The 57,671-nt window shown below is 47.5% G+C and carries 53 protein-coding genes (2 of these 53 cut by a window edge); 30 read left to right on the forward strand and 23 right to left on the reverse strand.

What is annotated here, in order from left to right; all coding sequences use genetic code 11:
* From AAAA73_RS02190 to fusA, 5 genes are all read right to left on the reverse strand, one after another.
* Positions 1-376, reverse strand: partial view of a metal ABC transporter permease gene (locus AAAA73_RS02190; RefSeq protein WP_340596515.1) — the beginning only. It extends 458 nt beyond the left edge of the window; 376 of the gene's 834 nt are visible here — the first part of the coding sequence; it begins with the start codon at positions 374-376; its stop codon lies beyond the left edge, outside the window.
* A complete protein-coding gene (locus AAAA73_RS02195; protein WP_340596516.1) occupies positions 373-1,227 on the reverse strand; it encodes a metal ABC transporter permease in 855 nt (284 codons plus the stop codon). Before AAAA73_RS02195 ends, AAAA73_RS02190 begins: the two co-directional genes overlap by 4 nt.
* Positions 1,224-2,087, reverse strand: coding sequence for a metal ABC transporter ATP-binding protein (locus AAAA73_RS02200; RefSeq protein WP_340596517.1), 864 nt, complete (start codon positions 2,085-2,087; stop codon positions 1,224-1,226). The genes AAAA73_RS02195 and AAAA73_RS02200 overlap by 4 nt, the downstream gene beginning before the upstream one ends.
* Entirely contained in the window at positions 2,084-2,995 is a 912-nt protein-coding gene (locus AAAA73_RS02205; RefSeq protein ID WP_340596518.1) for a metal ABC transporter substrate-binding protein, read from the reverse strand. Before AAAA73_RS02205 ends, AAAA73_RS02200 begins: the two co-directional genes overlap by 4 nt.
* 149 nt (positions 2,996-3,144) lie before the next feature.
* The gene (gene fusA / locus AAAA73_RS02210; RefSeq protein ID WP_340596519.1) at positions 3,145-5,253 is read right to left on the reverse strand and encodes an elongation factor G; all 2,109 of its coding nucleotides are present in this window, start codon (positions 5,251-5,253) and stop codon (positions 3,145-3,147) included.
* Positions 5,254-5,441: 188 nt separating this feature from the next.
* Here fusA and AAAA73_RS02215 point away from each other — a divergent pair, with 188 nt between their 5' ends.
* Genes AAAA73_RS02215 through mnmH form a run of 6 tightly spaced genes read left to right on the forward strand, consistent with a single transcriptional unit; the run spans position 5,442 to position 12,728 of the window.
* Positions 5,442-6,899 (forward strand): RecQ family ATP-dependent DNA helicase, encoded by a 1,458-nt coding sequence (locus AAAA73_RS02215; RefSeq protein WP_340597530.1) that lies wholly within the window; start codon positions 5,442-5,444, stop codon positions 6,897-6,899.
* Positions 6,900-6,957: 58 nt separating this feature from the next.
* Entirely contained in the window at positions 6,958-8,055 is a 1,098-nt protein-coding gene (locus tag AAAA73_RS02220) for a PQQ-dependent sugar dehydrogenase (RefSeq protein WP_340596520.1), read from the forward strand.
* 2 nt (positions 8,056-8,057) lie between these two features.
* On the forward strand, positions 8,058-8,723 hold the full coding sequence (gene aat / locus AAAA73_RS02225; protein ID WP_340596521.1) for a leucyl/phenylalanyl-tRNA--protein transferase: 666 nt from the start codon (positions 8,058-8,060) through the stop codon (positions 8,721-8,723).
* Positions 8,724-8,773: 50 nt separating this feature from the next.
* Complete coding sequence (gene abc-f, locus AAAA73_RS02230) at positions 8,774-10,576, forward strand: ribosomal protection-like ABC-F family protein (RefSeq protein WP_340596522.1); 1,803 nt, start codon at positions 8,774-8,776, stop codon at positions 10,574-10,576.
* A gap of 18 nt (positions 10,577-10,594) precedes the next feature.
* On the forward strand, positions 10,595-11,644 hold the full coding sequence (selD, locus tag AAAA73_RS02235) for a selenide, water dikinase SelD (RefSeq protein ID WP_340596523.1): 1,050 nt from the start codon (positions 10,595-10,597) through the stop codon (positions 11,642-11,644).
* Positions 11,586-12,728 carry a tRNA 2-selenouridine(34) synthase MnmH gene (mnmH, locus tag AAAA73_RS02240; RefSeq protein WP_340596524.1) on the forward strand — a complete coding sequence of 381 codons (1,143 nt, stop codon included), beginning with the start codon at positions 11,586-11,588 and terminating at the stop codon, positions 12,726-12,728. The genes selD and mnmH overlap by 59 nt, the downstream gene beginning before the upstream one ends.
* A gap of 60 nt (positions 12,729-12,788) precedes the next feature.
* Here the strand turns inward: mnmH and AAAA73_RS02245 are convergent, their stop codons facing one another.
* Genes AAAA73_RS02245 through AAAA73_RS02255 form a run of 3 tightly spaced genes read right to left on the reverse strand, consistent with a single transcriptional unit; the run spans position 12,789 to position 16,009 of the window.
* Positions 12,789-13,763, reverse strand: coding sequence for a hypothetical protein (locus tag AAAA73_RS02245; protein ID WP_340596525.1), 975 nt, complete (start codon positions 13,761-13,763; stop codon positions 12,789-12,791).
* A gap of 12 nt (positions 13,764-13,775) precedes the next feature.
* A complete protein-coding gene (locus AAAA73_RS02250) occupies positions 13,776-15,254 on the reverse strand; it encodes a TolC family protein (RefSeq protein ID WP_340596526.1) in 1,479 nt (492 codons plus the stop codon).
* Positions 15,248-16,009: a hypothetical protein gene (locus AAAA73_RS02255; protein ID WP_340596527.1), complete on the reverse strand. Its 762-nt coding sequence runs from the start codon at positions 16,007-16,009 to the stop codon at positions 15,248-15,250. The genes AAAA73_RS02250 and AAAA73_RS02255 overlap by 7 nt, the downstream gene beginning before the upstream one ends.
* A gap of 200 nt (positions 16,010-16,209) precedes the next feature.
* Between AAAA73_RS02255 and AAAA73_RS02260 the strand changes: the two genes are divergently transcribed.
* Together AAAA73_RS02260 and AAAA73_RS02265 are read left to right on the forward strand one after the other, a co-directional pair.
* Positions 16,210-19,359 (forward strand): efflux RND transporter permease subunit, encoded by a 3,150-nt coding sequence (locus AAAA73_RS02260; protein WP_340596528.1) that lies wholly within the window; start codon positions 16,210-16,212, stop codon positions 19,357-19,359.
* Positions 19,360-19,511: 152 nt separating this feature from the next.
* Positions 19,512-19,877 carry a hypothetical protein gene (locus tag AAAA73_RS02265; protein ID WP_340596529.1) on the forward strand — a complete coding sequence of 122 codons (366 nt, stop codon included), beginning with the start codon at positions 19,512-19,514 and terminating at the stop codon, positions 19,875-19,877.
* A gap of 63 nt (positions 19,878-19,940) precedes the next feature.
* On the opposite strand, the gene AAAA73_RS02270 is transcribed toward AAAA73_RS02265, so the two are convergent.
* From AAAA73_RS02270 to AAAA73_RS02295, 6 genes are all read right to left on the reverse strand, one after another.
* Positions 19,941-20,726, reverse strand: a complete 786-nt coding sequence (locus tag AAAA73_RS02270; RefSeq protein ID WP_340596530.1) for a polyphosphate polymerase domain-containing protein — start codon at positions 20,724-20,726, stop codon at positions 19,941-19,943.
* The gene (locus tag AAAA73_RS02275) at positions 20,723-21,883 is read right to left on the reverse strand and encodes a hypothetical protein (RefSeq protein WP_340596531.1); all 1,161 of its coding nucleotides are present in this window, start codon (positions 21,881-21,883) and stop codon (positions 20,723-20,725) included. The genes AAAA73_RS02270 and AAAA73_RS02275 overlap by 4 nt, the downstream gene beginning before the upstream one ends.
* Positions 21,883-23,634 carry an HlyD family secretion protein gene (locus AAAA73_RS02280; RefSeq protein WP_340596532.1) on the reverse strand — a complete coding sequence of 584 codons (1,752 nt, stop codon included), beginning with the start codon at positions 23,632-23,634 and terminating at the stop codon, positions 21,883-21,885. The genes AAAA73_RS02275 and AAAA73_RS02280 overlap by 1 nt, the downstream gene beginning before the upstream one ends.
* Before the next feature lies 1 nt (position 23,635).
* A complete protein-coding gene (locus tag AAAA73_RS02285) occupies positions 23,636-24,319 on the reverse strand; it encodes a DUF4956 domain-containing protein (RefSeq protein WP_340596533.1) in 684 nt (227 codons plus the stop codon).
* 1 nt (position 24,320) lies between these two features.
* The gene (locus AAAA73_RS02290) at positions 24,321-25,967 is read right to left on the reverse strand and encodes a hypothetical protein (RefSeq protein ID WP_340596534.1); all 1,647 of its coding nucleotides are present in this window, start codon (positions 25,965-25,967) and stop codon (positions 24,321-24,323) included.
* Between the two features lie 77 nt (positions 25,968-26,044).
* Entirely contained in the window at positions 26,045-27,181 is a 1,137-nt protein-coding gene (locus AAAA73_RS02295) for a metallophosphoesterase family protein (protein ID WP_340596535.1), read from the reverse strand.
* Between the two features lie 140 nt (positions 27,182-27,321).
* Between AAAA73_RS02295 and AAAA73_RS02300 the strand changes: the two genes are divergently transcribed.
* On the forward strand, positions 27,322-29,415 hold the full coding sequence (locus tag AAAA73_RS02300) for a DUF748 domain-containing protein (protein ID WP_340596536.1): 2,094 nt from the start codon (positions 27,322-27,324) through the stop codon (positions 29,413-29,415).
* Between the two features lie 277 nt (positions 29,416-29,692).
* Positions 29,693-30,562, forward strand: a complete 870-nt coding sequence (locus AAAA73_RS02305; RefSeq protein WP_340596537.1) for a TIGR02285 family protein — start codon at positions 29,693-29,695, stop codon at positions 30,560-30,562.
* A 10-nt stretch (positions 30,563-30,572) separates the two neighbouring features.
* Here AAAA73_RS02305 and ygiD read toward each other — a convergent pair whose 3' ends face one another.
* Both ygiD and AAAA73_RS02315 read right to left on the reverse strand, forming a co-directional pair.
* Positions 30,573-31,343 carry a 4,5-DOPA dioxygenase extradiol gene (gene ygiD / locus AAAA73_RS02310; protein ID WP_340596539.1) on the reverse strand — a complete coding sequence of 257 codons (771 nt, stop codon included), beginning with the start codon at positions 31,341-31,343 and terminating at the stop codon, positions 30,573-30,575.
* A 6-nt stretch (positions 31,344-31,349) separates the two neighbouring features.
* A complete protein-coding gene (locus tag AAAA73_RS02315) occupies positions 31,350-31,955 on the reverse strand; it encodes a YceI family protein (RefSeq protein WP_340596540.1) in 606 nt (201 codons plus the stop codon).
* Positions 31,956-32,050: 95 nt separating this feature from the next.
* On the opposite strand from AAAA73_RS02315, the gene AAAA73_RS02320 reads away from it, so the two are divergent.
* Positions 32,051-32,953, forward strand: a complete 903-nt coding sequence (locus tag AAAA73_RS02320) for a LysR family transcriptional regulator (protein WP_340596541.1) — start codon at positions 32,051-32,053, stop codon at positions 32,951-32,953.
* On the opposite strand, the gene AAAA73_RS02325 is transcribed toward AAAA73_RS02320, so the two are convergent.
* Entirely contained in the window at positions 32,950-33,489 is a 540-nt protein-coding gene (locus AAAA73_RS02325; RefSeq protein ID WP_340596542.1) for a PilZ domain-containing protein, read from the reverse strand. The two genes, AAAA73_RS02320 and AAAA73_RS02325, sit on opposite strands and share 4 nt — an antisense overlap.
* Positions 33,490-33,577: 88 nt before the next feature.
* Positions 33,578-34,552 carry a thiamine-phosphate kinase gene (gene thiL, locus AAAA73_RS02330; RefSeq protein ID WP_340596543.1) on the reverse strand — a complete coding sequence of 325 codons (975 nt, stop codon included), beginning with the start codon at positions 34,550-34,552 and terminating at the stop codon, positions 33,578-33,580.
* Between the two features lie 80 nt (positions 34,553-34,632).
* Between thiL and ppk1 the strand changes: the two genes are divergently transcribed.
* Complete coding sequence (gene ppk1 / locus AAAA73_RS02335; RefSeq protein ID WP_340596544.1) at positions 34,633-36,792, forward strand: polyphosphate kinase 1; 2,160 nt, start codon at positions 34,633-34,635, stop codon at positions 36,790-36,792.
* 1 nt (position 36,793) lies between these two features.
* A complete protein-coding gene (locus tag AAAA73_RS02340) occupies positions 36,794-37,297 on the forward strand; it encodes a SixA phosphatase family protein (RefSeq protein WP_340596545.1) in 504 nt (167 codons plus the stop codon).
* On the opposite strand, the gene AAAA73_RS02345 is transcribed toward AAAA73_RS02340, so the two are convergent.
* Positions 37,294-38,205: a Ppx/GppA phosphatase family protein gene (locus AAAA73_RS02345; protein ID WP_340596546.1), complete on the reverse strand. Its 912-nt coding sequence runs from the start codon at positions 38,203-38,205 to the stop codon at positions 37,294-37,296. The two genes, AAAA73_RS02340 and AAAA73_RS02345, sit on opposite strands and share 4 nt — an antisense overlap.
* A gap of 51 nt (positions 38,206-38,256) precedes the next feature.
* On the opposite strand from AAAA73_RS02345, the gene AAAA73_RS02350 reads away from it, so the two are divergent.
* The 4 genes from AAAA73_RS02350 to AAAA73_RS02365 all read left to right on the forward strand — a co-directional run bounded on the left by AAAA73_RS02350 (position 38,257) and on the right by AAAA73_RS02365 (position 42,207).
* The gene (locus AAAA73_RS02350; RefSeq protein ID WP_340596547.1) at positions 38,257-39,321 is read left to right on the forward strand and encodes a hypothetical protein; all 1,065 of its coding nucleotides are present in this window, start codon (positions 38,257-38,259) and stop codon (positions 39,319-39,321) included.
* Between the two features lie 96 nt (positions 39,322-39,417).
* Positions 39,418-40,083, forward strand: coding sequence for a phosphate signaling complex protein PhoU (gene phoU / locus AAAA73_RS02355; protein ID WP_340596548.1), 666 nt, complete (start codon positions 39,418-39,420; stop codon positions 40,081-40,083).
* Positions 40,076-40,780 (forward strand): response regulator transcription factor, encoded by a 705-nt coding sequence (locus AAAA73_RS02360; RefSeq protein WP_340596549.1) that lies wholly within the window; start codon positions 40,076-40,078, stop codon positions 40,778-40,780. The genes phoU and AAAA73_RS02360 overlap by 8 nt, the downstream gene beginning before the upstream one ends.
* Positions 40,777-42,207, forward strand: coding sequence for a sensor histidine kinase (locus AAAA73_RS02365; protein ID WP_340596550.1), 1,431 nt, complete (start codon positions 40,777-40,779; stop codon positions 42,205-42,207). Before AAAA73_RS02360 ends, AAAA73_RS02365 begins: the two co-directional genes overlap by 4 nt.
* 60 nt (positions 42,208-42,267) lie before the next feature.
* Here AAAA73_RS02365 and AAAA73_RS02370 read toward each other — a convergent pair whose 3' ends face one another.
* Positions 42,268-42,852, reverse strand: coding sequence for a DUF3011 domain-containing protein (locus AAAA73_RS02370; RefSeq protein ID WP_340596551.1), 585 nt, complete (start codon positions 42,850-42,852; stop codon positions 42,268-42,270).
* Positions 42,853-43,093: 241 nt separating this feature from the next.
* Here AAAA73_RS02370 and AAAA73_RS02375 point away from each other — a divergent pair, with 241 nt between their 5' ends.
* Positions 43,094-43,885 carry an RsmB/NOP family class I SAM-dependent RNA methyltransferase gene (locus tag AAAA73_RS02375; RefSeq protein WP_340596552.1) on the forward strand — a complete coding sequence of 264 codons (792 nt, stop codon included), beginning with the start codon at positions 43,094-43,096 and terminating at the stop codon, positions 43,883-43,885.
* A gap of 155 nt (positions 43,886-44,040) precedes the next feature.
* On the forward strand, positions 44,041-44,370 hold the full coding sequence (locus AAAA73_RS02380) for an SMR family transporter (protein WP_340596553.1): 330 nt from the start codon (positions 44,041-44,043) through the stop codon (positions 44,368-44,370).
* A gap of 122 nt (positions 44,371-44,492) precedes the next feature.
* Here the strand turns inward: AAAA73_RS02380 and AAAA73_RS02385 are convergent, their stop codons facing one another.
* The gene (locus tag AAAA73_RS02385; RefSeq protein WP_340596554.1) at positions 44,493-45,284 is read right to left on the reverse strand and encodes an SPFH domain-containing protein; all 792 of its coding nucleotides are present in this window, start codon (positions 45,282-45,284) and stop codon (positions 44,493-44,495) included.
* Positions 45,285-45,460: 176 nt separating this feature from the next.
* Positions 45,461-45,730: a DNA-dependent DNA polymerase gene (locus AAAA73_RS02390; protein ID WP_340596555.1), complete on the reverse strand. Its 270-nt coding sequence runs from the start codon at positions 45,728-45,730 to the stop codon at positions 45,461-45,463.
* Between the two features lie 78 nt (positions 45,731-45,808).
* Here AAAA73_RS02390 and AAAA73_RS02395 point away from each other — a divergent pair, with 78 nt between their 5' ends.
* From AAAA73_RS02395 to AAAA73_RS02435, 9 genes are read left to right on the forward strand one after another with little or no spacing between them, the layout of a single operon-like run.
* Positions 45,809-47,074, forward strand: a complete 1,266-nt coding sequence (locus AAAA73_RS02395) for a DUF814 domain-containing protein (protein ID WP_340596556.1) — start codon at positions 45,809-45,811, stop codon at positions 47,072-47,074.
* Positions 47,075-47,114: 40 nt separating this feature from the next.
* The gene (locus tag AAAA73_RS02400; RefSeq protein ID WP_340596557.1) at positions 47,115-48,053 is read left to right on the forward strand and encodes an ABC transporter ATP-binding protein; all 939 of its coding nucleotides are present in this window, start codon (positions 47,115-47,117) and stop codon (positions 48,051-48,053) included.
* The gene (locus AAAA73_RS02405) at positions 48,050-48,823 is read left to right on the forward strand and encodes an ABC transporter permease (protein ID WP_340596558.1); all 774 of its coding nucleotides are present in this window, start codon (positions 48,050-48,052) and stop codon (positions 48,821-48,823) included. Before AAAA73_RS02400 ends, AAAA73_RS02405 begins: the two co-directional genes overlap by 4 nt.
* Before the next feature lie 2 nt (positions 48,824-48,825).
* Positions 48,826-50,358: a GldG family protein gene (locus AAAA73_RS02410; protein WP_340596559.1), complete on the forward strand. Its 1,533-nt coding sequence runs from the start codon at positions 48,826-48,828 to the stop codon at positions 50,356-50,358.
* Positions 50,355-51,332: a DUF4340 domain-containing protein gene (locus AAAA73_RS02415; RefSeq protein ID WP_340596560.1), complete on the forward strand. Its 978-nt coding sequence runs from the start codon at positions 50,355-50,357 to the stop codon at positions 51,330-51,332. The genes AAAA73_RS02410 and AAAA73_RS02415 overlap by 4 nt, the downstream gene beginning before the upstream one ends.
* A gap of 1 nt (position 51,333) precedes the next feature.
* Entirely contained in the window at positions 51,334-52,326 is a 993-nt protein-coding gene (locus AAAA73_RS02420) for a GHMP family kinase ATP-binding protein (RefSeq protein WP_340596561.1), read from the forward strand.
* A complete protein-coding gene (locus AAAA73_RS02425; protein WP_340596562.1) occupies positions 52,272-53,249 on the forward strand; it encodes a DUF429 domain-containing protein in 978 nt (325 codons plus the stop codon). Before AAAA73_RS02420 ends, AAAA73_RS02425 begins: the two co-directional genes overlap by 55 nt.
* A 19-nt stretch (positions 53,250-53,268) precedes the next feature.
* Positions 53,269-54,084 (forward strand): class I SAM-dependent methyltransferase, encoded by an 816-nt coding sequence (locus AAAA73_RS02430; RefSeq protein WP_340596563.1) that lies wholly within the window; start codon positions 53,269-53,271, stop codon positions 54,082-54,084.
* Between the two features lie 15 nt (positions 54,085-54,099).
* Positions 54,100-54,438 (forward strand): ankyrin repeat domain-containing protein, encoded by a 339-nt coding sequence (locus AAAA73_RS02435; protein WP_340596564.1) that lies wholly within the window; start codon positions 54,100-54,102, stop codon positions 54,436-54,438.
* On the opposite strand, the gene AAAA73_RS02440 is transcribed toward AAAA73_RS02435, so the two are convergent.
* The gene (locus AAAA73_RS02440) at positions 54,435-55,361 is read right to left on the reverse strand and encodes a CorA family divalent cation transporter (RefSeq protein ID WP_340596565.1); all 927 of its coding nucleotides are present in this window, start codon (positions 55,359-55,361) and stop codon (positions 54,435-54,437) included. The two genes, AAAA73_RS02435 and AAAA73_RS02440, sit on opposite strands and share 4 nt — an antisense overlap.
* 9 nt (positions 55,362-55,370) lie before the next feature.
* Here AAAA73_RS02440 and AAAA73_RS02445 point away from each other — a divergent pair, with 9 nt between their 5' ends.
* The gene (locus AAAA73_RS02445) at positions 55,371-56,207 is read left to right on the forward strand and encodes an alpha/beta hydrolase (protein WP_340596566.1); all 837 of its coding nucleotides are present in this window, start codon (positions 55,371-55,373) and stop codon (positions 56,205-56,207) included.
* Between the two features lie 158 nt (positions 56,208-56,365).
* Positions 56,366-57,671 carry the 5' portion of a hypothetical protein gene (locus AAAA73_RS02450; RefSeq protein WP_340596567.1) on the forward strand. 872 nt of this gene lie beyond the right edge of the window, so 1,306 of the gene's 2,178 nt are visible here — the first part of the coding sequence; it begins with the start codon at positions 56,366-56,368; the stop codon falls past the right edge of the window.

Genomic DNA, 57,671 nt, shown 5'->3' on the forward strand with positions numbered 1-57,671 from the left:
ACAGCACGTGCATAAGGTGAATGTCGGTTTCGATCTTGGTCAACATCACAAGCCCTAAGGCAAACATACCCGAAAAGACAATTCCTAAAATAGCATCCTCTTTGATGCGACTGTTGGCTTTGATAAACCCAGTGCCGAACGCACAAACCAATCCCGCGCCAAACGCACCGACGCCCAATGGGATTCCAAATAAGTAGGACAAAGCCAGGCCTGGCAGAACGGCATGGGAGACAGCATCGCCCATCAGCGACCAGCCTTTAAGAATCAGGAAGCATGAAAAGACTGCGCAAGAAATGCCGATGATGATAGCACTGGCCAGGGCGCGAACCATAAATTCATGTTGTAGCGGCTCCATGATAAAACTCATCAAGGTCATGGTGTGGCCTCTTTACGAAGAGTTCTTCTTTTCGCCAGCAACCCATGTTTGGGAGCAAAGACGAATAACACCAAAAACAATAACGTCTGCAAAGTGACTATCAAGCCGCCCGGAGAAGCATTTAAGAAGTAACTTAAATAGACTCCAACCATGCTGGTGACAGTGCCAAAGGCAATAGACAGTGGCACCAGAACACGGAAGCGATCCGTTAACAGGTAAGCAGTGGAACCCGGCGTGACAACCATCGCGATTACCAAGCAGGCGCCTACAGTTTGCAGTGAAGAAACCGTGGCAGCACTTAAAAGAACAAAGAAAAGAATTTTCAGAAAGTTTACGGGCAGTCCCACGGTGCGCGCGTGAACTTCATCAAAAAAGACGGCCCAAAGATCTCGCCACTTGGCGATCAGGATCACCAGAGTGATAACGGCCATTATAACCACTTGATTGCGGTCTTCCGGGGAGATGGCCAGGATATTCCCCAGAACGATGGTTTGAATGCTGACCGCCGTGGGCTTCAAAGAAGCAATCAGCAGTCCCAACGCAAAGAAAGAACTGAAAATCAAACCGATCACGGCGTCTTCACGCAACTTTGTTTTCTTGCGCACAACACTCATGCTTAAAGCTGCCAGAATCCCCGCAAAGAAAGCGCCAGCTGAATAGGGCAAGGACAGTAAGTAAGCCAGCGCGACTCCAGGAACAATGGAATGCGCCAAGGCATCGCCCATCAAGGACCAGCCTTTAAGCATCAAATATGCTGAAAGAAATGAACAAACGGCTCCAACCAATCCGCAGACCCAAATGGCATTGACCATGTAGTGGTAAGAAAAAGGTTCAAGCAGCAATGCCATCATTCTTCGTCCTGATTTTTTTTGACGATTTCAGGATGGGATTTATCTCCGTACAAAACCAGTGCGCCCTCGTCGTCAGTCAGCACCGTGACAGTGCGTGGATCTGCATCGGTATGAAGGTCGGAACCTTGCAGATGCAGGTGGCGCAGCATTCCCCCGAAGGCGATGGCTAAGTTTTCCTGAGTAAAGCTGGTGCGTATAGGTCCGCTGGAAACAATGGATTTATTCAATAGCACCGCATGAGTGCAAAAGTCGGGAACACTGCCCAGATTGTGGGTGGAGACCAAAATCAAACGTCCATCTTTAGCCAGGGATTTGAACAGCTCCATCAACGAGTGTTCAGTTTTAACATCAACTCCGGTGAAAGGTTCATCAAGCAGGACAATGCGACTGTCCTGAGCCAAGGCGCGGGCGACGAACACGCGCTTTTTCTGGCCGCCACTCAGTTCACCGATCTGTCTTTTTCTAAGCTCGCTCAAGCCCACGCGTTGCAAGGCCTGATCCACAGCTTCGTGATCTTTCCTGGTCGCGATACGGAAAAATCCCATGTAACCATAGCGGCCCATCATCACGACATCTTCAACCAGAATCGGGAAGCTCCAGTCGACCTCTTCGCTTTGTGGAACGTAGGCGACTTGGTTTTTTTTAAGAGCCTCATGCACTTCCAGTCCATTTAGCAAAACAGTTCCGCTGGTGGGTTTAATGCCACCCGTAAGAGTTTTAAAAACAGTGGATTTGCCAGCACCATTGACTCCCACCAAGGCACAGATGTTCCCGGTCTCCAGATCAAGATTGATATTCGCCAGAGCTTTATGTCCGTTGCTATAGATGACATCCAGGCCCTTAATGTGCAGTGCCTTCATTTGGATTCCTTTAAGGAGTTTTTAAACCCATTGGCAATGGTCTGTGTGGTGACTTTCAAAAGATCCAAATAAGTAGGAACGGGACCAGAGGCTTCACTTAAAGAATCCACATACAATACGCCGCCATACTTCGCTCCGGTTTCCAGGGCGACTTGCTTGGCGGGACGATCCGAGATCGTGCTTTCAGAAAACACCACCGGAATTTTTTTAGCTTTAACGGCATCGATTACTTTGCGAACTTGTTGCGGAGTTCCCTGTTGGTCCGCATTGATCGGCCACAGATAAAGTTCCTTCATCCCCAGATCCCGAGCCAGATAGCTGAAGGCACCTTCGCTGGTTACCAGGTAACGTTTTTCCTCGGGGATGGAAGAAAGCGACAATTTCATTTCATCGCGCAGTTTCTTAATTTTTTCAGAGTAGACCGTGGCGTTGGCTTCGTAAACTTTGGCATTCTGCGGATCGATTTGTGTCAAAGCTTTACGGATGTTTTCAACATAGATCAAAGCGTTCTCGGTCGACATCCACGCATGTGGATTGGGTTTGCCGCTATAAGGCCCCTCATAGATGGACAGGGGCTTTACACCGTCGGAAATAACAAATCCCGGCACGCCTTTGGCGTCGCGCAGGAATCTCGAGAACCATCTTTCCAGATTCAGTCCATTCCATAAAATGGCATTGGCGCCCTTGGCGCGGACGATGTCTTTAGGGGTGGGCTGATAATCATGAATCTCTGCGCCCGGCTTGGTGATGGATTCCACGGTGGCGGCATCACCAGCGACGTTTCGCGCGATATCCGCAATCACTGTGAAGCTTGTGACGACTTTGGGCTTAGCCACTGCCAGTGAGGGCAAAGCGGTTAGCAGGGGAATGCATAAAATGGAGAGAGTTTTTTTAAAAACAGCTGTCATCAACTCTAAATTTAGCCACGAGGTCACTTTCTATACAATGGCGAAAAGAGTCTGACATCTTGTTGATAAGCAAACCGATAACGTCGAAAGGCAAAAAAAAAGCCCCGGTGTCTCCACCAGGGCTTTTTGAAAGATCAAGTGATCTAAGATTACTTTTGCTCAGCTGCGCGCTTCGCTTGGTATTTCTTAGCAAGCTCTTCTTGGATGTTACGAGGTACTGGCAAGTACTTCGCGAATTCCATAGAGAACTCACCTTTACCTTTAGTAGCAGAACGTAGATCAGTTGAGTAACCGAACATTTCTGTCAACGGTACTTCAGCTTCGATCACGCAGTTGCCATCAAAAGCAGTTGTTCCAACGATAGTACCACGGCGTTGGTTGATTTGACCAACCGCTGAACCTTGATATTCATCTGGAACTACAGTCTCAAGCTTCATGATCGGCTCAAGAACTGCTGGTTTAGCTGCAGGGTAAACCTCACGAAGAGCCGCCATACCAGCGATTTTGAACGCCATGTATGAGGAGTCGACGTCATGGTATGCACCGTCTTCAAGAACAACTTCAACACCAACGATTGGGAAACCAATCAATGGACCTTTAACAGTTTGCTCTTTGAAACCCTCTTCAACAGCTGGGATGAATTCCTTAGGAATACGACCACCAACAACGTCGTTAGAGAATTTGAATACAGAACCGTCTTCTTGAGTTGGAAGAGGGCGGATTTTACCCACGATCTTCGCGTACTGACCAGAACCACCGGTTTGTTTTTTGTGAGTGTAATCGTACTCTGCTTCAGCAGTGATAGTCTCACGGTAAGCAACTTGAGGTTGACCTACGATAACTTCACAGTTGAATTCACGCTTCATACGCTCAACGTAGATTTCCAAGTGCAACTCACCCATACCAGAGATGATAGTCTCATTTGATTCCTCGTCACGGTGAACGCGGAAAGTAGGGTCTTCCTTACGGAATTTTTGCAACGCTTTAGAGAAGTTATTCGCTGCAGCTTTGTCTTTTGGAGCAACTGCAAGAGAGATAACCGCGTCTGGAACGTGCATGGATTGCATAGATGCATTGATGTCTTCAGAACAGAAAGTGTCACCAGAAGCACAGTCGATACCGAACAATGCAACGATGTCACCCGCATAAGAAACATCGATATCTTCCATCTTGTCAGAGTGCATACGCACTAGACGAGGGATTTTAACCGCTTTCTTATTCGTTTGGTTCGTGATGAACGCACCTTTTTGCAATTTACCTTGGTAAACGCGCATGTACGTCAACTGACCGAATGGTGTTTCTTGAAGTTTGAACGCCAAGGCAACAGTCGGTTTGCTAGCATCTGGGAATAGATCGAACTTCTCTTCGCCTTTGTTAAGGTCAAGAGCTTGTTCTTTCTTCTCTGCTGGAGTTGGCAAGTAATAAGTTACGCCATCCAACAAATGCTGAACGTTTTTATTTTTGTAAGCAGAACCGCAGAATACTGGAACCAGTTTCAAATCGATTACACCTTTACGGATAGCCGCTTTGATTTCTGCTTCAGTTGGCTCTTCTTCCATCAAGAATTTTTCGCCGATAGAATCGTCGATATCCGCAAGAGCACCGATCATGATTTGACGGTATTCTTTAGCTTGATCCACTAGATCAGCAGGGATAGCGATTTCAGTGATTTTCTCGCCGTCGTTACCTTCGTTGACGAAAGCTTTCATTTGAACCAGGTCAACGATACCACGGTGTTGGTCTTCCAAACCGATTGGGATGTTGATCATAACTGCGTTCAAACGAAGTTTTTCAATCAAAGCGTCTTTTACGCGGAACGGATTGGCACCTTGACGGTCCAATTTGTTCACGAATGCCAAACGAGGAACGCCGTAACGTTTCATCTGACGGTCAACTGTGATGGACTGAGATTGAACACCAGATACACCGCAAAGAACCAGGATCGCACCGTCAAGAACGCGAAGAGAACGCTCAACTTCAACTGTGAAGTCAACGTGCCCCGGAGTGTCGATCAAGTTGATTGTGTAATCCTTCCACTGAACCTGAGTTGCAGCAGACTGGATTGTGATACCTTTTTCTCTCTCTAGATCCATGGAGTCCATTGTAGCGCCGACGCCATCTTTACCACGAACTTCGTGGATAGCGTGGATCTTACCTCCATAGAACAGAATACGCTCAGAAAGAGTGGTTTTTCCCGAGTCGATGTGAGCCGAGATACCGATGTTTCTGACCATATCAATATTCCATTTTTTGGACATAATATTACCCTTCTTATTGGTCGTTTAAGTCTTTGTTACTAATTTGAAAGTACTCGAATTATCATCAATTACATATAGATGCAAAATAAGATTCGCATGCCGGGCCCAGCCTATAGATATGACACAATGCATTCCCAAAAGGTACGGCGTACCTCTGCGGGCTGGGTTAGCGTAAGCTTGGTGGCATGATGGACCTCCACGATCTCCTGAAAAGGAATTTTGAGTTTAGCGCTTTTCGGGGCGAACAAGAAGCAATTTTGCGTAAAGTATGGGCAGATGAAAACCTGCTCGCATTAATGCCTACAGGAATGGGAAAATCCCTGTGTTTTCAATTCCCCGCAAAGATCCGAGACGGCCTCGTTATTGTCATATCTCCGCTGATTGCCCTGATGCAGGATCAGGTTCTGAAGGCCAAAGATCTGGATATTCCGGCTACTTGCCTGAACTCCGCTTTAACGCGAGATGAGCGTGAGTCTCGCCAGGAGCGACTGGCCAAAGGGGATTTCAAACTTTTATATGTGACGCCGGAGCGTTTTCGCAAACCGGAATTCCTAAAAGCCATCGAAGGCCGCAAAATTCAACTTCTGGCGGTGGACGAAGCTCATTGTATTTCCCAATGGGGACATGATTTCCGCCCTGATTATTCCCGGGTGGGGGAGTTCCGCGCACTTTTGGGCAATCCGCCAACGATTGCCCTGACCGCAACCGCGACACCGGAAGTTCAAAAAGACATTTTATCAAAACTCAACATTCCTGATGCCGAAATCATTTCGGCCGGGATTGAACGACCGAATCTGGCTTTGCGCGTGCATGATCTTTACGGCATCGACGATAAGATTCGCGCGATCATCGGACTTCGTTATCAGCAGCCGGGATCAGCGATTGTATACTGTTCGCTGATTCAAACTTTGCGCAAAATTTCTTCGGAATTAAGTCGTGCTGGCGTCAATCATCTGGTTTATCACGGTGACCTTTCGCCCCAGGATCGTAAGCGCAATCAAAAAGCGTTTATCAATGAAGAAGCACCGTTGATGCTGGCGACACCGGCATTTGGTTTGGGGATTGATAAGCCGAATGTGCGTTTGTTAGTGCACGCGGAAATCCCAAGTGCTTTGGAAAGTTACTTCCAGGAGGTCGGTCGCGCGGGTCGTGATGGCGTCGAGTCGTTCTGTCATCTTTTATATGATCAGGATGATGTCAGTATCCAGATGGAATTCCTAAAATGGTCCCATCCGGAACCTGAGTTCATCGCCAAAGTTTACGACTTGATCGAACAAAATCGACTGCGCGTGAATCAGGAAAAATTTGATTTCTTACGAGAGCAAATGAACTTCCGCAATCGCCGCGATTTCCGTCCCGAAGCCTCTGTCAGTATTTTAGAGCGCTGGGGCTGCTTGCAAAAATCCGACGATCCATTTCCGTATGCCTGCGTGCAAGCACCAACGGCAGAGCAGTTCGCTGCTGAAAATGGCCCGGTGATTTTGAAAGCCCAAAATTCAAAATTGCTCGAGATGGTTCGCTGGGCCACTCAAGATAAAGAATGCCGCATGAATTACATCTATCATTACTTCGGGCACAAGCACGAAACTCCGTGTGGGAAGTGTGATATCTGTGTTGATAGTCAAAAGCAGCTCCGTCAACTTTGAGATAAGCTTTGATGTCGGATAATCTTTTTCTCTTGTATGGTCTTTCAAGGAGGAAGTAATGACGTTATCACTTTCAATTCAACTCGTTGCTGCGTTGCTGACTTTGGCATCAGTGACTGCATTTGGAAACACCAAATTACCTCTGGATAAACTAAAAATGCCGCCGGGGTTTGAGATTTCGGTGTGGGCGACGGTGCCTAATGCGCGGTCGATTGCGCAGGCTCCGGGTGGGCGGTTTTTTGTTGGGAATCGTGGCGAAGACAATGTCTACCTGGTTCAAAATGGCAAAGCCCAGGTGTTCGCTGAAAAGCTCAGTGTGCCGAATGGCGTGGCCTTCAAAGATGGAAAACTGTATGTGGCGCAGGTTTCGGAAATTCTGGAATTCAATGTTCCCGAAAAAGTCACAACACCACAAAAACCCGTCAGAACATTGACACAAAAATTTCCCACTGACGCCAGTCACGGTTGGAAGTTCATTCGCTTCGGTCCCGATGGAAAGCTGTATGTCCCGGTCGGGGCTCCTTGTAATATCTGTGATTTGGGCACCGAGTACGGGCGCATCTATCGCATCGATGTGAATGGCTCATCCAAGGAAGTCGTGGCCGAAGGTGTGCGCAACACGGTGGGCTTTGATTGGGATCCGGTCAGCAAAGATCTGTGGTTTACAGATAACGGTCGTGATTGGATGGGGGATGATTCGCCTCCAGACGAAATCAATCATCTGACCAAAGTGGGTGAGCATTTTGGCTTTCCGTACTGCCATGGCAAAAATATTCTGGATAAAGAATTCGGCAAGGGTAAAGACTGCAAGAACTATAAAGCCCCCGAGGCCGAGTTAAGAGCCCATGTAGCAGCGTTGGGAATGCGTTTTTATAACGGGAAAATGTTTCCTTCCGAGTACCAAGGCGGTATCATTTATGCTGAGCATGGCTCGTGGAATCGCAGTGCCCCCCAAGGTTATATGGTGGGATTTGCTTTCATCAAAGACGGCAAAATCACGACGGTAAAACCCTTGGTTGAGGGCTGGTTGCAAGTCGGCGATGCTTGGGGACGCCCGGTGGATGTCGAAGTGATGGAAGACGGTTCCGTCCTGATTTCTGACGACAAGGCCGGAGTCATTTATCGTCTTAGTTACAAGGCGCCAAAAGGAAAGTAAGTTTGTTGAAGTATCATTCCTCTGTTGATTTTCCAGATCCCCGCGACACGATGGCCGAAGGTATATTGGCCGTCGGGGGGACCTTGGATGTGGGGACGTTGTATACCGCTTACTCCAAAGGGATCTTCCCTTGGCCCCAGGTGGGCTTTCCGATGTTGTGGTTTTCCCCTGAAAAGCGGGGAGTTTTGTTTTTTGATGAGTTTCGTGCTCCGGAAAGTCTGCAAAGATTTCGTCGCAAAAATCCACAAATTACGTTTACAGCTAACAAAGACTTCGATCACGTGATGGACGAGTGTGCCCGGCAAATGCGTCCCGGTCAGGATGGCACATGGATCCTGCCGGTCATGAAGCGTGCTTATCACGAATTCAACAAAGCCGGCTTTTGTCTGTCCATCGAGGTTCGTGAAAATAATGTTCTTATCGGTGGCATCTACGGAGTGCTGGTCGAAGGTGTTTTCAGTGGTGAAAGCATGTTTTATCGTAAGCCCAACGCCTCAAAGCTCGCTCTGTGGTATTTGGTGGAGTATTTGGGCGCACAGGGCCACGGTTGGATTGATGTACAGATGGTTACGCCCGTCGTCGCGCAAATGGGCGGCCGATTGATTGATCGTGAGGAATACCTGCAAATGCTTGAAGAACGCCATGCCCAATCGGCGGTTGTGCCCTGATTTTGGAACCTGTCCTTGCGGTCCTGCTGCCTATGCATTAAGTTAGCCCCATGCCATTACTAAGTACTTATAAGCTTGAAAAGTCATTTGCGGGAAAAACTCTGTTTAAAAACGTCAGTCTGGGGATTGATGAAGGCGACCGCGTGGGTCTGGTGGGACCAAATGGTGCCGGTAAATCGACTCTGCTAAAAATTATCTCTGGTCGTATGAAGCCCGATGGTGGCGAAGTGACCATGAACAAAGGTTTGAAAATTGGTTTTTTAGATCAGACTCCGTTGTTTGAACCCGGCGTGAATATCCTGGATGCGATCATGGGCGATGCTGACTATAACGAACATATCGGACCGGCTTATGAGTGGCTGGCTCGGTTGGAGCTTTCCCAATTTGGAGAATCTTTCCTGGTGGAGGATCTTTCCGGTGGCTGGAGAAAGCGTGTGGCCCTGGCTCGTGAGTTGGTGCGTTCGCCGCAGTTGTTGTTGCTGGATGAGCCGACGAATCACTTGGATGTGACCAGCATCATGTGGCTCGAGGAGTTTTTGGCCAAAGCACAGTTTGCGACTTTGATCATAACGCATGACCGCTTGTTCTTGCAGCGTGTGACCAATAAAATTTTCGATCTGGATCCAAAAAATCCCAATTACTTGTTCGCGATTCCCGGAGACTACTCCAATTACGTGGAGGCCAAGGAATTGATGATGGCTGGACAAGAGGCCAAAGAGCTGACCATGAAGAACACGCTTCGTCGCGAGACCGAGTGGCTTCGTCGTGGTGCAAAAGCTCGTCAGACAAAACAAAAGGCCCGCATCGAGCGCGCGGGGGATTTGAAAAGTGACGTGCAGGATTTGTCGGCAAAAAATGCCAATCGCACGGTTAAAATTGAATTCAAAGATACCGAACGCAATCCACAAAAATTGATGGAACTTATTCACGTGACAAAAGCCTACGATGGTCGCGTGCTGTTTAAGGATTTTTCTTATTTGGTGACGCCAAAAACGCGCATGGCTTTGTTGGGTGATAACGGTTCCGGTAAATCCACTTTGATTCGCATTTTACTGGGCGAAGAAAAGCCGGACATGGGCGAAGTAAAACAATCAGAGCGTCTGAAAGTTGCTTACTTTGAACAAAACCGTCAGACCATCAATCCTAAAGTTTCAGTTCTAAAAAATATTTGCCCGGATGGCGACTACGTTCACTATCAAGGCAGTTACGTGTTTGCGCGCAGTTATCTGGAGCGCTTTCAGTTCAACCGTCAGCAAATGGATATGCCGGCTGAAAAACTTTCCGGTGGGGAGCAAGCGCGGTTGCGTATTGCCCAACTGATGCTGAATGAAGCCCAAGTTCTGGTACTGGATGAGCCCACCAATGACCTGGACGTACAGACGCTGGCGGTGTTGGAAGAATCCCTGCGCGACTTCGGTGGTGCGGTGATTTTAGTAACCCATGACCGTTACTTCATGGACCAAGTTGCGAAAGAAATTATCGCGATTCATAAAGACCCTGAAGGCAACACTTCCATGGAGCGTTTTGCCGGCTTCCTTCAATGGGAAGAATGGTACGAGGATCAAAAGGAACTTGAGGCCGCGAAGAAGAACGAAGAAAAGCAGGAGGCCAAAGCGGCCGCCGGTGGTAAAGCCAAAAAGTTAAGTTTTAAAGAAAAGTTCGAGCTGGAAAATATGGAAGCAAATATTGCAGTGTTGGAGGAAAAGCTTCAGGCTGCGCAAACACAAAGTATGCTTCCAGACTTTGCCAGCAACCCTAAAAAGATCCAAGAGTTATATAATGAAATTGCGAGCACTCAGGCCGAGATCGAGCGTCTATATGCCCGCTGGAGTGAATTGGAAGGTAAGTCCTAAAAAATCGGAGTCATATCCATGCAAACTGATTCTATTGCTCTGACCCAGACAGTACAAAAAGGTGGATGCGCAGCCAAAGTTGCCGCATCCGAACTTCGTAAAATCCTTCAAAAAGTAACATTTCCAAAATCACACGCTGCCTTGATGGTGGACGGTGGATTGTTTGACGATGCTGCCATCTATAAAGTCACCGATGAAATTGCCATGGTGCAGACATTGGATTTCTTTACTCCGATTGTCGACACGCCCAAATTGTTTGGACGAATTGCCGCCGCCAATGCACTGAGCGACGTATATGCGATGGGTGGCTTGCCTAAGACGGCCATGGGGATACTGGCATTTCCTGTTGCGACGATGCCTGATTCGGTCATTGTTGAAGTCATGCAGGGCGCCAGTGATGTAATCGCTGAAGCCGGTGCCAATTTTGTGGGTGGACATTCCATTGATGATGACACTTTGAAATTTGGTTTGTCAGTGACGGGCTTTGTGAATCCCCAAAAAGTTTGGTCCAATGATAAAGCGAAACCGGGGGACGCGCTTATCCTGACGAAGGCTCTGGGCACCGGCACGATGACTGCCGCATTGAAGCGTCGGGAAGCCACTGAAGGCGATATTTCCGAAGCCACAGCCAGCATGGGGACTTTAAATAATATTCTGGATTATTTAAGCGAAAACTCAAAAAATGCCATTAATGCCGCGACCGATATCACGGGATTTGCTTTTTCAGGACACAGCATGCAGTTGGCCAAGGCCAGTGAAGTCAGCTTGAAGGTCAACTTCGACAGGCTACCGATATTCAATAATGTCATGGCTTTTTTAGAAAAAGGTTTTTTGACGAAAGCTCATCGCACGAATGCGCAATACACCGAAAATGACGTCAACTTCGGCGCATTGTCTTCATTGCAAAAAACCGTATTGCACGACCCACAGACCAGCGGGGGGTTGTTGTTGTCAGTGCATCCTGATCAGGCAGAGGCTTTGATTGGCGAAATTAAATCCAAATTTGTCCATGCCAGTATCATCGGAGAAGTCGCGGCACCTTCTGCCGCAAGAGTTTCATTTGTCTAGGATTGCGACGTCAGAACTTAGGAAATTGTTTCTTGATAAGACACCATTGGTGGATGTCAGAGCTCCCGTGGAGTTTTCTGAAGGATCATTGCCCGGCGCCGTGAACCTGCCGATTATGGATGATGTTCAACGGGCCGCCGTCGGTACCACATATAAACGGGAAGGTCGGGAAGCAGCATTAGCTTTGGGACATCAGTTGGTATCTGGCGAAGTAAAAGAATCCCGTCTTCAACGTTGGGCCGCCTTTATTCGTGAAAACCCGGATACCGTGTTGTTCTGCTTTCGCGGGGGTCTAAGATCAAGGATTACGCAGACCTGGCTATCAGAAATGGGTGTCAATCGGCCTCTTATTGAAGGCGGTTACAAGGTCGCCCGGCAATTTCTTCGCGAGGCGGTGGACCAGAGCTCGCAAAAGCCTTTGTTAATTCTTTCTGGTCCTACTGGCAGCGCAAAAACAAAAGTTCTGAATCAGGCGAAAAGCTTTTATCCGTCGATTGATATGGAATCATTGGCCCATCATCGTGGATCTGCGTTTGGCGCGACGGCCAGCCCGCAGCCCACACAGATTGATTTTGAAAATTCGCTAGCCGTTGATTTCTTAAGACTGACATCCGTGGCATCAACCACCGGAATATTGCTTGAAGACGAAAGCCGTCTGATTGGTCGTTGTGCAGTTCCAGAGAATTTATTTAACCAGATGCGGGCGTCTGCTTTGGTCTATCTGGAAGAGCCGTTTGAACAACGGGTGGAGAACATATTCAATGACTATGTTGCTGGCACTGCCATTGGCAAGCGGGACGTGGAAGCTGCGCTAGGTGAATTTACAAAGTTTAAAAACGCTGTGAAGACAATATCCCGCAAACTGGGTGGACTTAGAGCCCAGGAAATACTGAATGATCTTGAGTTCTGTGAGCAAGACTATCTAAAACACCAAAAGTTGGATCAGAATCGTGTCTGGATTGAAAAACTCTTGCGATACTATTACGACCCGGCTTATTCGCAAAGCTTTGCCAAACGAAACCCTAAGGTATTAATGCGAGGACGAGGCGAAGCGGTCCTAAGCTACATCCAGAATCTTAAATAAAAAACCCAGCTTCTTTCGAGAGCTGGGTTTTTGTTTTGTAGGCTTTTAACGGGGACTAAACTAGCGAGATACGTTTGCGCACTTCGCTGGGTAGTTTTGACCCTTTTTGAAGTACATTTGACCTTCGATGCCGCCTTTAGCGTTCATGAAGTCAGCAGTGTATTCGCCGTTCGTCAAAGTACCTTTGAATACTGTGGAGTATCCGTTGTTTTGCGCAGGATACGTACCAGTCAGGCTCAAAGTCGCTGGAATGAAATCACTGCGGTAGATACCGGACAAGTCCGCTTTCAAGAAATCATTCTTGTCGTAGTTTCTTGTGAAAGAGCCCACCAATGTTGGGATTGTCGTGTTGTCAGCCGGGTTGCTACCCACTTTTTGTTCAAAGATGGAAAGTTTGATTTTCCCTTTGTAGCTTGGGATGCGCTGAGAAACTTCTTTAGTTGAAATCACGCAACCATAGTAAGTTCCAGAAATCGCTGTGTACTGTTCGCGCAGGCGATTGTAGTACTGCTCATCAGAACCGTTGCCTTCATTTGAAGATCCACCAATTGTGAACTTCAAAGAGATTTGGCCGATGATACCAGTGCGGGATTTAACCGTACCAGTGATGACACCGTTTTTGATAGTCCCGATGATGGATTGAACGTCATCGTTGGTGATTGCTTTGGTATTCAGAATGTTCAAAGTTCCAGTTTCTGGAACGTAGGCAACATCAAGATCAGTCAACGGAGCAGAAGCCGGGGATACACGAGTGTAAGCCGCTTTTTGCATGTGCTGGATTTTTGCAGAACCGTCAGTGTTTGTGCCGGTGTTGATGTTCAAAAGCAGCAAAGAAATCTGAACGATTTCTGTCGCGCCATTTTCACGGATCATATTGCCTTGGTAGGAACCTTCCACTTTACGGAAGTTTTCAGCTGCACGAATATTGTCTTCGTTCAATTTCTTGTTGAAATTGTCAGAGCCGTTGTTGTCGTTGTTAAATGCGCAAGCAGCAAGTGTAAGTACGCTTAGTGCTACGATAAGTTTTTTCAACATAAATTCCCCTGCCTATTTTTTTTCTTCTGACGTTTTTTCGTCAGGAATAAGTTCGTCTCTAGATGCAGCCCATTGGTTCAGCGCGATGTGGTAGCTTCCTACCGCCGTGATGTATTTGATTTGCGCAGTGAACTGGTTGTTAAGGGCCTGGATCAAGTTATTAATATCGGTTCTACCTTGAGAGTAGGAGCGGGTTAATTCGCTCACTGCTTTCTCACTGTAGTTTTTTTGCTTCTCAGCACTTTGCGCGATGGTGTACGCCGCTTGTGCCCGGCGCTCTGCCTGAATGTTCGTGTCGACAACTTCCATTTGTTGGCGTTGCAAACGCGTTTGTTGCAGGTCGCGGTTTAATTTGTTGTATACGATGCGCTCATTTTGGAAATCAGAGCCAAAGTTATACGCAAACTTCAAACCCACGTAGTAGTCCGGACGGGAGCCACCAGTAAGCTCCGAATAGGAATCTTCTGATTTTTCGCCCACACCCGTCGTGTACGCCTTACCGACAACATTCAAAGTTGGATAAGACAGGGATTTGGCCGCTGTCAGATTTTCTTCAGCCGCAGATACCAAAAGTTTTTGCGAGCGGATCTGGCGCAGATCTTCAGTGTTGATCGGTGGCAAGCTTGGAATCGGCGGCAATGCCATCGTCATTTCAAATTTAACTTCGGATTTTGGATCCAAAGCTAAAGAAGTCAAAAGATTTTCAACTGATGCAAGATACTCAGTGGAAGTCGATTTTACGATCTGCTCACGTGCCTCAAGTTCAGCCTGAGCCTGTGGCAAGTCCCCTGGATTGGAATAACCCAAAGAAGTTTTTCTGCGAACTGTGTCCGTCAATTTTTTATAACGATCACGGGCCGCCACGGCTTCCTTGAAGTTTTCCTGAGCGATATAAGATGACCAGAATTGGCTGATGGAAGAAAGCACCACCTCTTCCAGATCATTCGCACGAAGGATCTCGGAAGCTTTGTACGTCTCTTCAGCGCCATTCACGATACCACGATCCGCCACACCAAAGAAGTTACCCAGGATGGCTTGTTCAAGGATGATCCCTGCGCGATCCAAAGTCTGGTTCCCCGGAGGAACATTCGATCCCAATGCCGTGTCGTAGCTTGCGCTTTGGGAAAGGCGGTTCAATTCAAGTGTTGCCGCAGTTCCAGTTGTGAACTTCTTCCCGAACTGCAACAAGGTGTCGTAGCGTTCAATTTTATTGTGTGGATCCAGGGTTTGCGACGTCAGAAGCTGGGCTCTTTTGTCGAGCTCATAACCAGTGGACGCAGTCAAAAGCCAGTCGTAAGTGGAAAGAGTTTGGACCAATGGAAACTTTTGCTGTTGGTATTGTAGATTTACTTCTTTAGTGCGGTAACCTTGTTGCAAAGCCAGCTCAGCCACTTTCTTTTGAGAAAGAGTGATGACGTTTGCCGGCGCCACTGGCTGTTGAGCCATCGCCGTCGAGGTTGCGCAAAGAAGAAGGATGATTTTTTTTACCATGATACTTTAGTTCCTAATTCAAAGTTGTCTTTTTGCAGAGCGATCTCAGTTTGGTCACGCAATTCTCTTTGAGACCATTCTGTGAAGACCGACCATTTTTTCGTCAAGCGGAAGTCTAAACCGTAATTAAGGGCGTTGTAAGAGGCTTGTTTGGAAAACTTCGCAAAATCATTATTGGAAGATTGCGTGTAGTTTACCGTGCCGTACTGCGGTGCCACAGTGACTGCCAACCAAGCAAGTTTGGCATGACGTACGCTTAGAACCACTCCACCGGAAAGTAGAGATGTGTTCAAACGAGCATCGTCAACAACCACACCCGATGGCATAACAGCTGAAACACTTTGAGTTGCCAGGGAGCCGTTGAAACGAAGGCCACCGCTGATTAAAATATTTTTCAAGTTCAATTCAGAACTCATCACTCCCAACATCAAACCTGGCATGAATGTCTGATCATTTTGCGAAAGATCAAAAGTTCCTGCAGAGTCCGTCGTTACCGTGCCTTTTGACTGGAATTGTTGGCCAGTGAAACCAGCGATGTATTGCCAAGGGCGTGACACGATTTCAGGTTTTGGATCTTTTAGAACCATCATGCCTGTTTGAGCATCAGTTGCTGAAGCCGTGGCGATACCTTTAGCTTTAGTTTCGTTCAAAGCGGCGTCACGCAAAGAGATAGAAGTGGATTGAGCCCAGCTGACTGCTGCAAAAGTGGATAGGGAAACGAACAGGAATACATTCGTCGCGCGAGAGAATTTCATAGAGTCTCCGAGGTTTTGAAGTGCGGTCATAAATAGTCTTCCAGACGAGGCATGTCAATGATTGATTAGTCGCCTAAGTATTGATTAGTTGTCCTTAGGAATCAGAGACGAATACGGGTCGTGAATTCACATTTGTTCATGGTTGCTGCGACCTTGATTTGTTACACTAGTTTGGATGATTTAGGACCAGGGAGTGGTTTATGAGAATTTCAGATATTTCCATCAAGAATCCAGTATTTGCATGGATGTTGATGTTTGGCTTGATGATCTTTGGATTGATCTCGTTTTCAAGGATGGGGCTTAGCCAACTGCCGGATGTGGATTTTCCTACGGTTTCAGTGAGTGTGACTTTGGATGGCGCGGCCCCCGAAGTTATGGAGACTCAGGTTGTAGATGTTATAGAAAGTGCACTGATGGGAGTCGAAGGGGTCCAAAGTATCACCTCGAGTTCCAAGACCGGATCGGCAACTATTACAGTGGAATTCTCCCTGGATCGGAACATTGATCTTGCTTTGCAAGACGTGCAAGCGAAGGTTTCCGGTGCGCAAAGACAGCTGCCGGATGAAGTTGATCCTCCGACAATCTCCAAAACCAATCCGGATGATCAGCCGATTCTGTGGCTTGCGCTTACTTACGACAAAGGCGATCTGGAATTCTTAATGAAGTATGCCCGTGACTATCTGAAAGATCGTTTTACGACAGTGGATGGCGTGGGTGATATCTTTTTGGGTGGTTATACAGATCCGGTTTTGCGCGTGTTCGTGAACACCAAAAAACTTCCTCAGTACAATATCTCAGTCAATGACGTGATCGATGCGATCAAGGCCGAGCACTCGGAAGAGCCGGGTGGATACATTGAAACTGAAAAAAGCAATTACAATGTGCGCACCATGGGTGAGGCAAAAACCATCAATGAGTTTGAAAACATCGTGATCAGCAAGCGCGCCGGTCGTCAGATGTCAGACTCCATTAACATGGTAAAAATCGGCCAGGTGGCCGATGTCAGCATGGGGCTTGATAAGATCACACGCATTTCGCGCTTTAATGGCGAAACAGCGTTGGGTCTGGGTATTCGTAAGCAGCGTGGTACCAATGCGGTGGCGGTTGCCAAGGCGGTGAAAGCCAAAGCTGAAGAGATTCAATCACAATTGCCTGAGGGCATGAAGATTCATGTGAACTTTGACAGCACTCAGTTCATTGAAAAATCTGTGGGCGAGCTGACTCATCACTTGGTGTTGGCAGTCATCCTGACCTCGTTGGTGTGCTGGGCCTTTCTGGGTTCGTGGTCTGCGACCTTCAACGTTTTACTCTCTATCCCGACATCACTGTTGGGGGCCTTCATTGGTTTGTACTTCCTGGGTTACACACTAAATACATTCACTCTTTTGGGTTTAACTCTGGCGATTGGTATCGTCGTCGATGACGCCATCATGGTTCTGGAAAATATATTCAGGTACAACGAAGACGGGCGGGGGCAGATTGAGTCTGCGATCTTAGGGGCTCGCGAGATCTCATTTGCCGCGATGGCGGCAACCGCTGCGGTTATTGCGATCTTCCTTCCGGTGGCCTTCATGAAAGGCATCATCGGAGCTTTCTTCATGCAATTCGGGGTGACGATTTCCATTGCGGTATTCCTGTCGTTGGTGGAGTCATTGACAATCACACCAATGCGTTGTGCGGGTTTTGTTCATCACGGTGAGCGCTCGACAAAAATCGGCAAGGCCTTTGAAACTTTCATGGAAACTATGAAGGTCGGCTACGAAAAATGGCTGCGCAAATCTTTGAACCTGCGTTGGACTGTGATCCTGGCTTCTTTGGTGTTTGTGGCGATTTCGTTTGTGTCCATCAAGTTCCTGGTGAAGGAAATGTCACCTGCGCAGGATCAAAGTATTTTCCTGGCGCGCATTGTGCTTCCGGTGGGAAGCTCTTTGGCCTATACAAATGGTCAAGTGAAACAAGCTGAAGCCTGGTTGAAGACTCGCCCGGAAGTTAAGCAGGTCTTTGCAAGTATTGGTGGATTCGGGGGCGGTATCTCTGACGCCAACACGGCGATGATGTTTATCACCATGAAGGATTACAAAGATCGTCCGAAGGACGAAAAAACCGGTAAGCGTTTAAGTCAGCAGCAATTCATGCAAGTGACCCGTGAAGCGTTCAGCAAAATTAAAGACGTGCGTCCGATTTTGATGGATATGTCTCAGCGTGGTTTCTCAAGTGGTCGTGGTTACCCGATCGAGTTCACTGTTATGGGCTCAGATTGGGAGAAGCTTGCAGGTTATTCGCAAAAAATCATGGAAGAGATGACGAAGACAGGCATGATGGTCGATGTGGATTCCAACTACTTGTTGGGTATGCCAGAGATCCAGGTGAAACCGGATCGCCTGGCGGCAGCTCAGCACGGTGTCAGCGTGGCTTCCATCGGAACAACGGTCAGTGCTTTGATTGGTGGAGTGAAAGCCGGGGAGTATCCTGAAGGTGGACATCGCTACGATATCAAAGTTCAGCTGGATACCAAAAAAGAAGATGCGATGGTCGAGATCAAAAGACTTTTGATCGGAAACACGAATGCCAACTTGATTCCAATTGATCGTGTGACCAAGCAGGAAACTACCAAGGCGTTGCAAAGTATCTCGCGCTCCAACCGTCAGCGTGCGATTTCCATCACGGCCAATTTAAAGCCGGGTGCTTCGCAACAAGAGGCCATGGAAAGAATCGAGAAAATTGCCAAGAGCACGTTAGAGCCGGGTTACATGATTGAGCAACAGGGTTCTTCAAAGACTTTCCAAGAGTCTTTCCAAAGTTTGATCTTTGCGTTGATCATGGGTTTGGTGATTGCCTACATGGTTCTGGCTTCGCAGTTCAATTCATTTATTGATCCAGTGACGATCCTGATGGCGCTGCCGTTCAGTTTCTCGGGGGCATTTTTTGCGCTTCTGATCACGGGTCAGTCTTTGAATATGTACTCGATGATCGGATTGTTGCTTTTGATGGGTATCGTGAAAAAGAACTCGATCCTGTTAATCGAATTCACCAACACCGTTCGTGACCGCGGAACATCCGAGGCAAATGCGGCTTTGATTGAAGCGTGTCCGATCCGTTTGCGTCCGATCCTGATGACATCCATTGCGACCATCGCTGCCGCGGTTCCATCAGCAACTGCGACCGGTGCTGGTTCCGAAACCATGCGTCCGATGGCTTTGTGTCTGATCGGGGGCGTACTTGTATCGACGATCTTAACGTTGTTCGTGGTTCCATGTGTGTATTCACTGATGGATCGCTTCAGAAAACGTGATGAGGTCCGCGAAAAAACCCGCCAAGCCTTCGCCGCCGTCGGCGACGAAGCTCTTTAGGGTGCCAGGTCCTACTTACGGAAGCGGTACAGAACCGATATCGGTTCTGCCTAATATTTTGACGATCGGGTAAATTTGAAAAAGTCATAATTCGTAACGGGGTTAACTTTTTGATTCTGCTATATTCGCGGTATCAAATAGGAGTATTCCAAATGAAATCAATGATCTTTGCTTTGGCTTTTTTGATGGTTGGTACGGCGTCTGCTTCTGTAACTTCGGTTAAAGTGTGCAACCCTAATAACGGTGGCGAAGCTGCTTTGGTGGTTGTGAAGGGCGATGTTTTGTCAGTCACTTCTGAAGGTAAAAAACCGCATTCTGAAAAGGTTCTGGAAGTGCTGGAAGCCAGCGAGTCAGACTTGAAAGAAATGGCAAGTTTTTACGGCCTTGAAGGCAGCCTAGTTTCTGCAACATCTTATATTTTCGCGGAATCCGGAGTGGTGTTGGCAGTGGATAGCAAGGGCATCCAATACTTCCTTACTGCAATGGGCGTTGGCGGTACTTCTAAAAGCTGCAAATAGTAAGGTTCAGCGGCTTCGGAACTTTTAGATTAAAAGGCATTGGTTATATCCAATGCCTTTTTTTTATAGATACAGCTTACCCGGAGATAGCACCTCAGGAATACCCAAGTGAGTCATCATCGAGTTCCCAAACTTCGAAAATGACCCGCCTTCCAGTTGAAAGTGACGAATAAGATCGACCATCCAATAGGGGATTTTCTTTTCGCACTTAAGTTCCAGAATGACATTGCAATCGGGCTGCTCAAACGAAGCCGGATGATCATAATGACTTAATAGCTGTTCATCGGGTTTCACACACCAGTCGTTCATCTCCTGATAGCGCAAATCCCGATCAAATGTGACACGGGCGTAGTCATCAACCACAGACAGGTAAGCTTTGCGCCGGTATTGGGTCAAAATCACCGGGGCTGTATTGTAGGTCATTTTGACTCTTAGAAACTCTTCCAGATTTGCGCGTGAACTTCCCTTTACGTGCTCTGGTATAGTTCCCCATTCTAATATCTCGGCCCAGTTTTCCTCGTGGACCAAGGCGCGCTTCTTGCGCACGAATTCTTGCAGCTTGTATTTGATTTCAAAGAAATAGGGCGGTTTGGGATTGTCACCGTAAGAGCGAATCCGCATATTGAAATTAAATGCGTTCGCAGATTCTTTGAAGCGCAGTAAATACAAAGAGGGCGTATCCAGATAAAGACTGTTGATGGTGTAGTGCTTGTCCGGAGATACCGTCGAGTAATAGTCCATCTCACAATAGGCTTCCAGGAAACGGGAAATCGGCTCTACCATCGAGGCGGGAATTAGGTACTTTAATTCATACCGCTCCAACGCCAGCGGGGAAACGGGGCCGCTCACAGTTTAACCACTTTCAGGGATTTGCTAAGGTGATTTTTTTCTGGCTCCGCAGCCAGTCGTTCGCTTTCAAGCAGGTAGTCGACAAACAACGTCAGGATCTCCTGCTGCTGACTTAACAGATCCAATTCACCTTGCTCCTGCATTAACTTGTTTTCCAGCACAGATAAGGTGTCAGCACCCTTTACCTTGCCGCTTTCTTTCAAGCCGGCACTGGACATCTTGTAAAGCCCGGCTAAATTCAAAATTTGGTTCTTCAAATTCAGCAAACGGTCCTTACTGTCATCCACTTCTTTTTGCTTCAAGGCTTTTTTTAGAATCAGTTCATTCTGCTTTTGTCGGGAGAGGTCGTCGGACCCAAGATGCGGCAACTGCACGGTCACCTCAAACTTGTATCCGATCTCGTCCTCTTTGCGAGTTTGGGAAATATCCATTCCCTTGATCCACTGGTCCTCACGACCCCGCAGAATTTCAAGCTCGCGGCTGTAGTCGTTAAATTCGGTTTGCGAGATTCTTGCTGACAGGGAAGTTTCGGGTAGGGGAATGCTGCCGACCGAGTCCACCACTTCTTGCACACTGAGCAAATCAAAACCAGTCAAAGATTCATCCGACCAGGAGGGCACCCAGGATTTAATTTTTTTCGTGGCCACTTTGTTTTCCTGGGTAATAACGTTTTCAAGGCGTTTTAGCTTGTAGATGTCACCCTGTGCGCCCAAAAAAGATTTTGTGGAGGCACGGCCTGCACGCAGCGAAAGACTTTGCGCCTTTAGATATCCCTCTGACAGTTTGAGCGAGTTTTCCAGGACGGCCATTTTTTTATGACTGATTTCATAGGAAACCAAATTCAGATAGCGTTCGTGCAAAGCCCAGGCAAGTGAAGCGTCTTTCAAAACTTTTCGACCGGCTTCTGGAGTGGAACCCAATTTCCATTCGGGCCAGGAGCGGAACTGAAACTTTACTCCCAGTTCGTACTCGTTCTTTTTGTCTTCGGTTTCAACACTGGCAAAACCCTCTACATTGCGCAGGGGATTGCGAGTGTCGGTGGTGCGCATTTCCTCCTGGGAAACAAAGGCCGAGTCGGACCAGGCGGTTTTCAATACCTGCTCGGGAGTCACGGCAAATGAAGAAATTCCCCCTAGAAGGAGCCAGCTTAGAAACATCAAGGAGTTCCTTTTTCTGCACCCATGCTGACAACGGCATAGGGGCTGGAGCCTTTGCTATCAAAAACTGCAAATATCTGATGTGTTTCAGGATGAATAGCCAAGCCCTCCAGATGAGGCACTTGGAACTCATGAAGCAACTCGGTCTGAGTAGTGCGCGCATTCAACTTCCAGATGGCGCTGCAAGATGATTTCCGGCAACTGGAAGCCACGTAAAACGAATCCCCTTGTTTGATCAGATCGGTCAAAACCGATTCAACATCCTGATGGGGGAGCTTCATTTGAAAACGGGCGGCAAGGGTGACTTGCGCAGGCTTCAATGTTCCCGAAAAGACCGAGGCAAAGTCAGTAACCTTCAGAATCATCCCTTCGTTGCGCTGAAGCACAGGTCCTTTCAGTGCCAGGTACAGGACATTCTTGTCTATGGTGTGTCCTTCGATTTCAAAACCCTCTTTGCCCGCCTGCAGATCCGCCTCATAGATGGATTTTAGGACTGGATCTTGAGAGTCGCGAAGTACCTGTAACAGAGGCGTGCGCAGATCCACATGATGTTCAATCTTGTAGCTGAGTCCGTGGCGCTTGATCTGTGCAAAAATGTGTCGTTCGTCTTTTAGCTTTCCTTTTTTTGTCTTCGACAGGGAGCTGAGCAAATACAAGTTGTCCCCTTCTGTGGACACGGACTCGATGTCGGCCATTGTGGGCATTCCCGGCAGCTGAATTTGATGCGGCTGAAGCTGACCTTGTTCATTCATCAAGAACAAGACCGGATGGTCCTCCGGATAGTCGTCAGAAATGAGCGCAAACTGTTTCAGTTCAGGGATAAAAACAATTCCCGACATCTCGGGCTTGAATGTTTCAACGATATTCAACGGAATATCCATTTCACGTGGATCCTGTTGATTCAGATCTGAATTTGATAGGGCCTCGTCCGCGTAGGCACGGCTTAGCAATGACAGGCTCCATTTCTTCTGCACAAAAACTTTTTCTCCCAGAAGAAATTCATTATTGCGGGGGATCTTGATGACGACTTCGCGTCCCCAGGCAGCCAAGGTCTGAATCCGTAACAGGCGCTCAGGAATCTGCACAATGCGTGAACCGATGCTAACCACAGAACCACGCGTGACCTTGCCTCCAGCGGAATTCACTTCGACCACTTGACCCACTTTCAGGGTCGAGGAAAGGTTTTCATTGATATATCCATTTACATAGGTGGGATTTAGGGGAACCAAAGTTATCAGCGGAGCAAAAGCAGGTGCTTTTTCGCCGTTTTTGAAATTCACGGCACCTACGGCGCCATCGACTTCGGCAAAGACGAAAAGATTTTTCATGCGACCTTCAATCAAAGCCATTTCTTTGCGTGCATCCTCGAGGTCCACCAATAAGGGGTCGGCCTGTGGAGCTAAATGACCCAGGTCCTTAACGACGCCGGCTAATTGCTGGCGCAGGTGCATTTCGGCGTTGAGTTTGTCATAGCGACTTTTTAGCACCCGCAACTGGGATTCCCACTCAGACTGACCCAATTCAGCAAGTAAATCGCCTTTGCGCACGATCTGACTGGGCAAAACATAGATGTGCTTGATTTCAACGGGACTGTCAAAATTGACTTGGAACTCACGGGATTCGGCGACTCCTAGAATACTCACAGGGTCCGATCCCAGAATGAAGCCTAAAATCAAAACCAGAAAAACGGCAGCACTCCAGCAGCCCAATAAGAATCGGTTCTCGGTTCCGACGACCTCAGAAAATTTCACTTTACACCTCGATCACGGATTCTTGATTCATAAAATTCAAACCGCGCACTGAAGTAATGCGTCCCAGTTCTTCCACCAAATCCGCAGAAGTCTGACAGGGTTTTAAGCGTACTTGATAGGAATAATCCAGACGTTCTCCCTGACCCATTTCGCGGATCGTGGCCAATGCAAAATGTCGGCAGGATTTTTCAAGAACCCCTTCCACCTCACGCTGATCTGATCCTGATCGCGACAAATTCAAACGCAGCAAACCATCAAACTGAGGTCCCGCAGCGAAGGGGGACTTTTGCAAAACTGTCAGAGCCAGAATAAAGCAGATCGTTCCCAGGATAGCGATGCCATAGGCGTGAACTCCGGAGGACAAACCCACCGCGAGCGAGGCAAAAATAAAGAACATATCACGGGGGTCTTTGACATTGGTGCGAAAGCGCAACAAAGACAAAGCCCCGATCATACCAATACCTCGGGCCACATTATCACCAATCGCCTGCATGGCGATGGCAATCACAATCGGTAGCAGCACAAGGCCATGCAGAAAGTTCAGTGAATAGGAAAGCCCACGGAAGGTTTTCACATAAGCGACCGCCAAGGCCGTGCCCAGAATAAAGCTTAGCAGGAAGGCATAGATGATCGAAATCCACGTCGGGTTGGCAAAGGATGAATTAAGAACGGAAAAGTCCAACATACTAGAATTGACCCTCACACACGCCCGGTGTTGTTGTTAGCACGGGATTCGGATAGGCCGAGAAATAGTCCGCCATGTCCAAATCCAGAAACAGAGTTCCAGTTTTGCAACCACGATAGAGGGCACGGTAAAGACTTAGCAGGTTGTGTTTAAAGACTTTGTATTCACCCGAAGTAAACTGCAAAGTCGACATAAAATAGTCCTGCATAGCTGCCTGACTTTCTGCTGTGCCAAACACCTGTCCATAAAGCGCGATCACACCCTTGTAAGTACGGGGAGCGAAATGTCGCAACACCATGGTGGAATTCAAGTATAGATCTGCATTGTCCTTCCAGGTGTCATAGGTGGCAGACGTTTTTTTGACATCAGCGATCAAGTGATATTTTCTTGCAACGTTCAGATCAAAGCCACCATCGTTGTCTTTTAGAAGCATGACTTTCATGGAAACTCCGGTTTGCTTGATGGCATTCAGTTTTTCCACTTCCTCCGGTGTCAACGTGTTGGCAGGTTTCGCCAGAAGTTCTTTATACTTTTTCTCGGACATATCATCCAAGGTGCCTTGTGCCGTTTTAAAGAACTGGCGACGTTTGAATGCTACATTACCGATACGATCAGACTGATTCATCAGGAAGTCCAAAACCAGCATGTTGGAGGTATCCTGCATGCCTTGCAGCTTTTGTCCTGATTTTGCCAAGTCTCTATTGCCCAGGATTTGTGTGATCGGACGAGCATCTTTCACCAATGGCCAGTAGACGCTGCTGTTACGGAACTGATCGATGCGGGTTTTGTACTGTTTTAATCCCGAAACTTCGCCGTAAGATTCTTCATTGCCAGGATTTTCCGCCAAAACACCAAAGACCTGTTGCTTGCCCTGGGTCAGGATCAGATTATTCCAATGCTCCGAAGAACTGTCCAAAAATCCGCGGCGCTTTCCAACACTGTAAAAGGATGGAGGCACAAGACTTAAGCCATGAGGTGGCTTGGTGTAGACGTCAGGGAGTTGGGATACGTTTCCATGTTTTGCGCGAACCAGATGGCCAATCTGATAATGCCAGTAGCGATTGATGATGGTTTTGCCCATTTGCAAACTGAGGTAGCGACCGGCCAACGCCTGATCCAGAACCGTGTCTATATCAACCGTGCGCAGAACAACCGGCGGAATGTCGACCGCCTTAAAAAGCTGATTCAGACGGGAATAACCCAAAATACTACCCACGGAAACACCCGGAGATGCAAATTTGAATTTGGCCTCTTTATCCGGATATCCCGCGCGGGCTTTTAATTTCTTTTTATCAGGGCGGTTTAGAGTGCAGACGGTTTTTTGGAACTGCGCCTCACTCATGCCTTTTGGAATTTTAAAATATTCGATGGCGACCGAGGTGCTATTCACCTTAGGGCAGGCATAGAAGTTTTGATTTTTCGGGTGATCACTGCTGGTGGCATAAAGATTCAGGCCGCAAAGTCCGTCTTCGTCCTTATCGATCTTTGGTTCAAGTCCCGGAAGTCTTTGCAGCAGATAACATTTTTCCGGAAGAGCCTTACCTGAAACTTCCAAGTTGTACGTTCTTACAGCGCGACTGTCGTAAGGATCCAGATAGCTGTGAGCGTAGTTACCAAAAAGCGCAATTGAAATGAATGCAGCAAGCATGATTCGGCCTCCGTATATGAAATACGGAGACTAGAACCGTGTAATTTAAAATCCAAATTACTTTACTGCAAGCCTGATTAGCGGACGTACTTCACGCCGTTTTTGGAATCAAGCGTAAGAGATGCTGGCAGGGAGCTGAGGCTTTGCTGTGTGCCGGAAGAATTGTAATAACGGATGCTGAGCTTGTTGGTTTCGGAGAAAAGCAGCTCGACATAGCCCACCGGAGTTTTGGTGCTGGTACCTACAAGATAACGGGGTGCACTTCCAGCGCACGGCATAGAAATAACCTGCAATTTCTTACCATCCGGATAGGTATAGTGACCGGAATAAAAACTATGGGAGTGGCCGAAGATGACCAAGTCGACATTGTTATTTAACAAGATTGCTTCAAGAGTATTACTTCCAGCGGTGCGTCGTTCGCTCGTCAAAACACCATTTGAATAAACGGTAGAGCTGTTAGCTTTTGTGCTGACAATCGAATACAGCGGAATGTGACCATAGACCACACGGGCGCGAGCACCCTTGGCGCGGGTAGAGGTCAGCTGTGTTTTCAACCATGCAAGTTGAGTGGTGCGGTTATAAAGATTTGAATAATTGGCATCATCCAAAGAAACGAAAAAGACATCTTCCTGAACGAACGAATAGTAGAACGGGAAGTTGCTGTCGTCGACGAACTCGACTTTGCCTTTGTTGTTTCCCCAGAACGTTTTATATAGACGCCGTTCCTGGCTGTAATACGCGTCATGGTTTCCCGGCGTCGCCATGAATGGAATTCGCGCATCACGCATGAGTGACATAACTTTTGTCGAAAACGCACTCCACATTTTCGTGTATGTGCTATCAGACAGACTTGTCTTTTCGCCATCGATGTAATCGCCAACTCCCAGGATCACGGCGGGCTGCTTGGAGATCATATTCTTAACAATCGATATTGTGTTGCTGGAGTATGTGCCATCGGTGTCGATGTTCATGTCAGAGAAAGCGTGGATCCTAAGTGACTTGGCACTGTCGGTAATTCCATCATCTGTATCTGGAGTGGTCGGCACAGTCGTATCGCCCGTATCAGGAACAGACTGTGAGTTGTCAGTGTCCGAGTCGGTGCTTGGTAAGGCAGCGGCTTGGAAACCAGAGTTTGAAGGGGAGCAGGCAGCTAAAGTTGAAACGAGTAAAAAGCCCGCAAGGATAGTAGTTTTGGCGGCGACTTTTGTTTTCATACAGTATGTATCGTAACAATGGTCCCATTTATTAAGCCAAATTAATGCTGAACGTGAGTATGTAAATTGGACTCAGGTCTAAGTTTGATTTCTTGCTGGATCTCTCGACAGTTTCCCCGACTTTTGGCAAGAATGACTGCATGGCATTCTTAATACGATTTCAAAAGCTCCTGATCATTGGGGCTTTAATCATTCTTATATATACACTTTTTGGTTTTTTCCTGGTTCCGTGGATTGCAAAAAATCAGATGCAGAAATTTCTGCAAACTCGATTTGGCAGCACCCCCACGATTGGGAAAATCTATTTCAATCCCTATACATTTCACTTTGAAATCACCGACTTTGATTTGCCCGATACCGCTGAAAAAACCACCGATAAAATAAGCCGCTTGAAGTTTGAAACCTTCGCCATGAACGGGGATTGGTGGAAACTTCTTAGACGGGAAGTCCATTTTAAGTACGTTGATCTAAAAAAGGCCGAAGGGCAATTCATCATCTTCAGCAAAGGCAATACCAATTGGGAGCTGCTGCCGGACCCAGAGGCGGGCGCGAAAAAAAAGGATGATAGTAATTCAAGCGGGAAACCTTGGACCGTGACCTTTCGGAGACTGGCCATCGAGAACAGTGGTTTGGATGTCTGGGATCACACTCACGTCTCGCCTTTGCATTTGCCGGTAGGTCCCTTGAGTTTAAACATCGAGAACTTTACGACCTCCATTGGGGAATCGTCGGAAATCGAAAGTTTGGTGTTTTCTGTCGGCGACAAGGGACGCATGGTAATTTCCGGCAGTGCGAACATGAAGCCAACCTCTGCCGACTTGAAGTTGGATTTCAAAGACCTGCCGATGGGTTTTGTTTCGGCCTATTTGTCCGACACCACGTATTTGCGGCTGTCCAAAGGAACCTTGAATTTTCAGGGAAGTCTTATTTATCGGGACGGTATTGTTACACTGAACGGTGACCCGGAAATTCACGACCTGGCGATAGAACAAGAAGAAGTGGAGTTGCCGGTTTTAAAGTGGAAAACTCTGATCGCCGAAAAGCTGCAGTTTAAATCCCAGCCCCTGGGGATGACGGTTGAGAACGTCAATGTGGATGGGCTGGTTACGACGCTGGCTTTGCGCGCTGATGGAACCTTGAACGTGAAAGAGATGATGCGTACTGGGAAGAAAGCAGATCCGGTCCCTCAATCAGCATCAACACCTGCCGGGTCGCCGGCGGCAGCGGAGCAGAAAGAGTCTGCGCCAGGATTTCAATACCTGGTAAAGGTTTTGAAGATTGAAAACGGTGGTTTGGATTATTCAGATCAACAAATCAGACCGCGCTTTGTGGCTCGTATCCACAGCCTCAATGGTTCTTTGGGTCCGATTTCATCTGAACTTGGCCAAAAAATGAATATTGATCTAAACGGAATGGTTGAGCAGTACGGAAAATTTAAAGGCAAGGGCAGTTTCATTATGAAAAAACCGTGGCCTAACTTGGATTTCACCTCGAGCTTTCAAAACATTGAAATGACGACATTTACGCCCTACGCCGGGAAATTTGCGGGCTATGAGATCAGCAAGGGGAAGTTGTTTCTAGATGTGAAGTACACTTTGGTGAATCATCGAATCAAAGGCGATAACAATGTGTTCCTGGATCAATTTACCCTAGGGAAAAAAGTCGAAGGCGGCAAACAAAGCAATTGGCCGATCAAATTTGCTCTGGCCATTATGAAAGATAGGAAGGGGCAAATTAAATTCAAGCTTCCGATCGAAGGGGATGTAAGCTCTCCGGATTTTTCCGTGGGCAGCATTGTTTGGACGGCGATTAAGAACCTGGTGGTCAAAATCGCAATGTCGCCCTTTGATTTCATTTCGAGCTTGGTGGATGGCGGTCCTGAATTGCAAAACATTTTCTTTGAACCCGGCCAACGAACTTTGACAGCCGAGGAGGCTGTGAAGGTGTCTAAAATTGCTGAAGCCTTAAAGGATCGACCGCAGCTGGCCCTTGAAATTACGGGACAGTACCAGCAAGCAGATTTGGCGGAGATGCTGCGTTCTGCTTCGCAGGGAAAAAAGAATCAGGAATTTACCGTCGATGATCTGAAAGCATTGGCCCTGGCCCGCAGTAATCTGATCATGGGAGAGTTAAATACCCTGGGTATTGAGCCGAATCGGATGTTTATTCTGGCGGCCACTCCCGGAGAAGCGGGCAAGAAGCCCCAGGTCTATCTGACATTAAAAGAAAAATAAAAGGTGCCAGGTCCTACTTACGGAAGCAGCGCAGAACCGTTCTTGGATTTAGGAAGCTAGCGCAACGCTTATTTTAAAAGAAAAGGGCCAGCAAACGGCCCTTCTTTGTTAAATTCTGACTTACCACAGAAAGAAGTTAACAATGAAACAAACTGCGAACCGGGTATCTAAGGTTTCTCAAATGTCGGTCGTCCAGCTGTCATGAAAGTTTGTTTTACTCTGCCTCAATCGATGTTAAATAAATATATTCATAACTTCGAACTGGAGACGAGCATCTGTGAAATTGGTTTTGAGTGTAATTTTATTGGCCGGTGCACTTTGCGCAAACACTAGTTTGGCAAACGATGCGTCCCAAACCGTTACCTGGATTCGCTGGGACGACCCACCGATATTTATCTTTTCAGGGCCCTTTCAGGGGCAGGGGCTTCTCGACAATACGCAAAGAATTCTTATTAAGAATCTCCCGCAATACACTCACAAGACCACTCAAGGAAGTGTTCCCGAAGTCGTACAAAAGGGAAAAGATAAATCCCCAATTTGCAATGCCGGGTGGCTCGAAACTCCCGAGTGGAGCAAGATTTTCTATTTCTCCAAACCTGTATTTGTTATCCCTACCAACGGTCTGCTAACAAAGCATGACAATCTGATGGAGCTCAAAAGTCTGGTGCCGCTCTCACTGCAAAAGGTGATCGATCAAAAGCCTCAATGGACGCTGGGTGTGGGCAGACTTTATGGAGAAGGAATCGATGACGTTCTGATTAAGAACAACTACAAAAAGAATCCGAAAATTAAGGTGGTCGACAACAGTTTACTTGCACATCAGATGCTTCATACGGGTCGCATTCAATACACTCTCGGTTATCCCTTTGAAGCATTTTACTACAATAAACTTCTTAAGTCCCCTGGATCGGTAGAGTATCTGCCTCTCAAAGACAACGGTGATTTCGTATATGTTGTGGTTGCATGTCCTAAAATCGAATGGGGCAAAAAAGTCATCGAGTCTGTTGATTTGGTTCTAAACAGTCGTAAAGTCCTAGAGGATATTCGTCACGGTGTCGATCGTTGGCTCAGTATTAATGACCAAAATGGCTTGATTGAGGCCCGTCGTAAAATGGTCGAAAAGTACTATCCCGACCTTACCAAATAACTCAAAAGTCCTAAGAGCCCCACATCACCGTGCGCATCGATAGTGAGCCCATCTCGAAGCCCTCGTAAGGATACGAGATCTTGTCCTTATCATCCGAAGCGCCGAAAGCGTAAAGTAGTGGCCAATAATGTTCAGGCGTTGGAACGGAAAGTTCTGCGGCGGAGCCAAACTTTTCAATATGCGCCAGGGATTTTTCATCCCTTTGCTCGAGTGCTTGCTTGATCGCAGAATCAAACTCCACCGCCCAGGGGGTGGAGGAGTCAGGTTCGCGCCATTTGATTTCACGCAGATTATGCACGATATTTCCACTCGCCAAAATCAACACACCTTGTTCGCGAAGGCTGCGCAAGTGTTTACCCATCTCGATGTGCTTTTCAGGAGGAGCATGCACATCCAAACTTAGTTGAAACACTGGAATATCAGCCTTCGGAAACATGTGCACCAGAACAGACCAGGTGCCGTGATCCAGGCCCCATTTTTCAGTCAGCTCCGAGCCCGGAATCAGTTTTTGCGTGGTCTGTGCCAGGCTTAAAGGTCCGCGGGCAGGGTACTGAACATCAAACAGGGCTTTGGGAAATCCATAAAAATCATGAATCGTTTGCGGAGTCGCCGTGTACAGAACTTTGGTTCCTTCTGTTTCCCAATGTGCCGACACCACAAGGATTGCCTGTGGGTGCGGCACGCGTTCACCCAATGCTGTCAAAGCATCCGTGAACGGAGTCTTTGCCAAAGCATTCATCGGGGAGCCATGAGCTGCAAAAATCACAGGCATGCGTTTCATAAATTCTTAACCCTTCTTATCCACAGGTCTGTTGCCTTGGATTTTGATATTCAAAGTGATCTCGTCACCAACTACGGGACCGGCTTCAACAGCCTGGCTCCATGTCAGACCGAATTCCTGACGATTGATTTTACCTGTCGCTGTGAAGGCGATCTTTTGGTTGCCGTAAGCATCCTTCACATCACCCAGGTATTTCACTGCCAGAGTGATTTCTTTGGTTTTGCCTTTGATCGTCAAGTCGCCTACCAATTTTAAGTCATCAGCCGTGCCGATCACTTTTTTGGTTACGAACTTCATTGTAGGATTTTTTGCGACGTCAAAAAAGTCCGGGCTCTTTAAATGTTTGTCACGATCAGCATTGGACGTATCGATACTGTTGATATCGACATTCAAATTGGCTTTGGACTTTTCCAGTTTTGGATCAATCGTGATGGAGCCGTCAAATTTAGTGAAGCGGCCGTCAACGGAAGAAATCACCAAATGGGGAACTTCAAAACCAACTTGCGAATGGGCAGAATCCAGGGTGTAAGTGCCTGCTGGGATTGTTTTGGCAAAAGCCGCCGTGCTGAGTAACGTAATAATTGTAGCTGTGGTTGCGGTCATCATTTTCATGGTTCTCTCCTTTAATAGTTAATGAACACTCATATAGTTTCGGGCATTAACTGGTGTTGCGGTAGGAGACATATTCACGATATACTGTTGCACATATGGAACAATTAGATCTCAATCAAATACGCACATTCGTCAAACTGGTTCAAGCAGGCAGCTTCACCAAAGCCGCCGAGGTCTTGCATCAGCCCAAATCCAGAGTCAGTCGTAGACTGGCCGCCTTAGAGCGAGACTTGGGCATTCAGCTGGTGTATCGAACCACGCGTCAGTTTCAGCTGACCGATGCCGGTCGGGCTTATTATGAGCGTTCTCGAGGTTTGGTAGAAGGGCTGGAAAGCCTTAGTGCAGAACTCAGTGAGGAAGTGGCTGATGTTTCCGGTTGGTTGCGTATTACGGCCTCTGATGATCTGGGTGTCTTGCACCTGCCGGATGTTTTGGCGGAGTTTTCAAAACAGCATCCCCGAGTCCGTTTCGAAGTTTTGTTGAGTCAGGCCTATGTGGATTTGGTGAAGGAATCCATCGATGTTGCAGTTCGTATCGGGATTTTGAAGGACAGCTCACTAAGAGTCAAAAAAGTGGCAACGCTAAAAAGTATTTTGGTGGCAAGCCCCGGCTTCCTTGAGCGCTATCGTCAAGCGGAGGACATTGATAGCTTGGGTTCAGTGCCGTTTTTAGGATTGGGATCGCAGCCAAAGCTGGAATTGTGGCGTTTGAGTGATGGTAAAAAAGTTTCTGTGAAAGTTGAGCCCGTATTTTTGGCCAACAATCCGAACATGGTTTTACAAATGGCTGTGCAGGGGCGGGGAATTGCAATGATACCGGAGTTCATCGCAGCGGAGCAGATTCGCCAAGGGCGTTTGGTTCATATTCATCGTGGTCTGCGTGGTCAGGAAATCCCGGTCAGTCTGGTTTCACCGGAACAAAGGGAAGTGTCATTGAAAACAAAGAAATTCATCGACTTTGCAGCCAAAAGACTTAAAGAGAAGTTTGAACAATTTTAAAAGATGCCAGCGAAGAATGAAAAGATATCTTCGTACTGAAATTTCAGTGAACTAAAGATCACCGCACCCCAAAGAAGTGCCACAACCCCCATCATCATCAGTTGCGGGAAGTGCAGCAAACTCATGGGGCCGGGTTGTTTGTTCAGCATTTCATCGATTTGCCCACGTTCCTGGTTTTCACGGAATCGACGGGCCAAACCTTGCGCCAATACGATTCTTTGGGTCATTTCCATTTTATAGAAATGAACGCCAACCAGTGTTTGAGAATTTGCAATGCTATCCAGACGAGTAACAATGGCGTAACACGCCATTTGACGTGAACCCGGTGGAGTGAATTGGATCTTGATGACTTCGCCTAAAATAGGGCATAGGTCGTCGGGAGCCGTGAATGCCAGTCCCGTCAGTGACACATTCTTGATCGAAGTTCCTTCTTCCCAAGGGACTTGCTTCGGACCCGCTACACGTACGATGCTCTCATCCTCTGTTTGAAGAATAAATCGGGGAGATCTGCCGTGATAGCGTGCGAGTGATGTCATACTGTTCTTTTCGGACGAAAAGCCGGGTGTCTTAACCAAGCGGCACCAAAAAACAGTATATCAATTTGAGACTGTGGCTCTGTGGGGCCTAAAAGTGCTTCCAGCCTTTGAATGTGGAAATTTCTTCCTTACCATCGCCGTGGATCAGAAAGACTCCAGGGCTTTCTGTGAACTGGCCAACTTCTGTCCACTCCGGAAAAAGAGTTCGATTTTCAGGATTCACAGAAATCAGAAGTTCATAATCCTCTCCACCCCACAAAGCATATTCGTAGGCTTTGGACAAATGAGCCATACGTAAAGTTTCATCATGCAGTGGAAATTGATCGGGAAATAAATGAACTCCGCCAATATGGGGAGAGTGGCCGTTGCCGTAAGGTTTTTTTGATAAAATCAAAGCATCATTGACCAAGCCATCGCTGCAATCCATCAAGGCGTGAATCTTATCTGCGTGCTGCCGCAATTGTGGGAGTAGATCCAGGCGCGGAAGTGGGCGAAGGTGTCGAGCTGTCGCCTCTGGAAAATCCCCGGTGCGATCTTCATTCAGCGCGCGAAGTCCCGTGGTGGATAAGCCCAGGGGGCCACTGCTAAGTAGGATGTCACCGGCTTGTGTCCCATGGCGTGTGATTGGCTTATCACAGGAGCCATGTACACTGACATCGATGATCACACCGCGCGGAGAGGCACATAGATCACCTCCGGCAATTTCGACACCGAATTTGTCGGCCAGAGTTGTCATGCCCTGATAGAATTCGTCAAGCCAGGTTTCTGTTATTTCTTTGGGAATCGCCAAGGACACTTGCGCAAAGCGCGGGTCCGCTCCCATAGCCGCCAAATCACTTAAGTTAACTGCCAGTGCTTTGTGTCCCAGATCAAATGCACAGGAGTAATCAAGGCGAAAATGCACGTCTTCCACCATCATATCCTGCGCGATCACGGAATAGCCGGGGAAGTTTTTGAAAACAAAGGCATCATCACCCAAAGGAACTATGGTGTTTGGATTATGACGCTGGACCTTATTTCGGATGTTCTTCAGAACCTGCCACTCTTTGGGAGTATTTTGCATGTCGTTGTTCCTTGAGGTAGGCATTGCCAAGAATAAGTCTTTATTGTGAAATATACATCCAGGGAGTCAAGGAGGATTCTTTGAACACACCAAAGGCAGGAACGCCTAAAAGAACGTCTAAGAAAAAAGCTGCCACACGTAAGGTCAAGGTCATCGAGCATCCCTTGTCATCTGAAAGTCTTTTCACCAGCCGCGAAATTGGTTGGTTGAATTTCAATCGCCGTGTTTTGACAGAAGCAGAGGATGCAAGCAATCCGCTTTTGGAAAGAGTGAAGTTCCTAAGTATCTCGGGATCCAATCTGGATGAGTTCTTCATGAAACGCGTGGGCGGACTGAAACGACACGTGGCTTATGGCGTATCGCCGAAATCAGCTGATGGAAAAACCCCGATGGCGCAATTGCTGGAGATTCGCCAAGTCGTCTTGCCGATGCTGCAGGATCAGGGCAACTGTCATAAAAAACTTTTGAAAGCCTTGGAGAAAGAACACATTCATCTTCTTGCGTGGAAAGACCTGACTGAAAAAGAGCAGGAGCACGTAAAGAAGTACTACAGCAAGAATGTGTTTCCGGTGTTAACGCCGCTCTCGGTGGACCCGGGGCATCCGTTTCCGTTTATTTCGAATTTGTCGGTTTCCTTGGGACTGACTTTAAAGCATCCAAATTCAGAGGATAAACTTTTTGCGCGGGTTAAGATTCCAAAAGTTTTACCGCAATGGATTCGCGTCGATGCTGATACCAGCGTAAATCGTTTTGTAAGTCTGCTTGAAGTGATCAAAGCCAACTTGGCTGATTTGTTCCCATCCATGCAAGTGTTGGAGTCGATGGCATTTCGCCTGACTCGTAACGCGGATTCAGATCAGGATCAAGAAGACGCCGAAGACTTGTTGGAAGCGATCGAAGAGGAATTGCGTCAGCGTCGTTTTGCCGAAGTGGTGCGCTTGGAGCATGGGCCCAAGCCTGATCCGTGGATGTTAAAGTTCCTGATGGAGGAGCTTGAACTGACCGAAGAGGATATCTACGAAATTCCAGGAGAGCTGGATTACGGCGACTTGGGAATGATTTCAGATCTACCGTTGCCAAAGCTGAAATTTGAACCGTACATTCCCGTGGTTTCGCCGGCATTTGCAGAGGAAGGCACCGGGATTTTCAATGCGATTCGCGCCAACGATCAGTTGATTCATAATCCGTTTGAAAGTTTCTCGGCCTCAGTTGAAACTTTCATTCGCATTGCCAGCGAAGATCCCAAAGTTCTAGCGATTAAAATGACGTTGTATCGCACGGGTGACAACAGTCCGTTCATTCGGTCCTTGATTCGCGCGGCGGCTCAAGGCAAGCAAGTGGTGTGTCTGGTTGAACTCAAAGCCCGCTTTGACGAAGAAAGAAATATCTATTGGGCCAATGAGTTGGAAAATGCCGGCGTTCACGTCGTGTATGGTGTCGTGGGTTTGAAAACTCATGCTAAAACAGCCCTGGTCGTCCGTCAGGAGCAAGAGGGCTTGCGCTGTTACGTTCATATCGGAACTGGGAACTATAACGTCACGACTTCCAGATTTTATACGGATTTGGGACTTCTGACTGCCAGAGAGGAAATCACCAATGACGTGGTGGACTTCTTCCACTATCTGACGGGAATCAGTTTGAAGGGGAGTTACAATCACCTGCTGATTGCTCCGGTGAATATGTTCTCGACTTTCCGGACCATGATTGATCGCGAAGCCGCCCATGCGAAGGCCGGGAAGCCCGCTCATATAGTGGCTAAGTTCAATAATTTTGAGGAGAATGATATCGGTGCGGCACTTTACTCTGCCTCACAAAAAGGTGTCGACATCGAGATGATCGTGCGGGGCTTCTGCTGTCTTCGTCCCGGGGTTCCGGGGATGAGTGAAAATATCAAAGTCACATCCGTGATCGGCAGATTCCTGGAGCACTCGCGATTGTTCTATTTCCGCAACGGCCAGGAAAATCCGGTGGATGGCGACTTCTTCCTGGGTTCTGCTGATTGGATGTACCGCAATCTTCATGCGCGCGTGGAGGCGATTGTTCCCGTTTTGGATCGCAGTCTGAAAGAAAAATTATGGGAGATCCTTCAGTTTTACCTTAAAGAATCCCGTCAGGCGTGGTCTATGAACTCCGATGGCAGCTATACCAAAAAAACCTTCAAATCTGATGACGTCGGAATTCATCAAACGCTGATGCAATTGGCGAAATCCCGGGTTAAGATGGTCGAAGATTCGGAGTAAAATGGAAATTATCATCGTCCGTCATGCATTAGCTGAAGAACGCGAAGACTTTGCCAAAAAAGGACTGGAGGATCAGTTTCGTCCTTTGACCCTGAAGGGCCGTAAGCGCATGCAAAAAGTTTGTCTGCGTATGAAGGATTTCGTGAAAGACGTGGACGTGATTGTGACCAGTCCCTTTACCCGGGCCGCGCAAACCGCGCAGATTCTGACGCAAAGCTATCCGGGTGTGAAAACCATCGAGGTTCCCGAGATGGTTCCGCAAAGTCCGCCGCAAGCTCTGTTAAAATGGATTCGTACCCAGGGCAGGAACTATAAGCGCATTTTGATTGTGGGGCATGAGCCGCACCTAAGCACATTTGCGAGTTACATGCTGACCGGTAAGGCTGAAAGTTTCATTGATCTGCGCAAAAGTGGAATTCTTTCCCTCGAACTGGAATCTTTTGCGCAGGCTGAAGCCGGCGGGGCAGAGTTGATGTATTCAATCCCGCCCAAAATCTTTGATTAAACCATCGACCAAATCAAGCCGTCACGCAAGCCCACAGCGGGGATGACGATCTTTTCCACCTCTGCCTGGCGCATGATTGTTTCAACCAGAACCGAGGCGGGCATAATAACGTCGGCGCGGTCAGGGCGAAGTTCCAACTTATCGATACGCTCTTTAACTGACATTGCTTTTAGACGCGCAATGATTTCACCCAATTCTAGTAAAGTGACAAAAGTATTGGGAGTTTTTTTAAGCAGGCGCACCTTAAGTTCAGCCATGCATTCAAGGTTTCCCCCGGTCCCAATGGCGAAATCAACGGGTTCATTTTCTGTGTTCGGATAAATGTGGGGCCCTAGGTCTTTTAAAAACTCGCCCATGATGATTCCCAGGTGGCTTTCGTTCATACGGCGTTTGCTTAAGTTTTCCAAAACCCGCACCGTTCCCATGGGAAAGGATTTGGTGGCCAGAAGTTTACCGCCTTTTGAGAAGGTCACTTCCACGCTGCCGCCACCAATATCGATGAGCATGGTTTTTTTATTGTCCAATTCGACTTCCTTGCGAACCGCAAGATGGATCAAGCGACCCTCTTCGGTGCCATCAATGATTTCGATTTCAATGCCGGAAACCTTGCGGATCATTTCCACAAATTCCTTGCTGTTTTTGGCTTCGCGGCAGGCGCTGGTCGCGACGGCCCGGCATTTTTGCACCTGAAGTTTCTTATTGGTTTCGGCGAAGCGATGAAAAGTCGATCTGGCCAGCTCCATGGTTTCGGGGCTGATGATGCCTGTGGTGAAAACGTCATGACCCAGGCGCACCGGGGCACGCAGCTTTTTATCAACTTTGATAAAGGGGGCTGTTTCATTGATGTCGGCGACCATCATGCGGATGGCGTTGGACCCAATATCGATGGCAGAAACTCGACGTGACACGGCTAAAGATCTCCTTTGGCAACAGTATATAAAAATGCGAGCATCTTAGACATGAAAAAATCATTTTTGACAGTGTTCTTGAGCGTTTTTGTTTGTGGGCAGGCTTTCGCATTGAGTGATATCGAAATCAGCGGGGAAGCTGATATGAATGCTTTGGTGAATTTGCTGCCTTCTGGAGAGGCCGGGGAGTCAGAGTTTCGTATTCCATCCCTGCTGTTAAACTTCAGTGTGCCGTTGAAGGACGACAACCTTTTGTACGTCTCATTTGAAGGCGCACAGAAACGCAATGATGATACGAATACTGAAAGCTTCATCGTAAACACTCGTGAGGCGTATTTGGATTTGGTCAGTATTTTTGAAGGAGCACACAGTCTGCGCATGGGGGTGATTCCTCAGGCGTGGTTGGAGTCGCAGTACGAAGATACGAACTATCGCTTTTTGGGCGAAACCGCATGGGGGTTGACTGAAAAGTGGAAGTACCAGAACTATTCCGATCTGGGAATGTCTTTCATGTCGGAGCTTCCAGCCAATTTGGGTGAGTGGAGTCTGACAGTGGTGAATGGCGAGGGCCGCGAGCAAGACTCTGCCGGTCCTCACAAGGAAGGATCTTTGTATTTCAGATTCACCAGCTGGACACCGTTTGTGATTTCTTTGCAGTACATCCATGGAACCTATGAGCAATATGGTGAGGATGTTTCTGCCAAGGAGCGTATTCAGGCAGCGTTTCTGTACAAGCCGGAGGACTCCAACGTGAGAATGGGGCTGGAACTTCTTGATACCCATGATCCCGCTGATGCCGTTAATGATTTGAAAATGGCGGATGGTGTGGATGTGACGGACATGTTGGGTGAAGCAGTGCATGGTTTGGGTGGCAGTGCCTACGTGTTGCTGTCAACAGGGCCTAAAGCGGAGTTGATGCTTCGCTATGATTATCTTGATGCGGTGGCCGATAAAGATGGCCGTGACATGCAGACGGGGATCATTTCTTTGGCTTACCAAGTTACGCCGGATGTGAAAACGGCCCTTGCGGTGGACCGCACTTCGTATGCAGAAAACTATGGCCCGGGCATTCGTGACACCTCAAAGGTGGAATTGGCTGCTCAAGTACTGTTTTAGTGTGTTAAGATTGTGTTAGTTTTGCTTTAATTGCCGTGTTAAGCGGTGTTTTTTACTCTGAAAACCCTTATACAACCATTTAAACGGGGAATACGTATGGAACGTGCCATCGACACTCAGCTCGAAGATCTAAAGAAAATGATTCTGGTAATGGGTGGTCATGTTGAAAAAGCCCTCTCGCAAGTGACTTCTGCTCTTTTATCCCGTGATGCTTCAGCATTCCAGGAAGTCCACGAGATCGAAAAACGTATCAACGAAGATCATATTCGCGTGGATAACGTGTGTATGCATATCTTGGCCAAGCAAGGTCCGGTTGCAAAGGACCTGCGTTTGATCATTTCAGTTCTAAAAATCAACAACGACCTGGAACGTATGGGTGATCAAACCGTGAATATTTCTTATTCCGGCAAAGACTATCTGGGGCGCAAGCCTATCGCAGCGGCAACCGCTGATATTCAAAGAATGTCAGAGATCGCTGGTAACATGGTTAAAGGTTCGTTGGATTGTTTTGTTCGTGGCGACGCTGTCGAGGCGAAAAACATCCTGTTGATGGACGACGAAATTGATACTTTGAAAAACAAAGTCTTTAAAGATGCAATTCAACATATGAAATCCAACCCGGATGATGTTGAGGCAAGCATGGATTTCATTTTAATCGCGCGAAACCTGGAGCGTTTGGGTGACCACGCGACCAATATCGCCGAAGACGTGATCTTCGCATATACGGGTAAAGACGTTCGACATGGGGGCAAGTTTGGCTGAGAATTCAGTTCAGGTGATGGTGGTAGAGGATGAACAGGAGATTCGTGAACTGATGGCGTTGCATTTGCTACGTCAAGGTTACCGAGTGACTGAATGTGGTTCTGCCGAAGAAGCCCTCGCTGAAATGAATGCCAAAAACTACCAGGTCTTTATTCTGGATTGGATGCTTCCCGGACTTCACGGCGTCGACATCCTGGAACGAATCAAAGCAAAAAATAAAAACTCCTCAGTCCTGATGGTGACTGCGAAAACTGAACCGCAGGATATTGTTATGGGTTTGGAGCGTGGTGCGGATGATTATCTGACCAAGCCGTTCAATCCCTCAGTGCTGATGGCAAGGGTAAAAGCCCTGCTTCGTCGGGCAAATCCCAAAGCCGAGGAAGTGATCAAAGACGACAGCGAAGTTAACATTCACGGTCTTAAGATGAATTTCAAAACTTACGAAATTTCCTATAACGGCGAGACTCTGCATTTGACTCCTTCCGAGTTCAAGCTGCTGGGGACTTTGGTTCAGAATCATGGCGTGGTTTTGACTCGTGAAAAGCTGATCGAATACATCCAGGGTGAGGGCATCAGCGTTGTGGGTCGTACAATTGACACCCATGTCTTCGGTTTGCGGAAAAAACTGGGTGGCTGGGGTGATCGCATTGAAACCATCCGTGGCGTGGGCTACCGGGTAAAAATGGATCAAGCATGACCAGTTTCATTCGTTTTCCGTGGCGTCTATTTTGGAAGCTGCTGATCTATCAGGTTCTGGTATTCAATTTGTTGGCGTTCATTGTGGCGGCGTCACTGGACACCCAGCATCGCATGCCGGACTTTGTCTATAGTGATTTCCTGCTGAACTTTTTAATATTCAGTATCCTGATTGCAACCATCCTTGCGTATCGTTTTGTTCGACCAATCCATAAAGTTATTTTGAAAGCTTTGCGCATTTCCAACAAGCGCGCTTACGGTGAGTTGGTGTCTTCGGAATCTGAAGACCTGCTGGATGACGATGGGGATGACCTGTCCGAACTTGAAGTGGCATTGGATAAGATTCACAAAAAGATGAAACGCCGTAAGGCGAACTTCCTGCAGGCGCAAGAAGAGTCCCAGGCTTTCATGAGCTCTGTTTCAGAAGGTCTGGTGAGCATCAGCCTTGATGAAAAGATTTTGTATTTCAATTCTCAGTTTGCAGCTCAATTTCTAAAAGGCCCGCAGTTGTCCATGGAGAATCTGCGACTGAAGGATGCGATTCGCTCTTCAGATGTTCTGGAGGGTTTTGAAAAAACCATCAAGACCGGTAAAGTGAACCGTTTCACCGTCAAATTACCGACGTTGATTGATAATCAGCCGCGCTTTTTCTCGGTGTCCGTGAATCCGATTCGCAATGAAAAAACCCGTGAAGTTTACGGAATCGTCGGGATCTTCCATGATATCTCCGAACTAAAAAAAGCCGAACAGATCCGCATCGAGTTTGTCGGCAATGCCTCTCACGAACTGCGTACGCCTCTAACTTCAATCAAAGGTTATGTGGATACCTTGAAGGAAGATATCAACAACGGTCAGATGGACCAGGCGGGGAAATTTATCAATATCGTTTCCCGCAACATTGATCGCTTGATGGACTTGGTGAACGACCTGTTGTCTTTGACTTCTATGGAAGCCAGCAATTCTGAATTAAGACTTGAAATGATTCATCCACTGCAAATTTCCGAGCACGTGGTTTCAGAGATGGCTGTGCTTGCAGCAGAAAAGAACATCGCCATCCGCGTGGTGGGGGAAGTACCGCCATTCAAAGCTGATGCCCGCAAGGTCGAGCAGGTTCTGCGCAACCTGGTTTCGAACGCTGTTAAGTTTATTCCAAATAATAAAACAATCCAGATCCGCTGGGAGCGCGACATAAAGGAATACATTATTCTAAGAGTGATCGATGACGGCCCGGGGATTCCAAACGAGCATTTGGATCGTCTGTTTGAACGCTTCTATCGTATCGACAAGGGTCGCACCCGCGACGCAGGCGGTACGGGGTTGGGCTTAGCCATTGTTAAACACATCATGCAAAGTCATGGTGGTACGGTGGCGGTGAAATCCCAGTTGGATGTCGGCACGGAATTTATTTGTGCCTTTCCGATTCGTTGATTCTTTTTAGATAATTTAGAATAAAAAAAGACCAGCCGAAGCTGGTCTTTTTTTTTGAGATTAGTATCTCTCGATTGCGAATACTCCGCGGCAACCGCGATCTACCCAAACATAATTTCTTGCGAAACCAAATGATCTTCCAGCGACGCAAGCAGAGTCAGAACGCTGTCTTGCCAAGTAGAAGTTACGAATGCCGTATGGATTGATGTAGCAAGTGTTGTAACGGTTGCCATGGGACTCACACGTTACGTACTCGATAGTTGGGCGGTGTGGAGGAGGGTAACCTGGGCCACCATGACCGGGACCACCGTGTCCTGGAGGACGTGGATGAGGGCGTGGGCCGGGACCTGGGCGTGGACCGGGACGAGGACCCGGGCCTGGGCGAGGTGCTGGGTGTGGGCCCCAGTGACCATCATCGCGACCGCGGCCTGGATTGCCGCGACCTGGGCCATCATGACGACCACCACGGCCACCGCGACCGAAAGCAGTGATGTCTTCGTTTAGCTCCATGCCGTCAGTATATGCGGACGCATCCATTTGTTCGCTGAATGCAGCGTCTTCGTTTTCATACAATTCAAATTCATTTGCGTGAGCAACATGTGCAAAAGCGCAAACAGTAACCAAGGACAACAAGAGTGTTTTCATAAACTTTTCCTTCTTAAGTGGTGTCGTTTTGACATTTCGTTTGTTCCGGTAACTAATAATGCGAGGATCATGCCTGATTTATCTGGAGCCACTAAGGCCCTTTTTCTGCGTGACGCACAGTGAAAAATGTCTTATCTAATACACCATGCAACCGACCCATCCGTTTTACTTACATTTTCATAAGGTTTATGGCGACCGCTGGCCTGCACTTTTTGCTGCGCTACAAAATTCCGAGCAGCAAGTGGCTCGCGTAAATTATTTGGGGAGCCAAGATGCGACTGCTAAATCTTGGCAGGGTTTAGAAACCAAAGAACAGCTTCCGGGTTGTTTTTGGATTCCCGTGGATCAGGGAAGTCATCCCGAGCGTCGTCAGGACGAGTTGCTGGATACTTATGTGATGGATCCGGCAAGTGTGATGGTGGCGCGTGCCCTTGAAGCACAGCCTGGTGATCGTTTACTGGATATGTGTGCGGCTCCGGGGGGGAAGAGTTTGATTTTGATCGAAGCCATCGCTGACGAAGGTGAGATCTTTTGCAACGACCTTTCACCAGAACGCCGCGAGCGTTTGAAAAAAGTCATTCAACAATACGTTCCGCGCAGTGTGCGTGATCGCGTGTGGGTGACTGGCAAGGACGGCGTGCAGTTTGGATTGAAAGAAGCCAACGGCTTTGATCGCATTCTTTTGGATGCCCCTTGTTCCGGTGAACGCCACATTTTAGAAAATCCCAAAGCACAAGAGGAGTGGAGTCCGCGCAGAACAGAACATCTGGCGACTCGTCAGTACTCGTTGCTGGCGGCAGCTTTGCTTGCTGTAAAACCCGGTGGGCGCATTGTCTATTCCACATGCTCTATCAGTCCGACAGAAAACGACGATGTCATTCGCAAACTTTTGAAAAAGAAAAAAGACGCCGTCAAACTTTTGCCAGCCGATCCCGGTGTTGGTGGCGAATCCACGGAATTTGGTGTGGCCTACATGCCGGATCGCTGTGGGTTTGGTCCGCTTTATTTTGCAGTGATTGAAAAATCTGAGTAGCACCTCGTGTACGAGTGAGCTGACTTGACCCTTTTCAAGAAAGTGGTAAAATATTAATTACTGGAAATCGCAGACTGGTTTGGTTAGCCCAGACACTCTCAATCAGGGAGCAGAGATTCGCTTTATGCGGAACACCCTCAGAAGAAGGGTGTTCTATGTCTTATCTACAGCTGGCTATTGCAATTATTTTTGAGCTTGTTGGTACCACTTTGTTGAAAAAGTCCGAGGGGTTTTCCCACGTCGGCTTTTCTATTGCATCGGTTCTTTGTTATGGCGTCGCATTTTATTTTTTAAGTAAAGTGATGGTCGTGATTCCTGTGGGAATTGCCTATGCAATCTGGTCCGGAGTGGGACTGTTCCTGTTGACCTTGATCGGCTATTTTGTGTGGAAGGAAAAATTGGATCTTCCAGCAATTGTCGGGATGGTGCTGATTGTTTCTGGAGTTCTTGTTATCAACGTTTTCTCGAAAACTGCTGGGCATTAAACGCAAGATGAATCGTGGCCAAAGTTGGCAGTTTGTACACCCGTAGCGGGTGTGGAAATTGCCGGGAATTAAAAAAAGCCTGCTTTTAGGAGCAGGCTTTTTTATTAAACTTAGATCTATAACTAGCGAACATTCACCATGCCCTTAAAATCAGAAGGGATCACGATCGTATTCACTTTGCCGTTGGCAATCGCTTCGGCAATTTTCATGTTGGCCATGGCTGCCATATATTCGATAGCCCCTTTGTTGGAATTCAAAGCTGCAATACGTTCTGCCTCTTTTTTCGCAGTTTGCACTTCAACTTCTTTCTGCTTGTATTCATTCTTGGCGCGAACCAGCTCATTGGCTGAAGCCACGACCGAATCTGCAGGCAGAATTACGCGTACCAGAACCTGGCTGACGGTGATGGATGTATCCAATTTTTCTTCTGCCAAAGTGTGAATGATTAGCTCTTTGACTTCAGTTTCGATAGCCTGGCGGTTGTCATTCATATCCAAAGCTTCGTACTTGCGCGCAGATTTATAAATGGCATTTCTGGCCGCTTGGTGAACGTAGTTGTACATCAAATAGATGTCGCCATCGTGCTCAGCATGAAATGATCTGTTCTTTTTAACGTAAAGTTCACTTACCGCCTGCGGATTGATGTTGTACACCACCATCGCATCAAAGTCCTTCATGGTGCTGTTGTCTTTGGCAAGGGGAGTGATGTCGTCCACGCGCACGCTGACATCTTTTACCGGGAAGGTCAGAACGCTGCCGACGAAAGTTTGATTGAAGCTGCCCGGAAGCAGTTCGCCGGGACTGATTTGTTTGTCGAATCCGATGCGAACACCGACTTCGCCGGTTTCAATACGAGTGCAAGCGACAAGAGTGGAGAGAGTTGAAACAAGGAGAAGGGCGCAGCTGGGTTTCACGTGGGGCTCCTATAAAGTTGAGTTACTCTATTTCGCCACATCCAATATCGTAATTTAAGGTAAATAGACGAAGCTGTACCTTGGGCTTAAATCATTTTGAGGTCAAAGTTGGCAGTTTGTACAACCGGAGAAAAAAAAGCCTGCTTTTAGGAGCAGGCTTTTGTTAAAGCATTAATCTAGTTATCGTTCTTTTGACGGAACTTATGGCGGCGATAGTCTTCCAACGTCAAAAAGCCGTAGGTTTTTTTGCGGTAGATTTCGATTGTCTCTGCTTCGACGTCTTCCATCACTTCTTCCATAAAATCGATAGGGATGTTGCCTAGTCCCATCAATTGCAGCGTGTAGATGTGCACCACGCGATTGATGAAATCCGGGGTTTTTTCCCGCATGTTTTTGGTTTCTAGAAGTTGGGTCTCAACGATTTTCAGCAAAGCATCATTTTTCATATTCAATTTATCGGAATGCGAAATCGGAACCTAAGTACTTGTTGGAAATTTGGCCCAAAGAATGACACAATCAGCAGGATGAAAGCCATGACCCAACAAGAACTTAACAACTTTGTGAATCACTTTGAGCAGGTGCTCATGGGGGCACAGTTGCAGGACGTGTTGGCTAACGACCGTGGTCTGGCTTTGTCATTTCATAATAGAACACAGTTCTGGCTGATACTGGACCTTGTGCCTAACACCCCTATGATGCTGGTTTTTGAAAATCAGTGTCCCTTTAAGAAGGGTCCCAAGCCCAAACCGGTAGGGTTGTTTTTGAATTCCAACGCCAAAAATCTTTATGTGTCGGGATTTAAAGTACTCAGTGAGTTCGGCCGCGTGGCAGTGCTGACTTTGTCCAACACCACCATCACCTGTGAGCTTGAAGTTCGTTTGATTCCCAAGCAATGCAATCTTCTGGTGCGTGCCGAAGGTAAAACCATCGCTTGGGAAAAGCCCATGGATTTGAAGCCGGCACCAACGGTGGAAAATCCACCTGAGCCAAGAGGGTTGGTTGAAATCCATCAAGAATGGCTGGGTGAGCAAAGACAGGACAAGAAACCGTCGTTGGATCCGGTCGCGCAATGGGAAAAACAAAAGCAAAAGGATCTTGAGAAAAAGCGCAAGGCCCTTGATGAGATCCAAAAGCAGATCGAGAATGAAAAACATCTGGAGTGGCAGGAGACAGGAAATTTCCTGGTGGCCAATCGCACTTTGGAAGTTCCCGAACATTTGGTAAGTTTTGTGAACCCGCGGGAATCCTTAAGCTGGAATATTGAAAATACGTTTTCAAAATCCAAACAGTTGGTGGCCAAAAAAGATGGAGCCCGGGAACGCTTGGGGGAGCTGCAAAAAGAAATTGCGACTCTTGAAAAGTCCCAATATCGCGAAAAACAGTCAGGCAAATCCGGTCTTGTGGATTTGATGCACAAGGCAGAGGCGCGAGGGCGTAAGTTTGTTCTGGAGTCCGGAGCATTGGCTTATTGTGGAAAATCAGCGGCTGATAATTTAGCACTGCTTCGTCAAGCCAAAGCTTGGGACTATTGGCTGCATTTGAAGGACTATCCAGGGGCTCATGCCATTATTCACCGTCAGCGCGAGCAGGAAATCAGTCAGGCCGACATTCAGGAAGTGGCTTCGTGGGTCGCACGTGAGTCGCTTTCCTCAAAATCGCTGATGGTGGGGCAAAAAGTCGCTGTCGTCATGGTGGAGTGCCGTTTTGTACGTCCCATCAAGGGCGATAAATTGGGAAGAGTCACCTATCATTCGGAAAAGACATTTCATTTTTCTTTGCGTCAATCCTGACGAGTCTTGACTGACACTCTGTGCAGTCTAAAATTTTCACATGATAACTGTAAAAGATCTCACCAAAGATTACGGTCCCCGCAGAGCCATTGATCATTTGAATTTTTCAGTGAACAAGGGCGATGTTGTGGGTTTCTTAGGTCCCAATGGCGCCGGCAAGTCCACCACAATGAAAATCATCACAGGATTCATGGCTCCAAGTCATGGGTCGGCATCCGTCGCTGGATATGATGTTTTTGAAAACCCATTGGAAGTAAAAAAGCGCATCGGCTACTTGCCGGAAACTCCACCTGTGTATGGTGACATGTATGTGCGCGATTATCTGCGCTATGTGGCAGCTCTCAAGCAAGTGCCCAAAGAGAAAATTGAAAAGTCCGTCGACATGGCGATCGAAAAAACCAATTTGGGAGAAGTGCAAAAGCGTTTGATTCAACACTTGTCCAAAGGGTTTAAACAACGTGTGGGTATCGCCCAGGCGATTGTGTCGGATCCTGAAGTTTTGATTTTGGATGAGCCGACCGTAGGTTTGGATCCAAAACAAGTGGCCGAGATCCGGGATCTGATCAAAGCCTTGCGCGGTCAGCACACGATTATTCTTTCCACGCACATTCTGCCGGAAGTGCAGGCGACGTGCGAAAAGATCATCATCATCAATAAAGGTAAAATCGTCATCGAGGACAGTATTCATCATTTGGCCACTATGGAACAGGGGCAAAGCCGCCTGACGATCCGTGTGGCCAAGGATGTTTCCGATATGAAATCCGTTTTAGGGGACATGTCAGAAATCCTTTCAGTGCAAATGGGGAAATCCCACAAAGAGTGGCGCATCGATGTTCGTGGTGGCGATGAAATCGTTGCTGCGGTTTCTTCAAGACTGGTGAATCAAGGTTTAGGACTGCTTGAATTCAGTCCAAGTAAAATGGATTTGGAAGATGTGTTCCTAAGGCTCACATACGGCAAAGACGGAGGTGGGCGATGAATGGGGCTTGGATTATTTTGAAAAAGGAACTGAAAGGTTTCTTCTTCAATCCGACGTATTGGATCATCTGCTTTTTGGTAAGTCTGGTGTTCAGCTGGATTTATCCATTGCAGCTGTGGGGTTTTGCCCAATTGTTGATGAACTATGTGGCGCAACAGGGGATTCCCGCAAATCAATTGAACATTCACTATGGAGTGTTCCTGCGACAGTTGTCCTATTTAAATTTGATTTTGATTTTCGTGGTGCCGGCTTTGACCATGAAGCTGTTTGCTGAAGAAAAAAAGATGCGCACCTTTGATTTGCTTTTAACTTCGCCAGTGACCTCGACACAGATTGTGGTCGGTAAATATCTGGCGGCTTTGGGTGCCGTTGGTGGGATTGTGCTTCTGGCACTGTCTTATCCTGTAGCGACGGCGACTTTGGCGAAAATCAACTGGGGTCCGTTGTTTGTGGCGTTCTTCGGAATTTTCGTTGTGGGTTCTGTCTACACGGCCATGAATTTGTTTTGTTCAGCCCTGACCGAGAACAGCTTGGTGGCCTATGTGATGTCCGTCATTCTGAATGTATCCATCTGGTTTGTCGGAATAGGTGCTGAAGTGGTGGATAGCGAGATCGCACGCAAAATTTTTGAGCACGTTTCATTAAGCACGCATCTTTCAACTTTGGTTGAAGGCACGATTCGCACAAATGGGCTGGTCTTCTTTGGCAGTCTAATTTTGTTGTTCTGCTTTTTGTCAGAGCGCGTGGTTGAATCTTCCCGTTGGAGATAGTGATGAGCAAGTTAAGTAAGATTTCATTTTTGATGGCGGGTATTTCACTGGTGTGTATGTCAATCACACGCTACATCCTGGGACAATGGGTGCCGTTTTGCTGGCTCGCCCTGGGGATGTCCGTATTGTTCGTGGCAATCGGAATTATCAAGGACCGTGCGTTCTTTAAAGAATTCCTGACCATGAAGACCACCAAAGAAGGCATGAGCATGGGAGTTTTGATCCTGTTGATGCTGGCGGTGCTTTCAGTGGTGAACTACCTGGGGGTTCGCCACTATGCGACCTGGGATTTCTCAACGGCGCAGTCCAATACATTGGCAGAGCAGTCCATCAAGCTTGTGAAAAGCCTGGATTCTGAATTGAAAGTCTACTTCTTCTATAAAAAGGGTGTCGAGGGCAACGAAGAGAACCGTCGTTCCTTCCGGGATCTGATCAAGAAGTACCAGGATATCAACACCAACATTCAATTGAACTTTGTCGAAGTGAACGAGCGCCCGGATCTGGCCAAAGAGTTTGGCGTTGATAAGGGCAGTGGAACTGCGTTTGTCGAATACAAAGGACGCCGCAATCTTCTGCAAAAAATTGACGAACAGGAATTCACAAGTTCACTGGTTAAAGTGACTCGCGAAAAAAACAAGACAATTTATTTTACCATCGGGCATGGTGAGGCTGCGATTGACGATGCCAAAGAGGGATTGGGACTGAATGCTTTGAAGGTTATTTTGGAGCGCAACCGTTACACGGTGAAGCTTTTGCCTTTGATTCAGGATCCTGTGGTCCCGGCGGACGCGGATGTTGTGGTGATTGCCGGTCCGATTCAGAATTTTCTGGCACATGAAATTGAGGCCTTGGAAGCGTACCTAAGAAAAGGTGGCAGTCTGTTTATTGCCCTGGAATCCCAGAACACTGCAAACCTGGATAAGCTGGTTGCGAAAATGGGTATCGAACTGGGTAACAACTATATTTTCAATATCGTTGATACCGTGATGGGCCAGGGGGTTAATCAAGGACCGGTGATGGGGTCGGTGTTTTCACCGATGAATGAAATCACCAAATCTTTTGGTGCGAGCGAAGTGACATTGTTCCGTCATCCTCAGTCATTGAAGGCCAAGGAAATTCCGGGCATGGCTGTTGATGAGCTGGTCAGAACCAATCCCAAGTCCATGGCCTTTACAAGTCTGGCATTGAAAGATGATGGCCCGGTGGGAAGTTTTGCCTTGGTGGATCAAGTGATCGGTCAATGGGATTCGGATCCCAAGAATAAGCAATTCTCGGCGATCATCGCCGGCGATGTGGATTTCATGACCAATCAGATGCTGTATCAAAATCTGAATCGTGACTTGGTTTTGAACTCCATCGCCTCGTTGGCAAAAGAGGAGAATCTGATCAGCATTTCTCCGAAAGAAGCCCAGGCAACACAGCTGGTTTTGACTGAAACTAAATTTGGTATTTTCTTGTTCGCCTTTTTAATCCCGTTGCCATTGGTGCTTTTGGGCGCTGGTGTCACGCTTTACATGAGACGGAGAAACGCATGAAGATCAAAGGTCGCGGCATTTTAGTAATGTGTCTGCTTTTATTTGGTGGATACGCTCTGTATGACTATCTGGCGCAAAAGAAGTCGGACGAACGGAAAGTTGCTGACGCCAAGCTTTTTACCATGAACGTGGACCAGATCGATTTCATTGAACTTAAAAAAGGCGAGAAGGTGATCACCCTTAAGCGTTCGGTTGAAGGGTGGAATTTGGAGCAGCCTCTGAAGGATTTGGGGGATGATTCTGCTGCCGAAGATCTGATTAAGATGACCTCTTCTGAAAAAGTTCAGGATATCGCAGCCGATGGCGGCAATATCGACTGGACAGTCTACGGTCTGGATCAGCCCTATGGATCAGTGACGTTTGCAAACGCTGCCGGCGAAAAGACCACGCTGTTTGTTTCCAGCAAAAGTAATTTTGAAAACTTCCCCTTTGCCCGTCGTGATGACGACAACCGTGTGTTGGTTGTGAACACGAACTGGACGGAGCGTTTGGATAAACCGGTGGTGGAGTTCCGTGACAGACGATTCTTGCGCCATAAAATGGGATCCATCGAGAACTTCCGTTTAAAAAATAAAAACGGAGTTTTGGAGATCGCCAACAAAGACGGAAAATGGGTGGCTGTTGGTTCCGCTAATGTGGAGTTGGATCAGCAAAAGGTTCGCGAGACCTTCCGTAATATCGCCGACGCCAAAGGCGCGGACTATGTTGAGGGCACATTGCCGTCTTTGAAGCCGCTTTTCACCCTGGACCTGAAACTTGGCGATAAAAAATGGCAGGCCCAAGTGGGGCAGGCGGCAACCGGTAAGATCTATGCCTCTGTTTCTGATCCCAAGCTGCAAATGATGATGGAGCCTGGGGCTTTGGACAATTTGATCGAGCTTAAAATAGAAGACTTGAAAGTTGGGGCGACTCCGAAGCAAGATAATAAAGAGCAAAATGGTGCGCAACTCGCCCAAGAGAAAGACAGCAAGTAAGATGCAGAAAATTATCGTTAAATCGCCGACGCGCGTGGATCTGGCTGGGGGCACATTGGATTTGTGGCCCCTTTATCTATTTATCAATGGGGCATCCACGGTGAATGTGGCGATCGATGTGTTCACGAATGTGGAGCTGACTCCGCATACGGATTCCACAATTGTTTTGGAATCAGTGGATTTGAAAGTTCGCAAGGCGTATTCCAATCTGGTGGAGGCACTTTCTGATCCGGATCCGATGATGATCCTGTTGCAAACTCAGTTGCGCTATTGGATGCCAACCAAGGGCTTCACATTGAAGACGTCCTCTGACAGTCCGGTCGGTGGAGGGCTGGGTGGCAGCTCCAGTCTGACAATTGGTTTGATGAAGGCCTTTGCTCAGTTCTGTGAAAAGCCTTTCCGTAACGTTCACCACATGGTTCATTCCGCTCATAATATTGAGGCCGAGATTTTGAATACGCCGACGGGAACTCAGGATTATTATCCTGCGGCTTCGGGTGGCTTGAATATTCTTAGATATGGATACGATGGCATCGAGCAGGAAGTGATGAATGTCACAAACACGCCGCTGTCTGAAAAGTTCATGCTGATTTATACCGGCAAAGCCCATCACTCTGGTTTGAATAATTTCGAAGTGATGAAAGATGCAGTGACCAAGGATCCCGGCACCATTCAGGCGCTTCGTGATCTGAAAGTGATTGCCATCGAAACTGAGCACGCTGTCCGCAGCGGAAACTGGGATGAGTTGGGACCACTTTTCAAACGTGAGTTTGAAGCACGTGTGCGTCTGGCACCTGAATTTTCAAGTCCGGAGATTCGCCGCTTGTCTGAACTCTCTTTGCAGAATGGGGCTGAGGCTGTTAAGATTTGTGGAGCTGGGGGCGGAGGCTGCGTGTTAGTCTGGTGTCCACCTGAAAAGAAAAAAGGAGTCGCAGACGCATGCCAAAAAGCCGGATTCCAAGTCATGGACGCAAAACCGGTAAATCCACTTTAAAAAAGAAAGTGGTGAAAAAGACGACAAAGAAGGTTGCCGCCAAAAACGCGAAAAATCGAAATGTCGTCAAGGGCACTGCCGTATCCAACGTTACACACTCCGGGGAAGTCCACCGTTTCATCGGTATCTCCCTGGGTGGCGGCAAGACCGACAAAGCCTGTGTCGCTGTTATCGAGTATTTCCCCAAGCACCGAAAAGTTTTTCTATCCCGCTTGGTCGAGAAAATCAAAAGCGACGAAGTGCATTCTGCTGATTTCAAAATTCACGAAATTATTGATCAATACCGCGGTGAGATCGAATCCATCGCATTCGATGTGCCATTTCGGTTCCCGGTGTGCTTAAGGGAAAACTGCTGTGGCGGCATCGAGGATTGTCCCAAACCACATATCAAGTGGATGTGGGACTACACCCGCAAACTGCATAAGAAAAAGAAACCACGCAAGCTCTTCACACCCTACACCCAGCGCTGTGTGGAGATGTATTTGTCTTCCGAGTTGGAAGAGCCTTTCATTATGCAACATGCTTTGGGTGCCAACTGTGCACCGTTACTGGCGCGAGCAATGTATTTGCGTCGTCGTTTGAAATTCGATTGTCTTGAGGTTTTCCCCAAGCTTTCCCTATGGCGCATCGGTCGCTCGTTGCATGTGATGAAGAGTCATCTGTTGTTTCATAAGCACGCCATCGGTGGGGATGAAAGCCGTCGTGCAATTCTGCATGCATTGAGCACTCACAATATTGCTTTCGTGTATGATCAGGATGTGAAGTTGATGATTGAAAACAATCACGCCTTCGAAGCATTTATTTGTGCACTAACAGGCTTTTTAAGCTTTAAAGGTCTTACCGAACCACGCCCTGCCAATTTTCCTGAAGAAGAGGACTGGGTCGAGTTTCCTGTGCCATCTATCAAGTGGAGTTCCTTTTAAAATGTCCTAATCTGAAACCATGGCTGGTGATTTTCCTTACCTACATGGTTTTAGTAAAGAAGAACAGGATCGGTTGCGCAAGCAGGCGCGCTTCGGTGAATTTACTGTTTACCAGAACATCAATCTTGGCAACGTGAAAAATCTTTTGGAAGTCGGTTGCGGTGTTGGGGCGCAAAGTGAAATCATTCTGCGCCGATTTCCTGATCTGCATCTGACCGGAATTGATTTAAGCACCAACCAATTAAGTTCCGCCCGGCATCGGCTGGCGGCATTGCCGGGATTTGGCGGACGATTTGAAATGAAACAGATGGATGCGACCAATATGGAGTTTGGTGCCAACTCTTTTGATGGAGCATTTCTATGCTGGATTCTGGAACACGTTCCAGATCCGATTCGCACTCTTTCAGAGGTGCGCCGGGTTTTGCGCCCGGGATCTCCCATTTATATAACAGAAGTTATGAACTCGTCGTTCTTTCTGGATCCCTATTCTCCGAATGTCTGGAAGTACTGGATGGCTTTTAACGAATACCAATTGAAACAAAAGGGTGATCCCTTTGTGGGAGCCAAACTGGGTAACTTCCTGATGCAACTGGGTTATCACGATATTCAAACAGAAGTGAAGACCTGGTTCCTGGATAGTCGCCAACCTCAGGCCCGCAAGGATTGTGTCGAGTACTGGACTGAGCTACTATTAAGTGCAAGTGACCAGTTGGTGAAGGCCCATTGCGTTTCCAAAGAAGTCGTCGAAGGCATGACTCTGGAAATGGCGACTGTGGCGAATGATCCCAATGCGGTCTTTTACTATAGCTTTGTGCAGGCTCACGCGCGCACTTGAAATCAAAGGACGTGAATGTCGGCAGGTGATTGGAAAGAAATGTACGGCGCAGCTGTCGCTGGGAATCTGGAGCTGGTTCGCTATCACATTAAAAATGGTGTGAATCCCAACTATCAGCATCCTGAAATTATGTCGACGGCACTGGTGGCCAGTATTATTGCCAATCACATGGAGATTGCTTTATTCCTGCTGGAAAACGGCGCCGATCCAGCTCTGCTTTCAGAATTTGATAACATGACACCGATGCAGGCCGCAAAGTTGTTCAAACGGTCTGAGATGATTCGCATCCTGTCGAATATGATTTCCCCGCCAACTTTGATGGAGCGAATCCGCTCCATATTCAAAGCTCGTTAAAAATCCTCTTTGGAAAGCCAGCCTTTGCGCCACACCCAGGTCAGAATTCCCAAAGCGATCACAACCATTATTCCCAAGACCACATAGTAGCCATTGTGGTGATCAAGCTCCGGCATGTATTTGAAGTTCATGCCATACAATCCCGCCAGGAAATTCAGCGGCAGGAAGAAGATCGAAACCACCGTCAGAATGCGCATGATCTCGTTGGTTTTGAAAGAGGCTTCATTGGTTTTCTGTGACATCAAGGCCAGATGCAAATTCAGAAGACCGTTGATTTCCTCGACAATGTTGTCGCAGTCAAAAATTAAAATGGAGAGCGGATCGCGCAGATAATCATAGTTGAGCTTTGTGATTTTCTCGTGCTGTTGCAGATTGGTCAGCACGGCGTCAGTGAACTTGAAGATCTTTTTAAATCCAGAAGCGCGGCGCTTGACCAGATAACCTTCACGCAAAATGTGCTTTCTTTTCAGTGCATAAATGCGTTCTTCAATGGTGTCCATCTTGTTGATCAGCTCCTCCTGAGGAGCTTCAAAACTTTCCATCGTTTTTAAAAAAAGACGTCCCAACAGCTGGGCCATGCTCAGTTGTTCGAAATTCACTTTTTCTTTTTTGTCGTCGATGCAGGGCAGGGGTTTGCGGTGCAAAGTCAGCACGAATTTCTTGCCAACATAAACGACCAGCTTGGTTGATAATTCCTGAATGGTCCCCGCAGTGGGTTCTGCCTGACTATCAAAGTGTCGCAAGGTCACCACTGCGATATGATCAAGATACTCCACTCGCGGAAGATGCTCTGGATCCATGCAGGTGACCAAATTCTGAAACGGAATTTCAAACTCCTCCGCCAGATCGACGAAGGTTTCCTTGTTGGGGTCTTCGATATCAATCCACTTAAACTCTTGCCATTGATGTTCAAATCGTTTCATGATTCCAGTATGGCGAAGTTGCAGTCTCTGTGCTTTAAAATTCTAAGCTTCAGCGCGTTGTTGTTCTCTCTGACTGCATGCCAATCTGTTTTTTATCATCCTACTGACATCAAATATTACGATCCTGCACGACTGAATTTATCTTACGAGGACGTGCGTTTTAAAACCGCCTCAGGGAATGAAATTCACGCTTGGTATTTTGCGACTCCGCAAAAACAAAGCAAAGGCACGGTTTTGTTCTTTCATGGGAATGCTCAAAATCTAAGCTCTCACTTCATGATGCTCTACTGGCTGCCGCAAGAGGGCTATAATTACATGATTTTTGATTACCCGGGTTATGGACAGAGCCCTGGCTCGCCCAATCCTAAAAACACGGTGGAGGCGGGGACAGCTGCGGCCGCTTGGTTAAGGGAAAACAAGGATCAAAGGCCTTTGATCATCTATGGTCAAAGCCTTGGGGGCATCATCGCAATGCAAACAGTCATTGAGATCAAGGACCGCCAACCGGTGCGCAATGTGATCATAGATGGGAGCTTTTCCTCATATCGTAAAATGGGGAGAAGGGCTTTATCTCGATCCTGGTTGACTTGGTGGCTTCAGCCCCTAACTTATGTGGTTCTGAGCGACTCCCAATCCCCCGAGCCCATAGAGAGAATCTCCCCGATTCCAATGCTTTTTATTCACGGCGCTAACGATCCTATAATTGAATCTGAGAGCTCAGAAGAGATGTTCGCAGCGGCGCGTGAACCCAAGCAATTCTGGCTGATTCCCGGTGGCCACCATGGGGATCTGTTCGAGATCAATAACAGAGAACTCCGTCAAAAGTTTCTCAATTATTTGCAATAGTAATTTTAGGTTTGATTCTTTTTACCAACCTGACTAGAAACTCCTACAAACTCGCAACCTTGAGATTCAATACAGAGGCCTAAACGATGGCACCGAGTATGCACACATGGGGAAGTGCACGAATCTTTCCGGGGTTGTGAAATCCAAAAGGAGTTCCTATGAAGTGGGGTAAGATAGGTTTAGCAGTGATCACTGCGATTCAATGTCAGGGCGCTTTCGCAGCACCTGCGAGCTTTAATCCGAGCCTGTTTCCAATCGATATCGCAACATCTTCTACGACTTCTGTGGATGAATTGTTTCCAACTCAGCCTCGTATTGGTGGTCAACAAGGTGTCGTTCCACCTCCAATTACAATCAATCCAGTTACTGGCCAACCAGGTTCTGGTCTTCCAAATGTACCAGCTCAACCAACTCAGCCGGGTCAAAACCCAGCTAATCCGGGTCTTGGGGTAGGTCTTCCAGTTATCGTTAAAGATGCAACTGGGGTACCTGAAGCATTCAAATGTAACTTGTTTACTAACTCCGACAGCCAAGGTTACGCAGAAATCCTTTCTGCAGTGAACTCTTTGAACGCAGCAGTGAGCTCTCCTTCCTGCGCGGGCAACCAAGTCAACCAACAAGCTGTGGTTGATAATAATAAAAAAATCTCAGATGCGATCGCCAAGATCCAGCCGTTCTTGAACTCAACTGAAGAAATCCCTAAGGAAAAAGTTCCTGAAATCGTGGCGAACGTGGACATTGCGATTCGTGCAGCAAGCACATTGGCAGCGTCTTTCTCCAGCACGGATTTGATGAACAAATCCTGCCGTGAGCAAATGAACGGTGGTCAAATTGCTTTGGCAATCAATGACATGATCAACGGTTTGACTCCGTACGCTTTGATGGCAGCATCAATGACTGGCGGTACAGCAGCAATCCCATTCATCGTGGGTGGTCAGGTTTTGACCAGCGCTATCGGCAGCATGGAAAAAATCGTGAACGAAAACTCCACGAAGATCCAAGACCCATTGGTTCGCCGTGCAGTTTTGGAAAACACATGCCAATACATCCGTCTTGAGCAAAAATACCGTTTCTTGACTAAAAACCGTGACGAGCAAATCGCTAAAATCTCCAAAGAGATGACTGTTGCACGTAACTACTCCATGAAGCTTTCCGGTGTTTCCAAGAACACCAACTCTTTGATGGTTCGTAAGAACGCTCTTAGCCAGGCTTCTTTGGAATTGAATACGACTTTGACTGCAGCTTCTGCACAATCCGAGTTGGACAAAGTTTTCGTACAAAGCACGACTGCTGATGCAATGATCTGTGAGTTGGGTGTTAACCTTGCTGCTACAGCTCAAGACAGCACTTCTTACGTTTCTCAACTTTTGAGCAGCGTAAACTACTCTTTGACAGCGACTGGCTACAAAGCGACTCCGATCACGAACACATTGAAAAGCTCCGGCGCACTTTATGTTCAAACTT

Source organism: Bdellovibrio sp. GT3 (genome assembly GCF_037996765.1).
Taxonomy (GTDB): Bacteria; Bdellovibrionota; Bdellovibrionia; order Bdellovibrionales; family Bdellovibrionaceae; genus Bdellovibrio.

Excerpts from the sequence above, each read along its gene's own strand:
- AAAA73_RS02195 (WP_340596516.1), bottom strand. The coding sequence starts at position 1,227 with ATGATGGCATTGCTGCTTGAACCTTTTTCTTACCACTACATGGTCAAT.
- AAAA73_RS02200 (WP_340596517.1), bottom strand. The coding sequence starts at position 2,087 with ATGAAGGCACTGCACATTAAGGGCCTGGATGTCATCTATAGCAACGGA.
- AAAA73_RS02205 (WP_340596518.1), bottom strand. The coding sequence starts at position 2,995 with ATGACAGCTGTTTTTAAAAAAACTCTCTCCATTTTATGCATTCCCCTG.
- fusA (WP_340596519.1), bottom strand. The coding sequence starts at position 5,253 with ATGTCCAAAAAATGGAATATTGATATGGTCAGAAACATCGGTATCTCG.
- AAAA73_RS02215 (WP_340597530.1), top strand. The coding sequence starts at position 5,442 with ATGGACCTCCACGATCTCCTGAAAAGGAATTTTGAGTTTAGCGCTTTT.
- AAAA73_RS02220 (WP_340596520.1), top strand. The coding sequence starts at position 6,958 with ATGACGTTATCACTTTCAATTCAACTCGTTGCTGCGTTGCTGACTTTG.
- abc-f (WP_340596522.1), top strand. The coding sequence starts at position 8,774 with ATGCCATTACTAAGTACTTATAAGCTTGAAAAGTCATTTGCGGGAAAA.
- selD (WP_340596523.1), top strand. The coding sequence starts at position 10,595 with ATGCAAACTGATTCTATTGCTCTGACCCAGACAGTACAAAAAGGTGGA.
- mnmH (WP_340596524.1), top strand. The coding sequence starts at position 11,586 with ATGCCAGTATCATCGGAGAAGTCGCGGCACCTTCTGCCGCAAGAGTTT.
- AAAA73_RS02245 (WP_340596525.1), bottom strand. The coding sequence starts at position 13,763 with ATGTTGAAAAAACTTATCGTAGCACTAAGCGTACTTACACTTGCTGCT.
- AAAA73_RS02250 (WP_340596526.1), bottom strand. The coding sequence starts at position 15,254 with ATGGTAAAAAAAATCATCCTTCTTCTTTGCGCAACCTCGACGGCGATG.
- AAAA73_RS02255 (WP_340596527.1), bottom strand. The coding sequence starts at position 16,009 with ATGAAATTCTCTCGCGCGACGAATGTATTCCTGTTCGTTTCCCTATCC.
- AAAA73_RS02260 (WP_340596528.1), top strand. The coding sequence starts at position 16,210 with ATGAGAATTTCAGATATTTCCATCAAGAATCCAGTATTTGCATGGATG.
- AAAA73_RS02265 (WP_340596529.1), top strand. The coding sequence starts at position 19,512 with ATGAAATCAATGATCTTTGCTTTGGCTTTTTTGATGGTTGGTACGGCG.
- AAAA73_RS02275 (WP_340596531.1), bottom strand. The coding sequence starts at position 21,883 with ATGTTTCTAAGCTGGCTCCTTCTAGGGGGAATTTCTTCATTTGCCGTG.
- AAAA73_RS02285 (WP_340596533.1), bottom strand. The coding sequence starts at position 24,319 with ATGTTGGACTTTTCCGTTCTTAATTCATCCTTTGCCAACCCGACGTGG.
- AAAA73_RS02290 (WP_340596534.1), bottom strand. The coding sequence starts at position 25,967 with ATGCTTGCTGCATTCATTTCAATTGCGCTTTTTGGTAACTACGCTCAC.
- AAAA73_RS02295 (WP_340596535.1), bottom strand. The coding sequence starts at position 27,181 with ATGAAAACAAAAGTCGCCGCCAAAACTACTATCCTTGCGGGCTTTTTA.
- AAAA73_RS02300 (WP_340596536.1), top strand. The coding sequence starts at position 27,322 with ATGGCATTCTTAATACGATTTCAAAAGCTCCTGATCATTGGGGCTTTA.
- ygiD (WP_340596539.1), bottom strand. The coding sequence starts at position 31,343 with ATGAAACGCATGCCTGTGATTTTTGCAGCTCATGGCTCCCCGATGAAT.
- AAAA73_RS02315 (WP_340596540.1), bottom strand. The coding sequence starts at position 31,955 with ATGAAAATGATGACCGCAACCACAGCTACAATTATTACGTTACTCAGC.
- AAAA73_RS02320 (WP_340596541.1), top strand. The coding sequence starts at position 32,051 with ATGGAACAATTAGATCTCAATCAAATACGCACATTCGTCAAACTGGTT.
- AAAA73_RS02325 (WP_340596542.1), bottom strand. The coding sequence starts at position 33,489 with ATGACATCACTCGCACGCTATCACGGCAGATCTCCCCGATTTATTCTT.
- thiL (WP_340596543.1), bottom strand. The coding sequence starts at position 34,552 with ATGCAAAATACTCCCAAAGAGTGGCAGGTTCTGAAGAACATCCGAAAT.
- AAAA73_RS02340 (WP_340596545.1), top strand. The coding sequence starts at position 36,794 with ATGGAAATTATCATCGTCCGTCATGCATTAGCTGAAGAACGCGAAGAC.
- AAAA73_RS02350 (WP_340596547.1), top strand. The coding sequence starts at position 38,257 with ATGAAAAAATCATTTTTGACAGTGTTCTTGAGCGTTTTTGTTTGTGGG.
- phoU (WP_340596548.1), top strand. The coding sequence starts at position 39,418 with ATGGAACGTGCCATCGACACTCAGCTCGAAGATCTAAAGAAAATGATT.
- AAAA73_RS02365 (WP_340596550.1), top strand. The coding sequence starts at position 40,777 with ATGACCAGTTTCATTCGTTTTCCGTGGCGTCTATTTTGGAAGCTGCTG.
- AAAA73_RS02370 (WP_340596551.1), bottom strand. The coding sequence starts at position 42,852 with ATGAAAACACTCTTGTTGTCCTTGGTTACTGTTTGCGCTTTTGCACAT.
- AAAA73_RS02380 (WP_340596553.1), top strand. The coding sequence starts at position 44,041 with ATGTCTTATCTACAGCTGGCTATTGCAATTATTTTTGAGCTTGTTGGT.
- AAAA73_RS02390 (WP_340596555.1), bottom strand. The coding sequence starts at position 45,730 with ATGAAAAATGATGCTTTGCTGAAAATCGTTGAGACCCAACTTCTAGAA.
- AAAA73_RS02395 (WP_340596556.1), top strand. The coding sequence starts at position 45,809 with ATGAAAGCCATGACCCAACAAGAACTTAACAACTTTGTGAATCACTTT.
- AAAA73_RS02400 (WP_340596557.1), top strand. The coding sequence starts at position 47,115 with ATGATAACTGTAAAAGATCTCACCAAAGATTACGGTCCCCGCAGAGCC.
- AAAA73_RS02405 (WP_340596558.1), top strand. The coding sequence starts at position 48,050 with ATGAATGGGGCTTGGATTATTTTGAAAAAGGAACTGAAAGGTTTCTTC.
- AAAA73_RS02410 (WP_340596559.1), top strand. The coding sequence starts at position 48,826 with ATGAGCAAGTTAAGTAAGATTTCATTTTTGATGGCGGGTATTTCACTG.
- AAAA73_RS02415 (WP_340596560.1), top strand. The coding sequence starts at position 50,355 with ATGAAGATCAAAGGTCGCGGCATTTTAGTAATGTGTCTGCTTTTATTT.
- AAAA73_RS02420 (WP_340596561.1), top strand. The coding sequence starts at position 51,334 with ATGCAGAAAATTATCGTTAAATCGCCGACGCGCGTGGATCTGGCTGGG.
- AAAA73_RS02425 (WP_340596562.1), top strand. The coding sequence starts at position 52,272 with ATGCCAAAAAGCCGGATTCCAAGTCATGGACGCAAAACCGGTAAATCC.
- AAAA73_RS02430 (WP_340596563.1), top strand. The coding sequence starts at position 53,269 with ATGGCTGGTGATTTTCCTTACCTACATGGTTTTAGTAAAGAAGAACAG.
- AAAA73_RS02435 (WP_340596564.1), top strand. The coding sequence starts at position 54,100 with ATGTCGGCAGGTGATTGGAAAGAAATGTACGGCGCAGCTGTCGCTGGG.
- AAAA73_RS02440 (WP_340596565.1), bottom strand. The coding sequence starts at position 55,361 with ATGAAACGATTTGAACATCAATGGCAAGAGTTTAAGTGGATTGATATC.
- AAAA73_RS02445 (WP_340596566.1), top strand. The coding sequence starts at position 55,371 with ATGGCGAAGTTGCAGTCTCTGTGCTTTAAAATTCTAAGCTTCAGCGCG.